We start from the raw sequence: 42,285 nt of genomic DNA, 5'->3' as shown, positions 1-42,285 counted from the left end.
ATGATCGCCATAGGGGCCCCGGCCAAACACATCCACCCAGCCGGGCACCCACCAGCAAAAGACCGGCACCCCCGCCAAAAAGACCGGTCCTGAAACAGAAGCTGGGTACTACTGCGGCCCAGCCTGCCCACCCGGCCCCAGCGCCTGGACCAACGCCACCAACTGCTGACGAAACGCCTCGTAGTCCACCAGCGCACCCAGCACCGCGGGGTCCTCACGCTCAGCCCGCACCGCCTCGGCGTGCACGGCGCGGCCCGACTCGGTGAGCGTCACCAGCATCCGCCGCCGGTCCGCGCCGTCGACCACCCGGTCGACGAACCCGGCCCGGAGCAGCCGGTCGACCGTGCGGCTCATGGTCTGGTCGGTGACCCGCGCACCGCGGGCCAGCGCCCGCTGCGACTGCGGACCGCCGACCAGCAGGTGCAGCGCGATCAGTCCCGCGTGGGTCAGCCCGCGCTCGGCCAGCGCCCGCTCCCAGGAGCCCTCGACCAGCCGGGCGGCCACCGACAACAGCCGACCGGTCGGCCAGGACGCGACCGCGTCATCGGCCACGTCGTCGATCGCGGCGTCGGTCGCGGCGTCGGTCGCGGCGTCGGTCGCGCCCGCCCCCTCCGGGATCAGGAGACAGCCACCGCGTCGACCACGAAGACCAGGGTCTCGTTGGGCTTTACGCCGTTGCCGCCCTGGCCGTAGCCCTTGTCCGGCGGGATGACCAGCAGCCTGCGGCCGCCCTCCTTCATGCCGATGACGCCCTCGTTCCAGCCGTCGATGACGCCGGCCTTGCCCACGTTCTGCAGCGGGTACGTCTCGCCGCGGTCCCAGGAGTTGTCCAGTTCGACCTTGTCCGACCAGGTGACCAGCACGTAGTGGGTCTGCATGGTCACCCCGGCGGTGACGTCCTTGCCGGTGCCGACGACGAGGTCCTTGCTCAGCAGTTCCTTCGGCGGCGAGCAGGTGTCCGGGACGGTGATCGTCGGCTTCGCCCCCGCCTGGCCGCCGATCGGGATCTGGTCGACTGTGCAGGCGGGCAGGTTGCTCGCCGTGGTGGTGGTCGTCGTCTTGCCGATCGTGACCCCACCGGCCGAACCGGGGGACGCCTGGTCCGACGAGCCGCAGGCGGTCAGACCGGTGGCCAGGGCCGCCGCGAGCACGATCTTGCCGAGGTTCCGCATGGTCGAGCAGTGTAGATACCGGCCGGTACGCGTCAACCGGGTGACCGGCGGTGAACTCTCACCCGAATTACGCATTTTCCCGTCAGCAAATTGCGCGTAGGGTGACCTTCCGCACCTTTTCCGTGACTTCCCCCCGCCCAACACCCTGCCCTCTCCCCGGGGCACCAGGAGGTGGCTTGCCGTGCCCGCGGACGCCGGACGGCTCCGCACCCACGCGATCCAGGAGATGTTCTGGACCCGAACCGGGTTGCTGCTGTCGGTCCTGCTCGTCGTGTCCGGTCTGTCCACGTGGGCAGCGGGCTCGATCGACGCCGGGACACCGAAGAACCTGCTCACCGCACTGGGGACCGGGACGTTCGTCTCGGCGGTGATCGGGTTCGGCCAGACGCTGATCACCGCCTCCGCCGCGCAGCGGGCGATGGTCACCCCGCTGGTCGAGGAGAGCCGCAAGGCCCTGCGCGAGCTGTCGGACGAGTACCGCTCGCTGAACGCGGAGTTCTTCCCCACGCACGTGTTCGAGGCGACCACCGACCCGGACCCGGCGTTCAACGCCCTGATGATGCGCGACCTCGGTGCCACCCGGCAGTTCCTCTTCCGCGGGTTCTCCGGCCGCTATGCCGCGGTGCGGCTGCTGCTGGCGCACGCCGAGTGGGAGGTGCGCGCGGTGGTCGCCGACCCGCGCGCCCGCGGCTCGGTCACCGGCCGGGCCCGGCACAAGCTGCGGCACAAGGGGGCCGACGCCGACTACGAGACCGAGTACGAGCGGGTGCAGGAGGCGCTGCACGAGGAGATCCGCATCGGGCTGGTCGGGCTGTTCCTCGCCCGCGGCCGGTGCACGTCCATCGAGGTCACCGCGGTGGCCGACCCGCCGCTGGACCGGCTGGAGATGTTCGACGACAGCGTGTGGGTGACGCTCTACAGCTCGGTGTCCGGCTCGCAGTCGCTCTACCCGCGGTCGCTGCGGTTCTCCGAGGGGTCGTTCCTCTACGGCATGCAGCGCGCCGAGTTCGCCCGGCTGCACGCCACCGACGGCGCGCGGTTCGTGATCACACCGGAGACCACCCGGGACGAGTTCCTGGCGCACTTCGCCGCGGTCACCGGGGAGCAGCCCACCGAGGAGCGGTTCCGGGAGCTGGCCGAGCGCTTCCACGCGTTCCGCCGCGACTTCGCCGCCAAAGCCGAGTTGGGAGGCTGACCCCGTGCCGGACCTGTCCGACCTCGCCGCGCGGATGCGCGCCGCGGACCTGGGCCACCAGCGGTGGGCGGCCGCGCACGAACAGGTGCTGTCCTGGGCCGACGGCCCCGGGCTGCGCTCGGTGCTGCGCAGCCACCTGCTGGGGATGGCCCCGGCCAACGCGGCGGCGCTGATCGCCCGCTCCCGGGAGACCACCACCCACTTCGCCTGGTGCCTGCGCGACCGCACGGCCGAGCCGTTCTCGTTCTGGCTGCACGAGTACAAGCCGCAGCAGGACTGGCGGGCGGGCTACGCCGACTCGGTGCACAACCACCGCTACCACTTCTGCACGGTCATCCTCTCCGGCGGCTACCGCCACGAGCGCTTCCGCGCGACGGTCGACGAGCACACCGGCCTGATCACCGGAGCGGAGCTGACCAGCCGCGCCGACTGCCTGCCGGGCGAGTCGGGGGTGCTGACCGCCGAGCAGTTCCACCGCATCCCGACCGCCCTGGACACGACGATGACGTTCCTGGTCAAGTCGCGCCCGGTCCGCGCCTGGAGCCTGTCCTACGACCCCGCCACCGGCATCGGCCACCGGCACACCCCAGTCGAGTCGCGCTTGGCCGAACTGACCAGCCTGCTCTGAGCGGCGGCTTACCATCACCCCACCCACGGCCTATGGGAGGGGTACTACCGATGTCCATCACACGCTCGACGATCGAACTGGTGGAGAAGCAGGTCAGGGACCTGTGCACGCACTACGCCCGCAACCTGCCGTTCCACGGCTGGCACCACGTCAGCTTCGTCCGGGACAAGGCGGTCGAGTTCGCCGACCTCAACGGCTCGGACACCCCGGTGGTGGAGACCGCGGCACTGGTCCACGACGTGAACTACCTGGTCCGCCGCAACTCCCCCGCCGCGGCGGGCAGCGGCCTGCGCCGCGACATCCTGGACTCCGCGGGCGTCACCCCCGACCTCGTCGACTGGATCGACGCACTGGTCGACGAGGCGGAGATGGCCAACCGCCACCGCGACATCTCGCTGGAGGCCCAGGCCCTGTCGGACGCGGACACGCTGTTCAAGGCCCTGCCGGTGACCCCGGTGGTGCTCGCGCACAAGTACCTCGCCGAGAACGGCATCGGCCTACGCGAACTGGCGAACAAGATCGTCGGCGAACAGCACGTCCCGCACGAAGAGGGCTTCTACTTCTACTCCCCCGAAGCCGCGACGGCGTACTCCCGCTGGGCCACGGCCAACCTGGAACTGTGGCACTGCATCAAGGAATCCCTCGACGACCCCACAGTGGAACGCCTCCTGACGGCAGTGGCGTCCTGACCGTCAGCGACGTGCCCACCCGGAGCCGCCGGTGGACGTGTCCCCAGGTCGCGGTGGACGGCGACGAGGTGGACGGGTCCGCGCAACCCTGACCACCATCGAGACGATCGCCGTCCACCCAGGCCACCAAGTGCTCGGACCCCGGATGCCATGCGCCTGGACGCGGGGTGGATCAGCCGTGTCCATCGCCGCACCCGGTTCATCACGGCCGTTCAGCCGTGGGTGGCGGCGGTCCCGCTCAGAAGGGCAGGCCCAGGACCGGCAGGGACAGGGCGGAGTCGACCGCGAGGGCCACGAAGACCAGGGTCAGGTACGAGTTGCTCAGGTGGAACAGCTTCATCGGGTTGTTCGGCTCGCCCTTGCGCACCGCGCTGTTCAACCGGTGCGCGAACACCAGGAACCACGCGCCCGCCAGCAGCGCGAACGCCGCGTAGACCCAGCCGGTGGCGGGGAGCAGGAGCAGGGTCCAGGCGACCATCACCCAGGAGTAGATGACGATCTGCTTGGCCACCTGCTGCGGGGTGGCCACGACCGGGAGCATGGGGACGCCCGCGGCGGCGTAGTCGTCGCGGAACTTCATCGCCAGGGCCCAGAAGTGCGGGGGGGTCCAGAAGAAGATGACGCCGAACATGACCAGGGCGGGCCAGGCGACTTCGCCGGTGACCGCCGACCAACCGATGACGACCGGCATGCAGCCCGCGGCGCCGCCCCAGACGATGTTCTGCGCGGTGCGGCGCTTGAGGATCATCGTGTAGACGAGGACGTAGAACAGGATGGCGCCGACGGCCATGGCCGCGGCGAGCAGGTTCGTCGTCGTCCACAGCCAGGCGAAGGAGAGCACGCCCAGGACCACGCCGAAGATGAGCGCGGAGCGGGTCGGGACCGCGTGCTGGGCCAGGGGGCGGGACTTGGTCCGCTTCATGACCGCGTCGATGTCGGCGTCGACGACGCAGTTGAGGGCGTTGGCGCTGCCCGCGGCCATCGAGCCGCCGATGAGGGTGGTCAGCACCAGCCACGGCGAGGGGATGCCGCGGGCGGCGAGCATCATCGCCGGGACGGTGGTGACCAGGAGCAGTTCGATGATGCGCGGCTTGGTCAGCGCGACGTACGCCTTCACCACCGAGAGGGTGGTGCGCGGTGCCTGTTCGGCGCGCGGGTCGACGGGCACGGGGGTCACCGACGACATCGCGCTCCTCAGGTGGTGGGTACCCGCCACGACCAGGTGTAACGCCGGTCACGGCGAGTGCGTCCGCACCGCGGCGACGACCGCGGCACCGGGCAAATGTTAACCGCGCGGTTATCGGGTACCCCTGCCGGGTGGTCCGGCGTGGCCCGCTTTCGGTCGGAGATCACATCCGATCCGCGGGCGGACTACGCTTACCCGTGGACCAGGGATGAACTGCGGGTCGAACCTTGTCACCCGCCTGCGGGATCGATCTAGAACCCGATGCGGAAGACTGGGCGCCACGACCCGCCGAGACTGTGGAAGTGGGAGCCGAAGTCCGTGTCCGTCAGCAGTGAAGTGCCCAACGACCTGTCCGAACTCACCCGCGCGTCGGTGCCGGACGACTGGTCGGATCTCGACAAGCGGGCCGTCGACACCATCCGCGTCCTCGCCGCCGACGCCGTGCAGAAGGTCGGCAACGGCCACCCCGGCACGGCGATGAGCCTCGCGCCGCTCGCCTACACCCTCTACCAGCGGGTCATGCGCCACGACCCGGCCGCGCCGCACTGGATCGGCCGCGACCGGTTCGTGCTGTCCTGCGGGCACTCCAGCCTCACCCAGTACCTGCAGCTCTTCACCTCCGGTTACGGCCTGGAGATCGAGGACATCAAGGCGCTGCGGACGTGGGGCTCGAAGACCCCGGGGCACCCGGAGTACAAGCACACCGACGGCGTGGAGATCACCACCGGGCCGCTGGGCCAGGGCCTGGCCTCCGCGGTCGGCATGGCGATGGCCGCGCGCCGCGAGCGCGGCCTGTTCGACCCTGAGGCCGCGCCGGGCGAGAGCGTGTTCGACCACTTCGTCTACGTCATCGCCTCCGACGGTGACATCGAGGAGGGCGTCACCTCCGAGGCGTCGTCCATCGCGGGCCGCCAGGAGCTGGGCAACCTTGTCGTGTTCTACGACGACAACAAGATCTCCATCGAGGACGACACCGCGATCGCCCTGTCGGAGGACGTGGCCGCCCGCTACGAGGCCTACGGCTGGCACGTGCAGGTGGTCGAGGGCGGCGAGAACGTCTCCGGCATCCTGGCCGCGGCCGAGGCGGCGAAGGCCGAGACCACCCGGCCGTCGTTCATCCTGCTGCGCACGGTGATCGGCTTCCCGGCGCCGAACCTGATGAACACCGGCAAGGCGCACGGCTCGGCCCTCGGCGACGACGAGGTGGCCGCGGTCAAGAAGATCCTCGGCTTCGACCCGGAGAAGACCTTCGAGGTCGACCCGGCCGTCCTGGCCCACACCCGTTCCGTCGGCGACCGGGGCAAGGCCGCCCGCACCGAGTGGGAGACCGCGTTCGACGCGTGGGCCGCGGCCAACCCGGAGCGCAAGGCCCTGCTGGACCGGGCGAGCGCCTACGAGCTGCCCGAGGGCTTCGCCGAGGCGCTGCCCACCTGGGAGCCCGACGCCAAGGGCGTGGCGACCCGCAAGGCCTCCGGCGAGGTGCTCAACGCGATCGGCGGCCTGCTGCCGGAGCTGTGGGGCGGCTCGGCCGACCTGGCCGAGAGCAACAACACCACGATCAAGGGCGCGGACTCGTTCGGCCCGACGTCGTCGGCGACCGCGCACTGGAACGCCAACCCCTACGGCCGGACGCTGCACTTCGGCATCCGCGAGCACGCCATGGGCTCGATCCTCAACGGCATCGTGCTGCACGGCCCGACCCGGCCCTACGGCGGCACGTTCCTGGTGTTCTCCGACTACATGCGCCCGGCGGTGCGGCTCGCCGCGCTGATGGGCCTGCCGGTCACCTACGTGTGGACGCACGACTCCATCGGCTTGGGCGAGGACGGCCCGACGCACCAGCCGATCGAGCACCTGGCCGCGCTGCGCGCCATCCCGAACCTGGTGGTGCTGCGCCCCGGCGACGCGAACGAGACCGCCGCGGCGTGGAAGGCGACGCTGGAGCAGCACCAGCAGCCAGTCGGTCTGGCGCTGACCCGGCAGAACCTGCCGGTGCTCGAGGGCACGAAGGAGAAGGCCGCCGAGGGCGTCGCCAAGGGCGGGTACGTGCTGGCCGACGCCAGTGACGGCAACCCGAAGGTGGTGCTGATCGGCACCGGTTCGGAGTTGCAGATCGCGGTCGAGGCGCGCGCGGTGCTGGAGGCCGACGGCATCCCGACCCGCGTGGTGTCGATGCCCGCCGTCGAGTGGTTCGACGCGCAGAACCTCGACTACCGGGACTCGGTGCTGCCGGGTTCGGTCAAGGCCAGGGTCGCGGTGGAGGCGGGCATCGCCCAGCCGTGGCACCGGTTCGTCGGCGACGCGGGCGAGGTCGTCTCCATCGACCACTTCGGCGCCTCCGCGGACTACCAGACCCTCTACCGCGAGTTCGGACTGACCACAGAGGCCGTCGTGGACGCGGCGCGCCGCTCGCTCGAAGCGACCGGAGGAACCCAGTGACCGACAACCTGAAGAAGCTGTCCGACGCCGGTGTCTCGATCTGGCTGGACGACCTGTCCCGCGAGCGCCTGGTCTCGGGCAACCTGGCCGAGCTGATCCGCGACAAGCACATCGTCGGGGTGACCACCAACCCGACGATCTTCGCGGCCGCGCTGGCCGACGGCGAGGCCTACGACGAGCAGGTGCGCGAGCTGGCGGCCCGCGGCGCGACGCTGGACCAGGCGGTGCGCGAGCTGACCACCACCGACGTGCGCAACGCCTGCGACCTGTTCCGCGACGTGCACGCCGCCACCGACGGCGTGGACGGGCGGGTGTCCATCGAGGTCAGCCCGACCATCTCGGCGGACTCCGAGGCCACCTCCGCCGAGGCGCAGGAGCTGTGGAAGACCGTCGACCGGCCGAACCTGCTGATCAAGATCCCGGCGACGGTCGAGGGCCTGTCCTCGATCACCGCGACCCTGGCCGAGGGCATCAGCGTCAACGTCACGCTGATCTTCTCCGTGGAGCGCTACCGCGCGGTCATGGACGCCTACCTCACGGGCTTGGAGCAGGCCAAGGCCAACGGCCACGACCTGGCCACGATCCACTCGGTGGCGTCGTTCTTCGTGTCCCGGGTGGACTCCGAGGTCGACAAGCGGCTCGACGCGATCGGCACCGACGAGGCCAAGGCGCTGCGCGGCAAGGCGGCCGTGGCCAACGCCCGGCTCGCCTACGCCGCGTTCGAGGAGGCGTTCTCCGGTGAGCGCTGGGAGGCGCTGGCCGCGCGGGGCGCGCGCAAGCAGCGCCCGCTGTGGGCATCGACCGGGGTGAAGAACCCGGACTACTCGCCCACGATGTACGTCGACGAGCTGGTCGTCGCCGACACGGTCAACACGATGCCGGAGAAGACCCTGCACGCGGTGGCCGAACACGGCAAGATCACCGGTGACGCGGTCACCGGCACGGCCGCCGAGGCCCAGGAGGTCTACGACCGGCTCAGCGCCGTGGGGATCGACGTGGACGACGTCTACAAGTCCCTCGAGGTCGAGGGCGTGGAGAAGTTCGAGAAGTCCTGGCAGGAACTGCTCGACTCCGTCAAGGGTCAGCTCGACAGCGCCAAGTAGGGCTGCCAAGCAGGGCTGCCGAGCAGGACAGCAGAAGAACAGCGGGCAAACACAGTGCCCGTCTGAACAAGAGGAATCAGGGAGAGGGCTGACGCCACACATGGCAGAGCACCCCGGAGATGTCGCAGTAACCCTGCTCGACCAGCGGCTCGCCGAGGAGGCGAAGCCGTTGGTGGCTGGGCTGGTCACCGACCAGGTGGCGTCCAAGCTCACCGCGCAGGACCCCACGCTGTGGGGTCAGGAGGCGGAGTCCGAGGCGGCCATCCGGCTGTCCTGGACGACGCTGCACGACTCCTCCCGTCCCCTGCTGGCCGAGATCGACGCCCTCCGCGCGGAACTGCGCGCGGAGGGCGTCGACCGGGTCGTGCTGGCGGGCATGGGCGGGTCGTCGCTGGCCCCCGAGGTCATCACGGGCACGGCGGGCGTACCGCTGGTCGTGCTCGACACCACCGACCCCGGTCAGGTGGCCGACGCGCTGGCCGGTGAGCTGTCGCGCACGGTCATCGTGGTGTCGTCGAAGTCGGGTTCCACAGTGGAGACCGACAGCCACCGCCGGATCTTCGAGAAGGCGTTCACCGACGAGGGCATCGACGCGGCGAGCCGGATCGTGGTCGTCACCGACCCCGGCTCCCCGCTGGAGGAGTCGTCGGTGGCGGCCGGGTACCGCCGGGTCTTCCAGGCCGACCCGCACGTGGGCGGCCGGTACTCGGCGCTGACCGCGTTCGGGCTGGTGCCCGCCGGGCTGGCGGGCGCGGATGTGGCCGGGCTGCTCGACGAGGCCGCCGCCGCGGCGCAGAAGCTGTCGGTGGACTCCCCCGACAACCCCGGCCTGGTGCTGGGCGCGGCGCTGGCCGCGGCGCACGCGCGCGGCGCGGAGAAGGTCGTGCTGGCCGACACCGGGTCCGCGGTGAAGGGCTTCGGCGACTGGGCCGAGCAACTGGTGGCCGAGTCCACCGGCAAGAACGGCACCGGCCTGCTGCCGGTCGTCGTCGACGGCCCGGACGCCGCGGGCTTCCACGACGCGGGCTCCGACGCCACCGCCGTGGCGATCGGCCCGGCCGCCGGTGCGGCGCGGATCGCCACCGAGGGCAGCCTCGGCGGCCTGGTGCTGCTGTGGGAGTACGCCACCGCGGTCGCGGGCAGGCTGCTGGGCATCAACCCGTTCGACCAGCCGGACGTGGAGGCGGCGAAGAAGGCCGCCCGCGCCCTGCTGGACTCCACCGGCGACGAGCAGGCCGACGAGCCCGCCCTCGTCGACGGCCCGATCGAGGTGCACGCCTCCGAGGGCCTGCTGCCGGAGGGCACGACCACCGTCGCCGCCGCCGTGCACGCGCTGCTGTCCGCCGCGCCCGAACACGGGTACGTGTCGGTGCAGGCCTACCTGGACCGGCTCGACGACGCCTCGGCGGTGCTGCTGCGCACCGAGGTCGCCCGCAAGTCCGGGTTGCAGACCACCTTCGGGTGGGGTCCGCGGTTCCTGCACTCCACCGGGCAGTACCACAAGGGCGGGCACCAGAACGGTGTCTTCCTGCAGGTCACCGGCGCGGTGGAGCAGGACCTGGAGGTCCCCGACCGCCCGTACACCCTCGGCGTGCTCCAGCAGGCGCAGGCCCTCGGCGACGGGCAGGTGCTCGTCGAGCACGGCAGGCCGGTGCTGCGGCTGCACTTCACCGACCGGGCCGCGGGCCTGGCGCACCTCGTCGCGGCACTGGCGGAGGTGCACGGGTGAGCCAGCGGACGTGGAACAACCCGCTGCGCGACGAGCGGGACAAGCGGCTGCCGCGGATCGCCGGGCCGTGCGGCCTGGTGATCTTCGGTGTGACCGGTGACCTGTCGCGCAAGAAGCTGATGCCCGCGATCTACGACCTGGCCAACCGCGGCCTGCTGCCGCCGGGCTTCTCGCTCGTCGGCTTCGCCCGCCGCGACTGGGCCGACCAGGACTTCGGCCAGGTCGTGTACGAGGCGGTCAAGAAGCACGCCCGCACCCCGTTCCGCGAGGCGGTCTGGGACCGCCTCGCCGAGGGCTTCCGGTTCGTGCAGGGCTCCTTCGACGACGACGCGGCGTTCGACAAGCTCGCCGCCACCGTGAAGGAACTCGACGAGCTGCGCGGCACCAGTGGCAACCACGCGTTCTACCTGTCGATCCCGCCGGGGGCGTTCCCGGTGGTGACCAAGCAGCTCGCCCGCTCCGGCCTGGCGAAGGCGAACAACCCGGAGGAGTGGCGCCGGGTCGTCATCGAGAAGCCGTTCGGCCACGACCTGGCCAGCGCCCACCAGCTCAACAAGGTGGTCAACGCGGTCTTCCCCGAGGAGTCGGTGTTCCGCATCGACCACTACCTCGGCAAGGAGACGGTGCAGAACCTGCTGGCGCTGCGCTTCGCCAACCAGCTCTTCGAGCCGATCTGGAACGCCAACTACGTCGACCACGTGCAGATCACCATGGCCGAGGACATCGGCCTGGGCGGGCGCGCGGGCTACTACGACGGCATCGGCGCGGCCCGCGACGTGATCCAGAACCACCTGCTGCAACTGCTGGCGCTCACCGCCATGGAGGAGCCGGTCTCCTTCCGGCCGGGCGCGCTGCGCACCGAGAAGATCAAGGTGCTGGAGGCGACCAAGCCGGTCGGGCCGTTCGGCGACACCACCGCGCGCGGGCAGTACGCGGGCGGCTGGCAGGGCGGGCAGAAGGTCCCGGGGCTGTTGCAGGAGGAGGGGTTCTCCAAGGACTCCACCACCGAGACCTACGCGGCCATCACCCTGGAGGTCAACACCCGGCGCTGGGCGGGGGTGCCGTTCTACCTGCGCACCGGCAAGCGCCTGGGCCGCCGGGTCACCGAGATCGCGGTGGTCTTCAAGCGCGCCCCGCACCTGCCCTTCGACGCCACCGCGACCGAGGAGCTGGGGCAGAACGCCCTGGTGGTGCGGGTGCAGCCGGACGAGGGCATGACCCTGCGGTTCGGCTCCAAGGTGCCGGGCAACTCGATGGAGGTGCGCGACGTGTCGATGGACTTCTCCTACGGGCACGCGTTCACCGAGGCCTCCCCGGAGGCCTACGAGCGGCTGATCCTCGACGTGCTGCTCGGCGAGCCCTCCCTGTTCCCGGTGAACAAGGAGGTCGAGCTGTCCTGGGAGATCCTGGAGCCGGTGCTCAAGCACTGGAAGTCGGCGGGCAAGCCGGACAGCTACCCCGCAGGCACGTGGGGACCGGACTCCGCGGACAAGATGTTGGCCCGCGACGGCAGGCACTGGAGGCGACCGTGATCGTAGACCTTCCCTCGACGACGACCGCCCAGATCAACTCCAAGCTCCTGCACGTGCGCGAGCTGGGCGGGGCGACAACGCTGGGCCGGGTGCTGACCCTGGTCATCGTCACCGACGACGGCGAGCGCACCGAGGACGCGATCGACGCGGCCAACGACGCCAGCCGCGAGCACCCGTGCCGGGTGATCGTGGTGGCCCGCGGCGCCAAGCGGGCCGCGGCCCGGTTGGACGCGCAGATCCGCGTCGGCGGCGACGCGGGTGCCTCGGAGGTCATCGTGCTGCGGCTCTACGGCGCGCTGGCCGACGAGGGCGCGAGCTGCGTGATCCCGATGCTGCTCCCGGACGCCCCGGTGGTGGCGTGGTGGCCGTTCGAGGCGCCCGCCAAGCCCGCCGAGGACCCGATCGGGCGGCTGGCGCAGCGGCGGATCACCGACTCGGCCACCGACAAGAACCCGATCAAGGCCCTGGAGGTGCGCCAGCGGTACTACTCCGACGGCGACACCGACCTGGCCTGGACCCGGCTGACCCTGTGGCGGGCGGTGCTGGCGGCGTCGATGGACCTGCCGCCGTTCGAGAAGGTCACCGCGGCCGCGGTGACCGGCGAGGGCGACTCGCCGTCGACCGACCTGCTCGCGGGCTGGTTGGCGCACACGCTGCGGGTGCCGGTGAAGCGGGTCAAGGCCACCGACGGCGAGGGCATCGTCTCGGTGGTGCTGGAGCGCAAGTCCGGCTCGATCGAGCTGACCCGCCCGGACGGCAAGGTCGGCACGCTGACCCAGCCGGGGCAGCCCGCCCGCCGGGTGGCGCTGCAGCGCCGCGAGGTGCGCGACTGCCTGGCCGAGGAACTGCGCAGGCTGGACCCGGACGAGATCTACGAGGACACCCTCAAGGGGCTGACCAAGATCGTCCGGGCCCGGGCGTCGGCGCGCACCCGACCGGCCCCGGAGCGGGCCGCGGAGGCGCCCGCCGCCGACCCGAAGCCGTCGGCGGCGCGGGCCCACCAGGTCTCGCAGTCCAAGGCGAAGACCGGCGACGCCGCCAAGGCGAAGGCGACCCCGCGACGCGCGACGACCACCCGCGCCAAGGCGAAGGCGTCGTCGTGACCGGCGGGAACGAGGTCGTCGTCTTCCCCGACGCCAAGGACCTCGCGGCCACGGTCGCGACCCGGCTGCTGTCCGCGGTGGCCGCCGCCCAGGCCGCGAAGGGCTCGGCGTCGCTGGTGCTGACCGGCGGTCGCACCGGGATCGCCGTCCTGGAGGCCGTCCGCACGGCGGCGTCCGCGGTGGACTGGTCCACTGTGGACATCTACTGGGGCGACGAGCGCTTCCTGCCCGCGGGCAACCCGGAGCGCAACGAGACCCAGGCCCGCGCGGCCCTGCTCGACCACGTCCCGGTCGACCAGACCAGGGTCCACCCGATGGCCCCCTCCGACGGCAGGTTCGGCGACGACCCGGACGCGGCCGCCGCCGCGTACGCGGAACTGCTGGGCGGGTCCCCGGAGTTCGACGTGCTGCTGGTCGGCGTCGGCGAGGAGGGGCACACGCTGTCGGTGTTCCCGGACTCCCCCGCCGTGCACTCCACGGACGTCGTGGTGGCGGTGCGCGACTGCCCGAAGCCGCCGCCGACGCGGGTCAGCCTGACCCTGTCGACCGCGCGGTCGGCTTCGCAGGTGTGGTTGATGACCACCGGGGCGGCGAAGGCCGAGGCCGTGGGGAAGGCTTTGGCGGGGGTTTCGGAGGTGGAGATTCCCGCTGCTGGCGCTCGGGGGCGGGATGCGACGGTCTGGTTCCTCGACGAGGAAGCTGCCGCTGAGGTGAAGCGGGACTGAGGCACGTGCGTGGAGCGGGGGTCGGGGGCCATCCCCGGCCCCCGCTCCGTGTTCCGGCTCCGACGCCGCTCGCCTCCGGTCGCCTCGCGGACCTGCTGTTCGTCACTGCCGACTCCACCCGGCACGCCGAGTGCGTGTGGCGGCAGGCCCAGGTGGGCGAGGGGCGGGCGACCACCGGACCCGCGGACCCGGAACGTCGCCCGCCGTACCGGTCAACTGGTGAGCCCACGGCGGAGACGGTGATCGACCGGCTACTCTCGAACCGGTGCAACGGTTGTCTGTGGCGGTCTCGGCCGCGGTCGTCATGCTGTTCGGGATCGCCCTCACCCTCGGCCTGTTCGGGAACAGCCCCTCCGGCGCCGGGGACAACGGCGACGGCATCCGCCTGTTCTGCGGCGCGGGGATGATCCCGGACACCCCCACCGGGCGGTCCAACTGGCTCGGCGGCGTGGCCATCGACTTCGTCCGCGGGCCCGCCTGCGGGGTACCGCAGCCGTCGTCGGCACTGGTGGCCCTGCGCCTCGCCGGGATGGGCGAAGACCCGTTCTCCCTCACCCGCCTGGGCTGGCTCTACGCGATAGCGGCGGCCGTGGTCACCGGGGTGGCGGCGTGGGCGCTGAGCAAGCGCGGTCCGGCGTGGGCACTGGTGCTGCTGCCCGCCGCCGTGCCGCTGTTCAACATCGACTTCGCCCGGTTCTTCGTGTCCATGTTCGCCGAACCCGCCGGGCTGGTGGGCGGTTACGCGGTGTTGTGCGGTCTGGCCGTCGCGCTCACCACCGACCCCGGGAACCGGGTGGAACGGGTGGTCGCGCTGGTGTTGATGGGCGCGGGCGGACTGGTGGCGGGAACGGCGAAACCGTCGTTCGCACCGGTGCTGGCCGCGGCGGTCGTGCTGTGCGCGGTGCTGCGGTTCGGGTCGCGCGGCTGGGCAGGCCGGGTCGTGGGGCCGCTCGCAGCCGTCGCCGTGGTGGCGGCGGCGTTCGGCCCGCTCACCGCCACCGTGGCCTGGCAGGACAGCTCCTACAAGGGTGTCAACACCTTCAACCTCGTCTACACCGTCGTGCTCGAGGAGATCCCCGGCGCCACCGCTGAACTGGGGCTCACCCCCGAGGCCCAGTCCTACGCCGGGAACGCGTACTTCCCCAACGGTCCCGCCGGTGTACCCGGCGCCGACGAGATCATCGCCAAGGGCAGCGAGTACCGCACCCGGGCGTGGGAGGTCCTCGCCGCTCACCCCGGCGCGGCGCTGACCGCGCTGTCGGTCGGCGTGGTGGCCACCGAGAGCCGCGATCTCGTCTACCTGCCGTCGCGGAAGTGGTTGCCGGGGATGGTGTGGACAGCGCCGGAGCCCGCCGTCGCGGGCAGCCAGGGCGCGGACCGGGAGAGCCTGCGCGCGTGGCTGTCGTCGGTGGCGCTGCCGTGGAAGCCGTGGGTGGTCGCGGTCCTCGGTCTGCTGGCGGGGGTGTTCGCGCTGTTGCGCCGCACGAACCGGGCGCTCACGGTCCTGTGCCGCACCGCGGGCGTCGCCGCCCTGATCGGTCTGGGTGTGGTCGCCCTCGCGATCCTCGGCGACGGGTACTTCGAGGTCGCCAAGCACGTCTGGCTCGCCGCCTACCTGTTCGACGTGACCCTCCTGGCGCTGATCGGCGCCGCGGTGGTCGCCGTCGTCACCGCGGTGCGCCGCCGCTCCGCGCCCGACCCGGCCGACGGGTCCGAGACGGTCGAGGCGTCGAGCGCGGAGCCGGTTCCCACGGGCGGCGGTGACGGCAGGCCCGCGAACGGGACTGCCTGACCGGGAGCGGGGTCAGGCGGCCACCGGTTCGAGCGGCGCCACCACCTCCGCGCGGCGGGACGCGCGGGCGGCCAACAGCAGCAGCACCAGGCCCAGCGCGCCGACGATCGCGGCGATCGGGGCCAGGGCGAGGATGCCCGCCGTGCCGATGACGAAGCCGCCGAACAGGCCGGACAGGCCGACGCCGAGGTAGACGGCGGAGGCGTTGACCGACAGCAGCAGTCCGCTGTCCGAAGGGGACAGTTCGATCAGCCAGTTCTGGATCGGCGGGTTCACCGACCAGGTCACCAGGCCCCACGCGAACAGCGCGATCCCCGCCCCCACGACGGTCGTGGCGGTGAGGGGCAGTGTCGCGAGCACGACGGTGAAGGCGGTGAACACGACCAGCAGCGGGCGCCTGCTGCCGAAGCGGTCGGTGAGCCTGCCGCTGAGGGTGTTGCCGACCGCACCGCCGAGGCCGTAGACGAGCAGCAGCACGCTGAGGGTGGTGCCGCTGACGCCCGCGGTGGCCGCGAGCAGCGGGGCGATGAAGGTGAACACGGCGAACGCCGCGAGGCAGCCCGCCACCGTCATGCCGAGCACGAGCTGCGCGCGCGGGTCGGCCGCGGCGGCCAGGCGGGCGCGGATCGGCACGTGCGGGGGCGCCGCCACCCGGGGCATGCCGATCCAGGTGGCCGCCGCCGCCAGCGCGGACACGCCCGCGACCAGGGCGAACACCCCGCGGTAGCCGATCGGGTCGCCGAGCAGGCTGCCCGCGGGCACACCGATGATCAGGGCGAAGGTGAGCCCGCCGAACACGGTGGCGACCGCGCGGCCGCGGTGGTCCGGCGGGGACAGGACGGTGGCGACGTTCGTGGCGACGGGTGTGAACACCGCCGCGCCGAGCGCGCTGACGACCCGGGCGACGAGCAGCAGCGCGTAGTTCGGGGCGAGCGCGGCGAGCAGGTTGCCCAGTGCGGTCAGGCCCAGGGCGGCGACCAGCAGGGTGCGCCGCTCCCAGCGGCCGGTGGCGGTGGCCAGCAGCGGGGACGCGATGGCGTAGGCGATGGCGAACACGGTCACCAGTTGGCCCGCGGTGGCGGTGGAGACGTCGAGTTCGCGGCTCACGGCGGGCAGCACGCCGGAGACGATGTACCCGCTGGAGCCGACGGTGAAGGCACCGACGGCGAGCAGGTGGATGCGGGCGGACATGGCACTCCCGGGGGACGGCTGGTCGATCCGAACTTGGTACGACGGGGATCGTAGTACGTCACTGGTCGAACTACGATGTATTTCGTATCATGGACGGGTGACCGAGGAGTTGCCGCACCCGGAGCGGGCCGACATCCGGATCGAGGCCGTGCTGCACGCGCTGGCCGACCCGATACGGTTGATGATCGTGCGCGAGCTGTCCACGCTGCCCGAGGGCACCCCGTGCGGCAGCATCGACCTGCCGATCAGCAAGTCGACCCGCACCCACCACATCCGCGCGCTGCGCGAGGCGGGTGTGGTCCGGGTCCGCCCCGAGGGCACCGCCCGCATCACCACCCTGCGCCGCGACGACCTCGACGCCCTCTACCCCGGCCTGCTCGACGGCATCCTCAACGCCCCGCACTGAACCCCGCGCTGTCAGGGCCCGCGCGGCCTCCGGTTCCACGGCGGGGAAGTCGCGCAGGGAGCGCAGTGGCGAGAAGAACAGCCACAGGCCCGCGAGGAAAACCGCCAGGCAGAGGTGCGGCAGCGTCAGCGCGCCCGCGAGCGCGGCCACCGGGATGGACCCGAGGACCACGGCGCTGACGGGGTCCGCCGTGATCAGGACCGGTTTGCGGCGCACGCGGTCGCACCACACGCCCGCCGGGAGACCGATGAGCAGGAAACCCAGCGCCTGCACGGGGCGGCAGTCAACCGGTGGACCGCCCGTGGTGCCGCTCCCCCGGCGGCACCACGGGCGGTGGATCAGCCCGCGATGACCTCGCGCAGCCGGGCGGCGAAGGCGGTCGGGTCCTCAGCGAAGCCCACGTGCCCGCCGGGGAAGTACGTCGGGGTCGTGGACAGGGCGGCGGCCAGCGCCACGGAGGTCCGCTCGCAGAGTTCACCGGTGGAGTCCTCGCCGAGACCGACGAGCAGGCGGACCGGGCTCGCCCGCAGGGCGTCGAGGTCGGGGAACCAGGCGGTGGTGGGGCGCAGCATGTGGTTGTTCTGGTAGTCGGCGTCCGCGACCTCCTGCGGGGTGCGGGAACCGCCGAACATCTCCAGGATGAACTCCTCCGGCAGGTCCAGGTTGGCCAGGGCCAGGAACTTGCGGCCCGCGGCGAGCGGGTCGCCCGCCCGGTGCGTGGCGATGATGTCCTCGGTCTTGGCGCGCAGGTCCTCGTGGTCGTCGAGGAGGCGGGTGAGCGGGGGCTCGTGCGCGATCACCACCCGGCACAGCCCCGGTTCGGCCTGGGCCAGCGCCAGCGCGCTGACCGCGCCGCCGCTGGAGCCCAGCACCACGGCGGGACCGGCGTCGGCGTGGCGGATGAGGCGGGCGAGGTCGTCGGCGCGCTGCTCGGGGGTGGAGTCCCGCTCGGGGTCGTCCAGGCGGCTGCGGTTGATGCCGCGCGGGTCGGTGGTGAGGACCGTGTGGTCGGGGGCGAGCAGGTCGGCGAGCCCGGCGAACGGGTGGGCGTCCATCGGGGCGCCGACCAGGACGACCAGCGGGCCGGAGCCTCGGCGCTCGAAGTACAGCTCGCCGTCGGGTACGCGCAGTGTCGAGCCGGTCACGGTGGTGGTGCCGTTCATGTGAGCCTCCTGGGAAACCTGCTGTGCACCGGGTGTGACCGGCCCGGTCGGGCAGAATCATCGGTCATGGGCGACCTGCTGCACTCCGACGACCTGGCGCGCGCCCGCGACGGCGACGACACCGCGTTCACCCGCCTCGTCGAACCGCTGCGCCGCGAGCTGCACGCGCACTGCTACCGGATGCTGGGCTCCACCCACGACGCCGAGGACGCCTTGCAGGACGCGCTGGTCCGGGCCTGGCGCGGGCTCCCCGGGTTCACCGGCCGGGGCACGCTGAGGTCCTGGTTGTACACCGTGGCGACGCGCACCTGCCTGGACACCGCGCGGTCGCGCGGTCGCCGCGCCCTGCCGGTGGACCTGGGGCCGTCGAGCACCCACGCCGTCCTCGGCGACACCCCGCTGACCGACGTCGCCTGGCTGGAGCCGTTCGCCGAGCAGCCGGGGGCGGCCTACGAGCAGCGCGAGACCGTGGAGCTGGCGTTCGTCGCCGCGGTGCAGCACCTGCCCGCCAACCAGCGGGCGGCGCTGCTGCTGTTCGAGGTGCTCGGCTTCTCCGCCGCCGAGATCGCCGAGGTCATGGACACCTCCACCGCCTCGGTGAACTCCGCGCTGCAACGGGCCCGCAGGGTCGTGGCCGAGCGGGTCCCGGTGCCCAGCCAGCAGCGGACCCTGCGGATGATCGGCGACGCGCGGCTGCGCGAGGTCGTCACCGGGTACGCCACCGCCCTGGAGCGCGGCGACGCCGAAGCCCTGGTGGCGCTGCTGACCGAGGACGTCACGTGGTCGATGCCGCCGCTGCCGCACTGGTACCGGGGGCTGGACGCGGTGGTGGACTTCGCCACGCGCGTCCCGCTGAGCACCTGCGGTTCCTGGCGGCACGTCCCGGTCACGGCCAACGGCCAGGCCGCGGTGGCCGCCTACCTGCGCGGCGACACCGCCGTGGAGCACACGGCCTGGGCGATCAACGTGCTGACCCTGCGCGGCGACCGGATCGCCGAGGTCACCTCGTTCATCGGCGCGGCCCACTTCGCCGCGTTCGGGCTGCCCACCGCACTGCCCTGACCCGCGGGGGTCACGGGGCGGGCACCCGGCCGGGGAAGGCCGTGCCGAGCAGGTCGAGCATGGTGGTGGCCTTGACCGCGGTCTCCTCGAACTCAGCGTCCGGGTCCGACAGGGCGGTGACCGCGCCGCCGACGCCGAAGGACACCTCCCCCGGGCGGACCACCAGCGTGCGGATCACCACGCTGAGGTCCACCGCGCCGGTGGTGGCGAAGTAGCCGATGGCGCCGGAGTAGACCCCCCGCGGGCCGCCTTCGAGCCGGTCGAGGATCTCCATCGTGCGCTCCTTGGGCGCCCCGGTCATCGAGCCACCCGGGAACGCCGCGCGCACGCAGTCCACCGGGGACCGGTCCGGGGCCAGCCGGGCGCGCACCGTGCTGACCAACTGGTGGACGGTCGCGTACGTCTCCACCTCGAACAGGCCGGGCACGCTCACCGACCCCGTCTCGGCGGTGACCCCCAGGTCGTTGCGCACCAGGTCCACGACCATCAGGTTCTCGGCCCGGTCCTTCTCCGAGGCGGCCAGCTCCGCGCGCAGGGCGGCGTCGGCCTCGGGGGTGGCCCCGCGCGGGCGGGTGCCCTTGATCGGGCGCGACTCCACCGCCCCGGCGGCGGTGATCGACAGGAACCGCTCCGGCGACGTGCTCAGCACCGACAGCGGCCCGAACCGCAGCAGCGCGCCGAACGGGGCCGGGCTGGCCCGGCGCAGGTGCCGGTAGGCGGTCCACACGTCGGTGTCGGCGGCGGCGGTGAGCTGGTTGGTCAGGCACACCTCGTAGCTCTCGCCGCGGTCGATCGCGGCGTGGCACTCGGCGATGCGGGCCAGGTAGGCGGCCCGGTCGTGCCGGGCGGTCAGCGGCCCGGTCGGGACCAGCCCGGTGCCCCCCGGCCCGGCCGCGCGGGGGCGGCGGGCCAGGGCGGTGAGGCGGGCGGCGGTGTCGGTCTGCCACCGCTCGTCCCCGGCGAAGGCCAGCAGGTGCAGCTCGCCGGTGCCGTGGTCGACGGCCACGGCCCGGTCGGCGAAGACGAGCTGGGCGTCCGGGTCGCGGGCGGGGTGGGCGCGGGCGCCGCCGCACTCGGCCTTCAGCTCGTAGCCGAGGTGGCCGACCCAGCCGAGGGCGAAGCCGAACGGCAGGTCCGGGGCGTGCGCGCGGTGCGCGGCCAGGTCGCGGTCGAGCCAGTCGAAGAAGGGGCCCGCCACCACCTCGACCCGGCCGTCCGCGCCGGTGACGCGGACCAGGCCGGTGCCGACGTCGGCCGCGGCGGTCCTGGCCAGGGGGCCGCTCGCGTCGCCGAGGAAGGAGAAGCCGCCGCCCGCCGCGCTGTCGAGCCAGAACGCGTGCGGGGAGTCGCGGTACAGCTCGGCGAAGACCTCCTCGGCGGTGACCGGCAGCGTCAGCCGCTCGACCACCACCCGCAGCGGTGCGGGCGCGGGCGGCGGCTGCGGGCGCGTCACCGCGACGGCGGTCTCCCTCGGGTGCTCCTCGCGCCAGGCCAGGGACAGGCGGTGGAAGTTGGCCAGCAGCTCGGGCCCGTGCTCGGTGCAGATCGACTCCGGGTGGAACTGCACGCCCCAGGCGGGGCGGTGCCGGTGCCGCACGCCCATCAGCACCCCGTCGTCGCTCCAGGCGGTGGCCTCCAGGTCGGCGGGCACGTCGTGGACGGACAGCGAGTGGTAGCGCACCACCTCGGTCGGCGACGGGATGCCCGCGAACAGGTCGCGGCCGTCGTGGCGCACGGCGGAGAGCCTGCCGTGGCGGACCTCCGGCGCCGGTCCCACCCGGGCCCCCGCGAGCAGGCACAGGCCCTGGTGGCCCAGGCACACGCCGAGCAGCGGCTGCCGGGCCAGCTCCAGCACCGCCCGGCTCAGGCCCAGGTCGCGCGGGGTGCCGGGGTGCCCGGGGCCGGGACCGACGACGACGTTGTCGAAGTCGGCGAGCCGGGCCGGGTCCCACGGCTCGTCGTGGCGCAGGACCGTCGGCCGCACCCCGTCGAGGACGGCCAGCGCCTGCACCAGGTTGTGCGTGAACGAGTCGTGGTTGTCGACGACCAGGGTGCGCACCGAGCCCCTCCCGCTGAACGGCAACTGTGGATTTGCTGACGCACAGTTGTTTGTAACCCGACGTCCCCCGGCCTGCCTTCTCTGTCTTGATGGGTGACGACCGTGCAGCACGTCGCGCCGCAGGGAGGGCGAGCCATGCCACAGCGACAGAGCGGACCTGCCCGGGGCGGCCGTGATGCTACCGCCCCCGAACCGGTGCCCGAGCAGCGCGCGGGCGCCCACGACCGGTCTGAGCTGCGCGGACAGCACACCGACACCGGGACGGGCACCGAGAGCACAGTGGACCGGAACACCCCCGGGACCACCGCCGAACGAGGAGGTGCGGCCCTGGTCGCGCACGCGGTCACCCCGGACGCCTTCGGCCCCGCCGAACAGCGCGGCGAGCCCGGTTCCGCCGACCTGCTGCCCAGGGTGGCGCTGCGCTGGCCGCGCTGGCCCGCCGCGCTGCGGGTCAACCGCGTGCTGCGCGGCCTGCTCGGCGACCTGCTGGCGATGGTCGTCGCGGCGCTGGACGTGTGGCTGGTGATCCCGCCGGACGCGCCGCCGTGGTCGATCTGGCTGTCCTGGCTGGCGGTGCCCGCGATGCTGCTGCGCAGGCACGTGCCGTTCGTGGCGCTGCTCGTCGCCATCCCCGGCTTCTTCTACGGCTGGGCCCAGCTCGCGGCCATGATCGCGCTGGGCTCGCTGGCCAGGCTGGACAAGGCCCGCTGGCGCACCTGGGTCGGCGCGGCGCTGGTCTGGGTGTCGCGGTTCGTGGTGTGGCCGTGGGCGGACTTCGTCGCCACGACCTGGCGCGAGCACATCCTCGACGCCATCTACGGGGTGATCGTGGCCGGGATGCCGCTGGCGATCGGGTTGCTGCTGACCATGCGCTCGGAGCTGTTCGCCCGCATCCGGCAGCTCGACCGCAGCCGGGAGCGGGAGAAGCGGCTGTACGCGGCGACGGTGCGCTCGGCGGAGCGGGCGAAGCTGGCCAGGGAGATGCACGACGTGGTGTCGCACCAGGTCACGCTGATCGCCATGCAGGCGGGCGCGCTGCAGGTCGGGGCCAGGGACGACGAGGCCCGCGAGGGCGCCGAGACCATCCGCGTGCTGAGCACCCGCACCCTGGAGGAGCTGCGCGAGCTGGTCGGCGTGCTGCGCTCCGGCGGGGACGAGGTGGACGCCCAGCCGGGCCTGGAGGAGGTCGGCGACCTGGTCGACAACGACGACGTCAAGATCAACGTCGCCATCGACGCCTCACCGGAGCAACTGCCCGGGCCGGTCTCGCGGGCGGCGTACCGGACGGTGCAGGAGGCGCTGACCAACGTCCGCAAGCACGCGTCGGGCTCGCGCGCCTCGGTCCGGGTGCGCACCTCGGGCGAGGCGCTGCTGGTCGAGGTGCACAACGACCGCCCCCGGCGCCGCCGCGGCCCGGGGCTGCCCTCGGGCGGGCACGGCCTGCTGGGGCTGCGCGAGCGGGCCACCCTGCTCGGCGGCACCTTCGACGCGGGCCCCACCGCCGAGGGCGGTTTCCGCGTCCGCGCCACCTACCCCCTGGTCGGCTGAGCGGGGCCGGAACGCACGAGACCCCGCTCCCGGGGTTCCGGGGCGGGGTCTGGCGCGTGTCGCCTACAGCTCGCGCTTGGCGCGCAGCTTGGCGAGGGCTTCGGCGAGGATGGCCTCGCCGTCCTCGTCGGAGCGGCGTTCCTTCACGTACGCCAGGTGCGTCTTGTAGGGCTCGTTGCGCGGCGCCTTGGGCGGCGCCTGCTCGTCCAGCCCGCCGGGGAGACCGCACCGTGGGCAGTCCCACGACTCGGGCCGCTCGGCTTCCAGGGCGAACGAGGGACGGGACTCGTGCCCGTTCGCGCACCAGTAGGACACCCGCTGACGGGGTGCCGACTCACCGCGCTCGGACTCACCCATCGGACCAGCACCGACCCGGGTGCCCCGGATCGCGTTGCCACCGGCCATTGATGTTCACACCCCCACCGCGTGATTCGACCCGGCGCCATGCCCACGCCGGATCACGGAAAACGAAACGCCCCCATGGTGGGGGCGCACTCAGGAAACCTTGACCAGCAGCCCGAGGCCGACGACGCAGATGATCCAGATCGAGCCCACGAACAGGGTGATCCGGTCCAGGTTCTTCTCGACGACGCTCGAACCGGAGAGGCTCGACTGCATCCCACCCCCGAACAGCGAGGAGAGGCCGCCACCCCGACCGCGATGCAGCAGCACCAGCAGGATCAGCAGCAGGCTGGTGACGATGAGCGCGATCTGCAGGATCAGAACAGCAGTCATTTCATCCTCGCTGTCGAGACGGTGGAGAACACAGGCTACCTGGTGACCGCGCCGAGTTCGACCACCGCCCCACAACGGAAGTCCCGCAGTTCCGCCGCCCTTTTGCCGCAGGCGCCGAAGCTCGTGCGGACGCACGTGCAGTACCGGGTTGGTCTGGACCATTCGGGCGAATTTGTTGTGTTTCAGAACAAACCGGGCCGATACTCGACCCACCCCCGCACCCCGTCGTCCAACAAGGGAGTCGGCCGATGATCACCCGGAGGACCCTCCTCGGCGGCCTCGCCGCCGCAGCCGCCACCGCACCGTTCACGGGCTCCGCGCTCGCGTCCGCCACGCCCCGCGCGTCCCTCGCCCTGACCCTGGTCAACAGCACCGGCGCCCACGCGGGCAAGACCCTGTGGGCCTACGTCGTCGGCACCAACCTCGCCACCGGCAGGCAGTCCCGAGTCACCGCCGACGGCGCCCTGGTCCCGGTCTCCACCGCCGACAACGGCGGCGACGGCTACACCGACTACGCGATCGCGGTCAACGGCAGCCGCACCATCCCCCTGCCGCAGGGCATGTCCGGCCGGATCTACCTGTCGGTCGGCGACAAGCTCAAGTTCCGCGCCAACCCCGGCGACGCCCTGGCGTACCCGGCGGGCTGGGTCAGCACCGACCCGAACTACCGCGTCCTGCACGACTGCGTGGAGTTCACCTACGACGGCTCCGGGATGCACTGCAACACCACGATGGTCGACATGCTGTCGGTGCCGATGAGCATCGACCTCGTGGGCAACCGCACCCAGTCCGCCGGACGGCTCGTCGCGGGCGGCCGATCCCGGGTGTTCCAGTCCATGCGCGCCCAGTCGGGCTTCTCGAACCTGGTGATCGACGACCTCCGGGTCATCGCCCCCGGCCACGGCCTGAACGCGGGCCGCTTCTCCGGTGGTTACCTGGCAGGCCACATCGACGAGGTCTGGTCCCGCTATCGAGGCCAGAACATGGTGGTCAACGCCAACAACACCACGTTCACCGGCCGCGTCCAGGGCGACCTGTTCGTGTTCGACCGGGGGGTGCGCGCGTTCGCCAAGCCCTCCACGCGCGACGTCCTGTTCTGCGACGGCACCCTCGCCGCCCCCAACGACGGGGTCACCGGCCCGGTGGCGGCGGTACTGGGCGCCGGACTCAACCGGGGCATCCTGCTCAACACCCCACAGCAACCCGTCACCGACGCCGGGTCGTACTACCGGATCGCCCAGTGCAACCACTACTCGCGGATCATGCACGAGAACACAGTGGACAGAAAGGCCTACGGCTTCGCCTTCGACGACGTGTGCGAACACGCCCCGTACATCGAAGACGGCGCCCCCAGGACGATGACGGTCACCGCCACGCCCTTCTGACGCCGTGGTGGGCGGGCTCCCGGCCCGCCCACCGGGGCAAGACACCAGCAGGTAAGCGAATGGCTGTTGAGCAAGCAGAGTGGTTGCGGGTCCGGCAGGCGCCCGGGGCACGCGGACGCAAGCTGGAGAACCGGCTGAGCTAACGGCTCACCGGGATCACCCCCCGGGCGGGCGGGGGCCTGCGGCTGTGGCACTTCGGGCTGGTGGTGGAGCCGCTGGAACTCGGGGGTGCAGCAGCTCACCGTGGCCGTGCTCGACGCCCCGGTGTTCGACCGGTTGTTCGCGGGGATGGTGGCGGTCAACGACGAGGGGCGGGTTGTCGGGCGGGGTGGCAGGCACATCCCGTTCACGGCCGAGGCGATCCGCCGCCTGGACCCCCGGCTGTCGGCGAACGGGCTGACGCTGCTGCACCGGGCGTGGCGGGCTCGGGATGTGTTGCCGGCTCACCTCTAGGCTGGCGGGATGGGGTGGGATCTGAGCGAGCTGATCGCGGAGTACGACGTGCCGGGCGCGCAGGTGGCCGTGCTGGCGGGCGGGGAGATCCGGGACGAGGCCGCGGGCGTGTTGAGCCTGCGCACGCGGGTCGAGGTGACGGCCGACTCGGTGTTCAAGATCGGGTCGATCACCAAGGTCTGGACGGCCACGCTCATCCAGCAGTTGGTGGACGACGGTGTCCTGGACCTCGACCGCGCCCTTCGCGACTACATCCCCGGCTTCCGGCTGAGCGACCCGGGCGCGACCGGGTCGCTGACCGCCCGTCACCTGCTCACCCACACCGGCGGCGTCGACGGCAACCACTTCATCGACACCGGCCGCAACGACGACGCGGTCGAGAAGTTCGTCGCCACCCTCGCCGACGCGGTGCACCCCTTCCCGCCGGGCACCGTCTTCTCCTACTCCAACAGCGGGTTCGCGGTGCTCGGCAGGCTGGTGGAGGTGTTGCGCGGCAAGCCGTTCCACGACGTGCTCCGCGAACGCCTGGTGAGACCGCTGGGGCTGCGCACCGTCGCCACCGACGCGGAGGAGGCGATCCTGCACCGCGCCGCCATCGGCCACGTCGAGGTGGGTGGGGAACTCGTGCCCACGACGACGTGGGCGGTGTCCTACTACGCCGCGGCCAGCGGGTCCTACCTCGCGATGAGCGCGCGCGAGCTGATGGAGTTCGTCCGGCTGCACCTGACCGCCCCGGCTCTTGCGGCGCTGCGCGAACCCCAGCTCGCCTCCGTCCCGGACTTCGGCGGCGGCATCCTCGGCTGGGGGCTCGGCTGGATGCTCCACCGCGACGGCGTCGTCGGGCACACCGGGGTTTCCAAGGGGCAGAAGGCATTCCTGCGCGTCGCCCCCTCGGCCGGTGTGGCGGTGGCCGTGCTGACCAACAGCACGCGCGGCGAGCCGCTGGCCCACGACATCCTCAGCGCGGCGCTCGGGAACCTCGCGGGCGTCGAGACGACACCACCGCCCGTACCGCCCGCGGACCCCACCCCGATCGACGCCGACCGCATGTGCGGCACCTACCGCACCACCCTGTACGACACCACCCTCACCACCGACGGCGACCGCGCGTTCCTGGTCCAGCGCCCGAGCAACGACCTCGCCAGGTCCTTCCTCGGCAAGTCCGAGGACCGCTTCGAGGTCGTCCGCCTCGACGACAGCGCGATCATCACCGCCGAACCCCGGGCGGGCGCCCACCAGGTCCTGTCCCTGGTCGGCTCCGACGGGCACGGCCGCGCCCGCTTCCTGCACAACGGCGCCGCCGCCCACCGGGTCCTCTGAAAGGCGCAGGGGCGCCGGGGGAATCCCCCGGCGCCCCTGACGACCGAACTGCGACTACGGCAGCGGGCCGCCCGCCGCCAGGGCGCAGAGCTTGGTGAACTCGTCCGCCTGGAGGCTGGCGCCGCCGACGAGGGCGCCGTCGATGTCCTCCTGGGCGACCAGTTCGCCGATGCTGCCCGACTTCACCGAACCGCCGTAGAGGACGCGCACGGCCGAGGCGACCTCGTCGCCGTACTTCTCGGCGAGCTTGCCGCGCAGGGCCTTGCAGACCTCCTGGGCGTCGGTGGCGGTGGCGACCTTGCCGGTGCCGATGGCCCACACCGGTTCGTAGGCCACCACGACCTTGGACACCGCGTCGGCCTTGAGGCCCTTGAGCCCGGCCACCAACTGCTCCGTGCAGTGGTCGACGTGGCCGCCCGCCTCGCGGACCTCCAGCCGCTCGCCCAGGCACAGGATCGGGGCGATGCCGTGCTTGAGGGCCGCCTTGACCTTGGCGTTGACCAGTTCGTCGGTCTCGCCGTGGTACTCGCGGCGCTCGGAGTGCCCGACCGTCACGTACGAGCAGCCGAGCTTGGCCAGCATGGGTCCGGAGACCTCGCCGGTGTAGGCGCCGGAGTCGTACCTCGACACGTCCTGGGCGCCGTAGCGCAGCAGGAGCTTGTCGCCGTCCACCATGGTCTGGATGGAGCGGATGTCGGTGAACGGCGGCAGCACGGCCACCTCCACCTTCGCGTAGTACTTCTCCGGCAGCGAGAACGCGATCTTCTGCACCAGGGCGATGGCCTCGAGGTGGTTGAGGTTCATCTTCCAGTTGCCCGCGATGAGGACCTGCCTGGCCATCACGCCTCCAGCACAGCGACGCCGGGGAGTTCCTTGCCCTCCAGGTACTCCAGCGACGCGCCGCCGCCGGTCGAGATGTGCGAGAAGCCGTCCTCGGGCAGGCCCAGCAGCCGCACCGCGGCCGCCGAGTCGCCGCCGCCGACGACCGAGTAGGCCGGGGAGTCGACGATGGCCTTGGCCACGCCGCGGGTGCCCTCGGCGAACGGGGCCAGCTCGAACACGCCCATCGGGCCGTTCCAGAACACGGTGCCCGCGCCCGCGATGACGTCGGAGTACCGCTCGACGGTGATCGGGCCGATGTCCAGGCCCTTCCACCCCTCGCGGATGTTGGCCGCGAGCACGGTCTGGGTGTTCGCCTCGGCGGAGAAGTCGTCGGCGATGACCACGTCGGCGGGCAGCAGGACCTTGCCGGGGTGCTCGGCCAGCAGCTTCTTGCAGGTGTCGATCATGTCGGCTTCCAGCAGCGAGTCGCCGACGCCGAGGCCCTCGGCGGCCAGGAAGGTGAAGCACATGCCGCCGCCGACGAGGATCGCGTCCACCTTGGGCAGCAGCGACTCGATCACGGCCAGCTTGTCCGACACCTTCGACCCGCCCAGCGCCACCACGTACGGGCGCCGGGGCTCACCGGTGAGCTGCTTGAGCACCTCGACCTCGGCCAGCACCAGACCACCGGCGTAGGCGGGGAGCCGGGTGGCGACGTCGTAGACCGAGGCCTGCTTGCGGTGCACCACGCCGAAGCCGTCGGAGACGAACACGTCCGCCAGCGCCGCGTAGGCGTCGGCGAGCGCGCCGCGCTCGGCCTCGTCCTTGCTGGTCTCGCCCGGTTCGAAGCGGACGTTCTCCAGCAGCAGCACCCCGCCGTCGGGCAGCTTGGCGACCTCGGTCTTCGCCGACTCGCCGACCACGTCGGCGGCCAGCACGACCGTGCTGCCGAGCAGGTCGGCCAGCCGCGCGGCGACCGGGGCCAGCGAGTACTTCCTGTCCGGGGTGCCCTTGGGGCGGCCCAGGTGCGCGGCCACCACGACCTTGGCGCCCGCGCCGGTGAGCGCGCGCAGCGTCGGCAGGGCGGCCTTGATCCGGCCGTCGTCGGTGATGGTGTCGCCGTCGAGGGGGACGTTGAGGTCGGCGCGCACGAGCACGCGCCGACCCGCCACACCCTCGGCGATCAGGTCGTCCAGGGTTTTCACTGTGGTCCGTCTCAGAGCTTGGAGGCGACGAGCGCGGTCAGGTCGGCGAGGCGGTTGGAGTAGCCCCACTCGTTGTCGTACCAGCCGACGACCTTCACCAGGTTGCCGGTGACCTTGGTCAGCGGCGCGTCGTAGATGCACGACGCCGGGTCGGTGACGATGTCGGAGGACACGATCGGGTCGGTGTTGTAGCGCAGGATGCCCTTGAGCGGGCCCGCGGCGGCGGCCTGGTAGGCCTCCTGCACCTCGTCGAGGGTGACGTCGCGGGACAGGGTCACCGTCAGGTCGGTGGCCGAGCCGGTCGGCACCGGGACGCGCAGCGCGTAGCCGTCGAGCTTGCCCTTGAGCTCGGGCAGCACCAGGCCGATCGCCTTGGCGGCGCCGGTCGAGGTGGGCACGATGTTCAGCGCGGCGGCGCGGGCGCGGCGCAGGTCCTTGTGCGGGGCGTCCTGCAGGTTCTGGTCCTGGGTGTAGGCGTGGATGGTGGTCATGAGACCGCGCTCCACGGTGAACGAGTCGTGCAGCACCTTCGCCAGCGGGGCCAGGCAGTTGGTGGTGCAGGAGGCGTTCGAGATGACCGTCTGCGAGCCGTCGTAGGCGGCCTCGTTGGCGCCGAGCACCACGGTCAGGTCCTCGCCCGAGGCGGGCGCGGAGATGATGACCTTCTTGGCGCCGCCCTCGTCGACGTGCTTGCGGGCGTCGGCGGCCTTGGTGAAGAAGCCGGTCGACTCGACCACGACGTCGACGCCGAGGTCCTTCCAGGGCAGCTTGCCCGGGTCGCGCTCGGCGAGCGCCTTGATGGTGTGGTCGCCGACCTTGATGCCCTCGTCGGTCACCGACACGTCCTGGGGCAGGCGGCCCAGGATGCTGTCGTACTTGAGCAGGTGCGCCATGGTCGCCACGTCACCGAGGTCGTTGAAGGCCACGATCTCGATGTCGTGGTCACTGGCGGCGACCGCCCGCCAGAAGTTGCGACCGATCCGACCGAAGCCGTTGACACCAACGCGAACCGTCACCTGTGTCTCCTCTTTGCGACTGGGTGCTTCTTGCGAACCTCTTGACCGGGAACCCTAGCGCCCGGACGGCCGGACGCAGGTCAGGAGGTCAGCGGTCTCTCTTTATCGAATCAGATCGGTGTGGTGATCGCCAGACCGATCTGCGCGCGGCGTGGTTTTTGTCTCCGGGCGCGCACCCGCCGCCCCCGGCTCGTGCGCCCGCGCGACCTTCGGACACCGCTCGGCCGCCACCCCTGGACAACCCCCGGAAAACAGCGGAGCGGGGTTCACCGACCCCCACGCCCGGTGAACCCCGCTCCGTCTCCCCCATCCCGGATGCCCCTCCCCCAAGCGGCACCCGAGCCTCACACCAGTAGAAGAGTTCCGGGTGCCACCCCGGATACACGATGAGACCCAGGTCACAAATTCTGGCGACGGTCGGTGATTCCCGACCAAGATCCACCGACGGTGGACCGCTGAACCGAGCGGTGCTCACCCGCGCGGTTCCCGCCCGGGGCGGGAACCGCCTCAGGCGTCGGCCTCGAGCATGTCCGGGGTGACCGCGGACTCGGTGTCGGGCAGGCCGAGGTCCTTGGCCCGCTTGTCGGCCATGGCCAGCAGCCTGCGGATGCGGCCCGCGACGGCGTCCTTGGTCATCGGCGGCTCGGAGAGCTGGCCCAGCTCCTCCAGCGACGCCTGCTTGTTCTTGAGCCGCAGCTCCCCCGCCGCGGTGAGGTGCTCGGGCGCCTCCGGGCCGAGGATCTCCATCGCCCGCTGCACCCTGGCCGCCGCGGCCACCGCGGCGCGCGCGGACCGGCGCAGGTTCGCGTCGTCGAAGTTGGCCAGCCGGTTGGCCGTGGCGCGCACCTCGCGGCGCATCCGGCGCTCCTCCCAGGCCAGCACGCTGGAGTGCGCGCCGAGGCGGGTGAGCAGCGCGCTGATCGCGTCGCCGTCGCGGACCACGACCCGGTCGGCGCCGCGCACCTCGCGCGACTTGGCCTGGATGCCCATCCGGCGGGCGGCGCCGACGATGGCCAGCGCGGCCTCCGGACCGGGGCAGGTGATCTCCAGCGCCGAGGAGCGGCCGGGCTCGGTGAGCGAGCCGTGCGCCAGGAACGCCCCGCGCCAGGCGGCCTCGGCGTCGCACACGCCGCCGGAGACGACCGGGGCGGGCAGGCCGCGCACCGGTCGGCCGCGCGGGTCGAGCAGCCCGGTCTGCCGGGCCAGGCCGTCGCCGTCCTTGACCACGCGGACCACGTAGCGGGTGCCCTTGCGCAGGCCCCCGGAGGTGATCACGTGCACGTCGGCGTGGTGGCCGTAGAGGTCGTGGACCTCCTTGCGCAGCCGCCGCGCGGCCGCGCCGGTGTCCAGCTCGGCCTCGACCACCACCCGGCCCGCGACGATGTGCAACCCGCCCGCGAAGCGCAGCAGGGAGGACACCTCGGCCCGGCGGCAACAGGTCTTGGACACCGTGAGCCTGCTCAGCTCGTCCTTGACTGCGGCGGTCATCGCCACTGGTCCTCCTCTCCGGGCCCGGTCCCGGGCGTACCCGGCCTACATCCCACCACGTGCCGCATCGCGGTCCGTGCGCCCCTCACCGTTCGAGCGCGGTGGCCACCGCGCGGGTCACGCTGGCCCCCAGGGCCGCCGGGTCGTGCCGGTCGGCGGCGTCGGCGGCGGCGACGTGGTCGAGCCGGATGTCCGCGCCCAGGGCCTTCGCCGCCTGGCGCAGCCGGTCCGGGACGGGCACCGAGTCCACGTCGGCGATCACCGCGTCCACCCGCAGCCTGGGCGCGTGCTCGGCCAGCACGTCGAGGTGGTGCTCCGGGGAGAACCCCTCCGTTTCCCCAGGTTGGGGGACCAGGTTGAGCACCACGACCCGGGTGGCCCCGGTCCGCACCAGGGCGTCGTGCAGGTCCGGCACCATCAGGTGCGGCAGCACGCTGGTGAACCAGGAACCGGGGCCGAGCAGCACCACGTCGGCGGCCAGGACCGCCGCGACGGCCTCGGCGCAGGCGGTCGGGCGTTCACCCCGGCGGGTGGCCGACAGCAGCCGGATGCGGCGCACCCGACCCGGGGTGGTGGCCACCGCGACCTGCCCGCGGATGTGCCGCACGGTCGCCGGGTCCTCCGCCAGGCCGGTCACGTCCGCCTCGATGTCCACCGGTTCGGGTGACATCGGCAGCACCCGCCCCGCGACGCCGAGCAGCCGGGCCGCCTCGGCGAGCGCGGCCACCGGGTCGCCCACGGTCTCCAGCAGCCCGGCGAGCACCAGGTTGCCCACGGCGTGCCCGGCGAGCGCGCCGGTGCCGCCGAAGCGGTGCCCGAAGACCGTGCCCCACGGCCCGGAATCCGGTCCCGCCAGCGCCAGCAGCGCCTTGCGCAGGTCCCCCGGCGGCAGCAGGCCCAGCTCGCGGCGCAGCCGACCGGAGGAGCCGCCGTCGTCGGCGACGGTGACCACGGCGGTGACGTCCTCGGTGATCCCGCGCAGCGCGGTCAGGGTGGCGTGCAGCCCGTGCCCGCCGCCCAGCGCGACCGCGCGCAGCGGTCGACCGGTCACTCGCGCCCCAGGTCGCGGTGCACGACCTTGACCGCCATGCCGTCCTCGTCGGACAGCCTGCGCGACAGCTCCTCGGAGATCGCCACGCTGCGGTGCTTGCCGCCGGTGCAGCCCACGGCGAGGGTCAGGTAGCGCTTGCCCTCGCGCCGGTAACCGGCGCCGATGAGCCGCAGCAGCTCGTGGTAGCGGTCGAGGAACTCGTCCGCCCCCTCCTGGCTGAGCACGTAGTTGCGCACGTCGGCGTCGCGGCCGGTCTGGTCCTTCAGCTCCGGAATCCAGAACGGGTTGGGCAGGAACCGCACGTCCATCACCAGGTCGGCGTCCATCGGCAGGCCGTACTTGTAGCCGAAGGACAGCACGGTGACCCGGGTGGCGGTGCTCGACTCGGTGCCGAACGCGTCCTCGATCTTGGCCCGGAGCTGGTGCACCGACAGCGTCGAGGTGTCCAGGATCAGGTCGGCCTCCCCGCGCAGCGGCATCAGGAGCTGCCGCTCGGCGGTGATGCCGTCGATCAGCCTGCCCTCGCCCTGCAGCGGGTGGCCGCGGCGCACCGACTCGAACCGGCGGACCAGCACGTCGTCGGTGGCCTCCAGGAACAGCACCCTGGGCTTGTAGCCGCGGGCGTCGAGGTCCTTGATGATCGCCGACAGGTCCTCGGTGAACGCCCGGGACCGCACGTCCATCACCACCGCGACGGTGGTGATCGCGCCCCTGGCCCGGGAACCCAGCTCGACCATGGTGGAGATCAGCTCCGGCGGGAGGTTGTCCACCACGAACCAGCCGAGGTCCTCCAGGCACTTGGCCGCGGTGCTGCGGCCCGCCCCGGACAGCCCGGTGACCACGGCCACCTCGATGCCCGGTCCCCCGACGGGGGGTTGCTCGTCGCGCACTGTCGCGTCGCTCACTGCTGCCTCTCCTGCCCGCCTGCCGCGGCGGTCGTGTCCTGCGCGCCGCCCGCGAGCGCGGTGTGCACGGCGCGGGCGGTGCCCGGTCCGATGCCGGGCACGCTCTCGATCTCCTCGACGCTCGCCGCGCGCAGCCGCTTGAGCGAGCCGAAGTGCTTGATGAGCACCGCCTTGCGGGTGTGGCCCAGCCCGGGCACGTCGTCGAGCGCCGACGCGGTGAGGCGCTTGGAGCGCTTCTGCCGATGGTAGGCGATGGCGAAGCGGTGGGCTTCGTCGCGCACCCGTTGCAGCAGGTAGAGCGCTTCGCTGGTGCGCGGGAGGATGGTGGGGTCCGGGTCGCCGGGCAGCCAGACCTCCTCCAGCCGCTTGGCCAGCCCGACCACCGCCACGTCGGTGACGCCCAGCTCGGAGAGCACCTCCGCGGCCGCGTCGGCCTGCGGGCCCGCGCCGTCGACGACGTAGAGGTTGGGCGGGTAGGCGAAGCGGCGCGGCTTGCCGGTCTCCGGGTCGATGCCGGGGGTGGGCCCCTGCCCGCCCGCCTCGCCCGCGTACTTGGCGAACCGGCGGCGGGTGACCTCGGCGATGGCGGCCACGTCGCCCTCGGTGGCGGCCTCGCGGATGGCGAAGCGGCGGTACTCGGACTTGCGCGCCAGGCCGTCCTCGAACACCACCAGCGAGGCGACCACGTCGCTGCCCTGGATGTGGCTGATGTCGACGCACTCGATGCGCAGCGGGGCGGTGTCGAGCCCGAGGCCCTCCTGCAACTCCTGCAACGCCGCCGAGCGGGCCGTCAGGTCGCCCGCGCGGCGCAGCTTGTGCTGGGTGAACGCCTCTTTCGCGTTGCGCTCCACGGTTTCCATGAGCGCCCGCTTGTCGCCGCGCTGCGGCACCCGCAGGGCGACCCGGGAGCCGCGCAGCCCGCTGAGCCAGTCGGCGAGCGCGCCCGCGTCGGTGGGCAGCTCGGGCACCAGCACCTCGCGCGGCACCGGGCTGCCCGCCGAGTCGTCGGCGGGCGGGCTGTCGGTGGCCGTGCCGTCGCTGACCGGGCCGTCGCCGGTCGGGCGGGCGGCGGGCTCGGTGCCGGGCTCGACGATCTCGGCCTGGTCGCCGTAGAACTGGCTGAGGAACTGCTCCACCAGGGCGGGCACCGGGCTGGTGGAGCCCTCCGCGCCGCCCTCCTCCAGCCGGTCGACGACCCAGCCGCGCTGCCCGCGCACCCGGCCACCGCGCACGTGGAAGACCTGCACGGCGGCTTCGAGGTCGTCGTGGGCGAAGGCGACCACGTCGGCGTCGGTGCCGTCGCCGAGCACCACGGCCTGCTTCTCCAGGGCCCGGCGCAGCGCGCCGATGTCGTCGCGCAGCCGGGCGGCCCGCTCGAACTCCAGCTCGTCGGAGGCCGCCGCCATCTCCCGCTCCAGGCGGCGGACCATGGCGTCGGTCTTGCCGGAGAGGAAGTCGCAGAAGTCGAGCACGATCCCGCGGTGCTCCTCGGCGCTGACCCGGCCGACGCAGGGCGCCGAGCACTTGTCGATGTAGCCGAGCAGGCACGGCCGCCCGATCTGGCCGTGCCGCTTGAACACCCCGGTCGAGCAGGTGCGCGCCGGGAAGACCCGCAGCAGCAGGTCCAGGGTCTCGCGGATGGCCCAGGCGTGCGCGTACGGGCCGAAGTAGCGGACGCCGCGCTTGCGCGGGCCGCGGTAGACGTGCAGCCGCGGGTACTGCTCGTTCAGCGTCACCGCCAGGACCGGGTAGGTCTTGTCGTCGCGGTAGCGGACGTTGAACCGCGGGTCGAACTCCTTGATCCAGTTGTACTCGAGCTGCAGCGCCTCGACCTCGGTCGCCACCACGGTCCACTCGACGCCGCCCGCGGTGGTCACCATCTGCCGGGTGCGCGGGTGCAGCGCGGTCACGTCGGCGAAGTACGAGTTCAGCCTGCTGCGCAGGCTCTTCGCCTTGCCGACGTAGATGACCCGGCCACCCGGGTCGCGGAACTTGTAGACGCCGGGGGCGTCGGGGATGGTGCCGGTGGCGGGGCGGTAGGCGGACGGGTCGGGCACGGCGTCAACCCTACGGCCGGGGTACGACACTCCCGGCCGCAGGGTTGACCGGCGCGGCGCCGATCAGCGCGGGGAACGCCCGAGCCGGTCGCATCGGGCGGGTCAGGCGACGGAGTGCAGGTTCCCGTCGCCGCCGATGACGCAGGCCGCCGCGTCCGCGTCGGAGGTCACGAACTCCGCCACGCAGCGGCCGAGCTGGGCGTGCCCGCGGGCGTTCGGGTGGAAGGACTGCTGGGCCATGTGCACGCCGATGGCGTCGAGGCCGCCGGTGGCCAGCGCCTGCGGGTCGACCATCAGCCGGTTCTGCCACTCGCTGTCGCGGGTGCCGCTGCACGCCTCCCGCCCCTCGGTGGCGCGGCCGAAGTCCAGGAAGGACACCCCGGCGCGGGTGGCGACGCCGCGCAGCGTCTCGGCCAGCTGCGGCACCGCCTCGGTGCGCGCCCACTTGGCGTCGGCCAGGCGCAGCGGGCACCCGTCGAACCCGTGGGTGGTGGGGTCCATCTTCTCGGTCAGGGGCGAGGAGTACGAGGTCAGCACGAACCGGTAGTCGGTGTCGGCGTACCCGGCCTGGCGCATGGCGGACTTCACGTCGGCGACGGCCGCCTCGACCCGGGGCGCCATGGCCGACAGCCGCCCCGGCCACTGGTCGCGCAGCGCCGCGGAGCAGTCGGACCCGAACGGGTTGAACCACTTGAGGACGCAGTCGATGATGGTGTCGGTGAAGTCGGGGTCGTCGTTGGCGCCGACCTGGAGCACGACCGCGGTCACCCGGTTCTCGGTGGCCACCTGGATCAGCCGCCGCGCCTGGGAGCCCTCGGTGTGGTGGGTGGTGTCGGCGAGGGAGACGTTCGCGGCGTTCGCGCCGGAGCAGGCCAGGTTGACCGCCTTGTCGGCGAGCCGGGTCTGGTGGATCAGCGCGTGCGGGGAGCGGTGGCACCAGTTGCCGCCCTCCCCGCCGGTGCCCGCCTCGTAGTCGCCCGCGCCCTCCCCGGAGATGGCGCTGTCGCCCAGGGACACCACGGCGGTGGGCCGGTCGTCGGCCCGGGCCGGGGTGGTCAGGGCCGGTACGGCGAGTGCCGCGGCCAGCACGGCGGCGACCGCGGTGCCGAGGGTTCGGGCGGGCAGCATGCGGGGGGCCTCCGGGGTTCAGCGACAGCCTAGTGTGACCACCACTCAACCAGGAGTGACCACGCGAAGCCATTACCCGAACGGGTCTGACCCGGTGCCCGCCCCCGACCACCCGGCCGGGGACGGACACTCCACAGTGGACCGTCAGGCGAGGACGACGTTCGCGCCGTCGACCTTGACCGCGACCTCCTTGAGGCCGGTCTTCGCCGGGCCCTTGGTGACCGCGCCGTCGGTGCTGGTGAAGGTGCTGCCGTGCCGCGGGCAGGTGATCACACCGGACTGCGGCGCGGTGACCGTGGCGCCCTGGTGCGGGCAGCTCGGGTCGAAGCCCTTGACCGCGGAGCCGGTGCGGACCAGCAGGACCTGCCCGTTCGGGCCGTCGGCCAGCACGCCGCCGCCGTCGGGGATGTCGGCCAGCGCCGCCAGCGCCGACCCGCCCGCGGGGGCGGACCCGCCGGTCGGGCTCGCGCCGCCCGCGCTGGAGCCGGGGGTGTTCGGGTTGTCGACGGTGGAGCCGGAGTCGGTCTCGGTGCCGCAGGCGGCGATGAGCGCGCCGGGCGCCACCAGCGCGACCATCAGGCCACAGAGGACCTGGCGGCGGGAGCGCGGCTCGGCGGGGGTCTGTGGTGTCGTCGTGGTGGTTTCGACAGTCACGCGGGGTGCCTCCTCGGTGCACGGGAACGTCCGGGGTCTACCCCGGTCGGTACGCGGGCCCGCGCCGGGGGGTTCACCCGATCCGGGCTTTCACAGGTTCGCCTCAGGTGGGGGGCGAACTCCGGGCGGGGTCGGGGGCTTCCCGGATGCCGCCGGTGCGCGGGTCCGGCGAGGGTGGGGACATGCGCAAAGCACTGATCGCCCTGGCCGTGTTCCTCGGCGGCTACCTGGTGTTCCGGGCACTCGCGGAGCCGTTCGTCATCGACGTGTTCGACCCGGCGTCCTACGCCGACGACTGGGGCGGGCCGAGCCTGGCAGGCGTGCTGCTGGTGCACTGCGGCCCCGGGGTCGTCTCGGCGGTGCTGCTGTGGCGCGGCGCGACCAGGGGGCGGCGGCGCTCACAGCCCGAGGTGCACGCGCAGGGCGGCGTCCAAGTCGGCGAGGAGCGCGGCGGGGAGGCTGCCCACCCGGCGGCGGACCCGGGCGGTGGCCAGTGAGCGGACCTGCTCGGCCTGCGCCTTCGAGTCGACCGACAGCCCGCACGGGGCGGCGGGGAGCAGCACCTGGAAGGGGAACACCCGGGTGGTGTTGGAGGTGATCGGCACGACGGTGAGCACACCGCGGCCGGTGCGGCCCGCGACCTGGTTGGCGGCGTCGTTGGAGACGATCACGGCGGGGCGGACCTTGTCGGCCTCCGAGCCGCGGACGGGCTCCAGGTCGACCAGGTGGATGTCACCGCGGCGGAAGTGCCTGGCGCGGGTCTCGGCCGCGCGGGCGTCGGGTTCGGGCATCAGCGGCGGGGTTCGAGGGTGGGCATCGGTGGTCTCGGGTGGGGCTCAGCCGCGGGCCTCGGCCAGGCCGTCGGGCGTGGCTGGTTCCCACACGGTGGCTTCGTCGGCGTCCCACTCGTCGAAGGCGGCGGCGTAGCAATCTTGCAGGCTGGTCTGCCGCAGCAGCGCGATGGCGGTGTGGATCACCGAGGAGCGCGTGGCCGCATCGGCGCGCGCGGAGTACTCGTCGAGGAAGCGCACGTCCTCCTCGGGCAGGCTCACACTCAGTTTCACACCCCCGATGCTACCCCGGGTGGCACCCATGGGGCATCACCCCGAGCGCACCACCCGGAGGGCTCAGCCCGCCTCGGTGACCGTGGCGGCCCGGTGCAGCTTGCGCAGCTCGCGGATGGTGGCCACCGCGCGGTCGCCGTCGATGGCCTGCACGGCCATCACCGGCACGTACTCGTCGTCGGGCAGCTCCAGGCGGGCCCAGGAGGCGCCGTCGGGGAAGCTGATCGAGCGGATGTGGTCCCACGGGTAGCGGGTGCTGCCCAGCAGGTTGCGGACGGTGACGCCGTCGGCGTCCGCGGCGACCCTGGGCCGGGTCAGCCACAGCGCGCCGCAGGCCAGCAGCACGCCGATGCCGACCATGGCGACCTGGTCGGACACCTGGAAGTACACCCCGGTCGGGGTGTCGCGCAGCAGCACCGCCACCACCGTGAACACCGCGACGAACACCACGGCGAACGCGGCGGCGACGAAGCGGACCTTGCGCGGCCGGGAGGTGACGGTCACCGGAAGCCCCGCTCGGTCCAGGGCTGCCGCAGTCCCCGCAGCACCAGTGCCGCCTCCAACGCCGCCACGCACGCCTCGTACCCCTTGTCCTCGGCCGCCCCGGGCACCCCGGAGCGGTCCACCGCCTGCTGGTCGTCGTTCACCGTGAGCACGCCGTTGCCGACCGGGGTGCACTCGTCGAGCGAGATGCGGGTCAGGCCCGCGGTGACCGCGTCGCACACGTACTCGAAGTGCGGGGTGCCGCCGCGCACGACCACGCCGAGGGCCACCACCGCGTCGTGGTGCTTGGCCAGTTCCTGGCACACCACGGGCAGCTCGACCGCGCCCGCGACCCGGACCACGGTCGGCTCCTCGACCCCGGCGTCCTCCGCCGCGGCCAACGCCCGGGTCAGGAGCTGACCGGTGACCTCCGCGTGCCACTTGGTCGCCGCGATGGCCAACCGGATGCCCGTCGCGTCCGGTGCCACCGCCTCGGGCCTGCCCGCGCCGCTCATGCCCGGTCCTCCCCGCCGCGCTGGGCGACCGCCCCGGCGGCGATGCCGTCCTCGTACTGCTCCAGCTCGGTGATCTCGTGGCCCATCCGGTCGCGCTTGGTGCGCAGGTAGCGCAGGTTCTCCGGGTTCGGCCACACCGACAGCGGCACCCGGTCGACCACGGTCAGCCCGTAGCCCTCCAGGCCGACCCGCTTGGCCGGGTTGTTGGTGAGCAGCCGCATCGACTTCACCCCGAGGTCGACCAGGATCTGCGCGCCGGTGCCGTAGTCGCGGGCGTCCGCGGGCACGCCGAGCGCGAGGTTCGCGTCCACCGTGTCCTGGCCCTCGTCCTGCAACTGGTAGGCCTGCAACTTGTGCATGAGGCCGATGCCGCGGCCCTCGTGCCCGCGCATGTAGAGCACCACGCCGCGCCCCTCGGCGGCGACGGCCTCCTGGGCGGCGTCGAGCTGCGGGCCGCAGTCGCAGCGCAGCGAGCCGAACACGTCCCCGGTCAGGCACTCGGAGTGCACCCGGACCAGCACGTCCTCGCCGTCGCCGAGGTCGCCGTAGACCAGCGCGACGTGCTCGATGCCGTCGAGCAGGCTGTCGAAGCCGACCGCGCGGAAGGTGCCGTGCGCGGTGGGGATGCGCGCCTCGGCGACGCGGACGACCTGCTTCTCGGTGCGCCTGCGGTAGGCGATCAGGTCGGCGATGGTGATGATCGCCAGGTCGTGCTCGGCGGCGAAGACCTCCAGCTCGTCGCGGCGGGCCATGTCGCCCTCGCTCTTCTGCGAGACGACCTCGCAGAGCACGCCCGCGGGCCGCAGCCCGGCCATCCTGGCCAGGTCGACCGAGGCTTCGGTGTGCCCGGGCCGGCGCAGCACGCCGCCCTCCTTGGCCCGCAGCGGCACCACGTGCCCGGGGCGGTTGAAGTCGGCGGCGGTGGCCTCGGCGGAGGCCAGCAGCCGGATGGTGTGCGCCCGGTCGTGCGCGGAGATGCCGGTGCTGATGCCCTCCTTGGCGTCCACGGTCACGGTGTAGGCGGTGCCGCGGGCGTCCTGGTTGGTGTGGAACATCGGCGGCAGGTCCAGCCGCACGCAGTCGGCGTCGGGCAGCGCGACGCAGACGTAGCCGGAGGAGTAGCGGACCATGAAGGCCAGCAGCTCCGGGGTGGTCTTCTCGGCGGCGAAGATGAGGTCGCCCTCGTTCTCGCGGTCCTCGTCGTCGACGACCACGACGGCCTTGCCCGCCGCGATGTCGGCGAGGGCGCGGTCGATGTCTGGGAAGTCACTCACCCTGGTCCTCCTGTCCGGCGGGATCTCCCCCAGTGTGCCCCGCACCGCTGACGGGAAGGTGTGGGGTTGTCAGGCGTTCCACGTACTTGGCGATCACGTCGACCTCGAGGTTGACCTTGTCGCCCGGCGCGCGCTGCCCCAGGGTGGTCGCCCGGAGCGTCTCGGGGATGAGGCTGACGGAGAACCGGTCGTCCCCGACCTGCACGACGGTCAGCGACACGCCGTCGACGGTGATCGACCCCTTCTCCACCACGTACCTGGCCAGGTGCGGCGGCAGGCCGATGGTGACCAGGTCCCAGTGCTCGGACGGCTCGCGGCTGATCAGCACCCCGGTCCCGTCGACGTGGCCCTGCACGATGTGCCCGCCGAAGCGCTGCCCCACGGCGGCGGCGCGCTCCAGGTTGACCGAGTCACCCTCGGCCACCCCGTCGAGGCTGCTGCGCTTGAGCGTCTCGTGCATCACGTCGGCGGTGAAGGTGCCCCCGTCCAACTCGACCACGGTCAGGCAGACGCCGTTGACCGCGATCGAGTCCCCCTGCTTGGCGTCGCTGGTGACCAGCGGTCCGGAGATGGTGACCCGTGCTGCGTCCGCGAGGTCGCGCACGGCGACCACCGCACCGCGCTCCTCGACGATCCCGGTGAACAACGCCACTCTCCTCCTCGGTCGGTCGGTCCGGGTCAGTCCCGGACCGGGACGGCGGACACCCGCACGTCCGGCCCACTCATGGTGACCCCTTCGACGCGCAACCGGTGGGCCCCGGTGATCGTCGCCACGCCGGCGTCACCCAGCGCCACCGGCCCGGCACCGAGCAGGGTCGGCGCCAGGTAGGCCAGCACCCGGTCGACGAGCCCGGCCCGGGTGAACGCGCCAGCCAGGGTCGGCCCACCCTCCAGCAGCACGTCGACCACACCGCGCGCACCGAGCACGGCGAGCACCTCCGCCGGGTCGTGCGTGCGGACGTGCAGCGTCTCGGCGGCGTCGTCGAGCACCCGCGCGCCGCCCGGGAGGTCACCGAGTCCCACGACAACCCGCAACGGTTGCCGGGCCGCCGGTGTTCCACCCGCGTCCCGAGCGGTCAGCGCCGGGTCGTCGGCCAGCACGGTGCCCCGCCCGGCGACGATGGCGTCGACCTTGCGGCGCACCTCGTGCACCTCGACCCGCGAGTCACCCGAACTGATCCACCGACTGGTCCCATCAGCGGCGGCCACCCGCCCGTCGAGGGTGGCGGCGTACTTCCAAGTCACGTGCGGCCGCCCGGTGGCCACCGAGTGCAACCACGCCCGCAACGGCCCGGCCGCGACCTCGTCGGCGAGCACCCCACCCTCGACCCGCACCCCGGCGTCGGCGAGCACGCGCCCACCCCCGGCGGCCTGCGGGTCTGGGTCGGACACGGCGTAGACCACCCGCGCGACCCCGGCGGCCAACAGCGCACCGGCGCAGGGAGGGGTCCGCCCGTAGTGCGAACACGGTTCAAGGGTGACGACGGCGGTACCGCCCCTGGCCCGCTCCCCCGCCACCGCGAGCGCCCCCACCTCGGCGTGCGCCCCACCCGGGGGCTGAGTCCCCCCGGTCCCGACCACGACCCCGTCCCGATCGAGCACGACGCACCCGACGGGCGGGTTGGGACTGGTGGTCCCCCGCACCGCCTCCGCGCACTCCACGGCGGTCCACATCGCCGCGACCAGGCTCTCCTCCACGGCGGACAGTCTGGCAGGACACACCGACCCCGGTGCACGCGACCGGCCGGGCCCACCCGGGTTGAGACCGATCAGGCCACCCACCTCCAGCGGCCCACACGGCGCAGCCGCCAACCATCCTCGAAACCGCCGGCCCGGCGCCCAGCCACGCCGACCCCCACCGTGCGCAGCCGCCAACCAGCCCGCCAACCCCAAGCCGGGCGGCCAGCCACCCACAACCCCACCGTGCGCAGCCGCCGACCACCCAAGAAACCGGCGGCCCGGCTACGGATATGCCCGGGTGGGTGGATGTGCTTGGGTGGGGGAAGCG

Annotated in this window: 41 protein-coding genes; 17 read left to right on the top strand and 24 right to left on the bottom strand. The window is 72.8% G+C overall.

Annotated features, from left to right (window positions below; translation table 11 throughout):
- Positions 1 to 108 precede the first annotated feature (108 nt).
- Together UO65_RS26650 and UO65_RS26645 are read right to left on the bottom strand one after the other, a co-directional pair.
- Positions 109 to 552, bottom strand: coding sequence for a MarR family winged helix-turn-helix transcriptional regulator (locus tag UO65_RS26650; RefSeq protein ID WP_035287714.1), 444 nt, complete (start codon positions 550 to 552; stop codon positions 109 to 111).
- A 65-nt stretch (positions 553 to 617) separates the two neighbouring features.
- Positions 618 to 1,172 (bottom strand): FKBP-type peptidyl-prolyl cis-trans isomerase, encoded by a 555-nt coding sequence (locus UO65_RS26645; RefSeq protein WP_035287711.1) that lies wholly within the window; start codon positions 1,170 to 1,172, stop codon positions 618 to 620.
- Between the two features lie 226 nt (positions 1,173 to 1,398).
- On the opposite strand from UO65_RS26645, the gene UO65_RS26640 reads away from it, so the two are divergent.
- The 3 genes from UO65_RS26640 to UO65_RS26630 are packed head-to-tail and all read left to right on the top strand — an operon-like array spanning position 1,399 to position 3,684.
- Positions 1,399 to 2,367: a hypothetical protein gene (locus tag UO65_RS26640; protein ID WP_052021817.1), complete on the top strand. Its 969-nt coding sequence runs from the start codon at positions 1,399 to 1,401 to the stop codon at positions 2,365 to 2,367.
- Positions 2,368 to 2,401: 34 nt separating this feature from the next.
- Positions 2,402 to 2,995 carry a hypothetical protein gene (locus UO65_RS26635; RefSeq protein WP_052021816.1) on the top strand — a complete coding sequence of 198 codons (594 nt, stop codon included), beginning with the start codon at positions 2,402 to 2,404 and terminating at the stop codon, positions 2,993 to 2,995.
- A 50-nt stretch (positions 2,996 to 3,045) separates the two neighbouring features.
- Entirely contained in the window at positions 3,046 to 3,684 is a 639-nt protein-coding gene (locus tag UO65_RS26630) for an HD domain-containing protein (protein WP_035287706.1), read from the top strand.
- Between the two features lie 238 nt (positions 3,685 to 3,922).
- On the opposite strand, the gene UO65_RS26625 is transcribed toward UO65_RS26630, so the two are convergent.
- On the bottom strand, positions 3,923 to 4,870 hold the full coding sequence (locus UO65_RS26625; protein WP_035287704.1) for a heme o synthase: 948 nt from the start codon (positions 4,868 to 4,870) through the stop codon (positions 3,923 to 3,925).
- Between the two features lie 318 nt (positions 4,871 to 5,188).
- Here UO65_RS26625 and tkt point away from each other — a divergent pair, with 318 nt between their 5' ends.
- From tkt to wsfD, 7 genes are all read left to right on the top strand, one after another.
- Positions 5,189 to 7,309, top strand: a complete 2,121-nt coding sequence (gene tkt / locus UO65_RS26620; protein ID WP_052021811.1) for a transketolase — start codon at positions 5,189 to 5,191, stop codon at positions 7,307 to 7,309.
- Entirely contained in the window at positions 7,306 to 8,412 is a 1,107-nt protein-coding gene (gene tal / locus UO65_RS26615; protein WP_035287696.1) for a transaldolase, read from the top strand. The genes tkt and tal overlap by 4 nt, the downstream gene beginning before the upstream one ends.
- Before the next feature lie 100 nt (positions 8,413 to 8,512).
- Positions 8,513 to 10,141, top strand: coding sequence for a glucose-6-phosphate isomerase (locus UO65_RS26610; RefSeq protein ID WP_035287693.1), 1,629 nt, complete (start codon positions 8,513 to 8,515; stop codon positions 10,139 to 10,141).
- On the top strand, positions 10,138 to 11,673 hold the full coding sequence (zwf, locus tag UO65_RS26605; RefSeq protein ID WP_035287691.1) for a glucose-6-phosphate dehydrogenase: 1,536 nt from the start codon (positions 10,138 to 10,140) through the stop codon (positions 11,671 to 11,673). Before UO65_RS26610 ends, zwf begins: the two co-directional genes overlap by 4 nt.
- Positions 11,670 to 12,776: a glucose-6-phosphate dehydrogenase assembly protein OpcA gene (opcA, locus tag UO65_RS26600; protein ID WP_035287690.1), complete on the top strand. Its 1,107-nt coding sequence runs from the start codon at positions 11,670 to 11,672 to the stop codon at positions 12,774 to 12,776. The genes zwf and opcA overlap by 4 nt, the downstream gene beginning before the upstream one ends.
- The gene (gene pgl, locus UO65_RS26595) at positions 12,773 to 13,501 is read left to right on the top strand and encodes a 6-phosphogluconolactonase (protein WP_035287687.1); all 729 of its coding nucleotides are present in this window, start codon (positions 12,773 to 12,775) and stop codon (positions 13,499 to 13,501) included. Before opcA ends, pgl begins: the two co-directional genes overlap by 4 nt.
- A 265-nt stretch (positions 13,502 to 13,766) precedes the next feature.
- On the top strand, positions 13,767 to 15,293 hold the full coding sequence (wsfD, locus tag UO65_RS26590) for a glycan biosynthesis hexose transferase WsfD (protein WP_152552289.1): 1,527 nt from the start codon (positions 13,767 to 13,769) through the stop codon (positions 15,291 to 15,293).
- 12 nt (positions 15,294 to 15,305) lie between these two features.
- On the opposite strand, the gene UO65_RS26585 is transcribed toward wsfD, so the two are convergent.
- On the bottom strand, positions 15,306 to 16,484 hold the full coding sequence (locus tag UO65_RS26585; protein WP_035287683.1) for an MFS transporter: 1,179 nt from the start codon (positions 16,482 to 16,484) through the stop codon (positions 15,306 to 15,308).
- Between the two features lie 97 nt (positions 16,485 to 16,581).
- Here UO65_RS26585 and UO65_RS26580 point away from each other — a divergent pair, with 97 nt between their 5' ends.
- Entirely contained in the window at positions 16,582 to 16,890 is a 309-nt protein-coding gene (locus tag UO65_RS26580; protein ID WP_233427851.1) for an ArsR/SmtB family transcription factor, read from the top strand.
- A gap of 338 nt (positions 16,891 to 17,228) precedes the next feature.
- Here UO65_RS26580 and UO65_RS26575 read toward each other — a convergent pair whose 3' ends face one another.
- Positions 17,229 to 18,053, bottom strand: coding sequence for an alpha/beta fold hydrolase (locus UO65_RS26575; RefSeq protein WP_035287682.1), 825 nt, complete (start codon positions 18,051 to 18,053; stop codon positions 17,229 to 17,231).
- 66 nt (positions 18,054 to 18,119) lie between these two features.
- Between UO65_RS26575 and UO65_RS26570 the strand changes: the two genes are divergently transcribed.
- A complete protein-coding gene (locus UO65_RS26570; RefSeq protein WP_035287681.1) occupies positions 18,120 to 19,115 on the top strand; it encodes a sigma-70 family RNA polymerase sigma factor in 996 nt (331 codons plus the stop codon).
- 10 nt (positions 19,116 to 19,125) lie between these two features.
- Here UO65_RS26570 and pabB read toward each other — a convergent pair whose 3' ends face one another.
- On the bottom strand, positions 19,126 to 21,174 hold the full coding sequence (gene pabB / locus UO65_RS26565) for an aminodeoxychorismate synthase component I (RefSeq protein ID WP_035287680.1): 2,049 nt from the start codon (positions 21,172 to 21,174) through the stop codon (positions 19,126 to 19,128).
- A 135-nt stretch (positions 21,175 to 21,309) separates the two neighbouring features.
- On the opposite strand from pabB, the gene UO65_RS26560 reads away from it, so the two are divergent.
- A complete protein-coding gene (locus tag UO65_RS26560) occupies positions 21,310 to 22,722 on the top strand; it encodes a sensor histidine kinase (protein WP_233427850.1) in 1,413 nt (470 codons plus the stop codon).
- A gap of 63 nt (positions 22,723 to 22,785) precedes the next feature.
- On the opposite strand, the gene UO65_RS26555 is transcribed toward UO65_RS26560, so the two are convergent.
- Together UO65_RS26555 and secG are read right to left on the bottom strand one after the other, a co-directional pair.
- Entirely contained in the window at positions 22,786 to 23,127 is a 342-nt protein-coding gene (locus UO65_RS26555) for an RNA polymerase-binding protein RbpA (RefSeq protein ID WP_035287678.1), read from the bottom strand.
- Between the two features lie 90 nt (positions 23,128 to 23,217).
- Positions 23,218 to 23,457 carry a preprotein translocase subunit SecG gene (secG, locus tag UO65_RS26550; protein WP_035287676.1) on the bottom strand — a complete coding sequence of 80 codons (240 nt, stop codon included), beginning with the start codon at positions 23,455 to 23,457 and terminating at the stop codon, positions 23,218 to 23,220.
- A gap of 248 nt (positions 23,458 to 23,705) precedes the next feature.
- On the opposite strand from secG, the gene UO65_RS26545 reads away from it, so the two are divergent.
- The 3 genes from UO65_RS26545 (at position 23,706) to UO65_RS26535 (ending at position 26,615) form a co-directional block, all read left to right on the top strand.
- A complete protein-coding gene (locus UO65_RS26545; protein WP_035287675.1) occupies positions 23,706 to 24,842 on the top strand; it encodes a beta-1,3-glucanase family protein in 1,137 nt (378 codons plus the stop codon).
- A gap of 228 nt (positions 24,843 to 25,070) precedes the next feature.
- Positions 25,071 to 25,295, top strand: coding sequence for a hypothetical protein (locus UO65_RS26540; protein ID WP_035287674.1), 225 nt, complete (start codon positions 25,071 to 25,073; stop codon positions 25,293 to 25,295).
- Between the two features lie 9 nt (positions 25,296 to 25,304).
- A complete protein-coding gene (locus UO65_RS26535) occupies positions 25,305 to 26,615 on the top strand; it encodes a serine hydrolase domain-containing protein (RefSeq protein ID WP_035287673.1) in 1,311 nt (436 codons plus the stop codon).
- A gap of 54 nt (positions 26,616 to 26,669) precedes the next feature.
- On the opposite strand, the gene tpiA is transcribed toward UO65_RS26535, so the two are convergent.
- From tpiA to UO65_RS26490, 9 genes are all read right to left on the bottom strand, one after another.
- The gene (gene tpiA, locus UO65_RS26530; RefSeq protein ID WP_035287672.1) at positions 26,670 to 27,455 is read right to left on the bottom strand and encodes a triose-phosphate isomerase; all 786 of its coding nucleotides are present in this window, start codon (positions 27,453 to 27,455) and stop codon (positions 26,670 to 26,672) included.
- Positions 27,455 to 28,642, bottom strand: a complete 1,188-nt coding sequence (locus tag UO65_RS26525) for a phosphoglycerate kinase (protein WP_035287668.1) — start codon at positions 28,640 to 28,642, stop codon at positions 27,455 to 27,457. Before UO65_RS26525 ends, tpiA begins: the two co-directional genes overlap by 1 nt.
- A gap of 11 nt (positions 28,643 to 28,653) precedes the next feature.
- Complete coding sequence (gene gap / locus UO65_RS26520; protein ID WP_035287666.1) at positions 28,654 to 29,658, bottom strand: type I glyceraldehyde-3-phosphate dehydrogenase; 1,005 nt, start codon at positions 29,656 to 29,658, stop codon at positions 28,654 to 28,656.
- A 507-nt stretch (positions 29,659 to 30,165) separates the two neighbouring features.
- Positions 30,166 to 31,152, bottom strand: coding sequence for a DNA-binding protein WhiA (whiA, locus tag UO65_RS26515; protein ID WP_035287665.1), 987 nt, complete (start codon positions 31,150 to 31,152; stop codon positions 30,166 to 30,168).
- A gap of 79 nt (positions 31,153 to 31,231) precedes the next feature.
- Positions 31,232 to 32,182, bottom strand: a complete 951-nt coding sequence (locus UO65_RS26510; protein WP_035287732.1) for a gluconeogenesis factor YvcK family protein — start codon at positions 32,180 to 32,182, stop codon at positions 31,232 to 31,234.
- 11 nt (positions 32,183 to 32,193) lie between these two features.
- Positions 32,194 to 33,102, bottom strand: coding sequence for an RNase adapter RapZ (gene rapZ / locus UO65_RS26505; RefSeq protein WP_035287664.1), 909 nt, complete (start codon positions 33,100 to 33,102; stop codon positions 32,194 to 32,196).
- Positions 33,099 to 35,159 (bottom strand): excinuclease ABC subunit UvrC, encoded by a 2,061-nt coding sequence (gene uvrC, locus UO65_RS26500; RefSeq protein ID WP_052021809.1) that lies wholly within the window; start codon positions 35,157 to 35,159, stop codon positions 33,099 to 33,101. The genes rapZ and uvrC overlap by 4 nt, the downstream gene beginning before the upstream one ends.
- 102 nt (positions 35,160 to 35,261) lie before the next feature.
- Entirely contained in the window at positions 35,262 to 36,287 is a 1,026-nt protein-coding gene (locus UO65_RS26495; RefSeq protein WP_035287662.1) for a GDSL-type esterase/lipase family protein, read from the bottom strand.
- 144 nt (positions 36,288 to 36,431) lie between these two features.
- Positions 36,432 to 36,941, bottom strand: a complete 510-nt coding sequence (locus UO65_RS26490; RefSeq protein WP_233427849.1) for a Rieske (2Fe-2S) protein — start codon at positions 36,939 to 36,941, stop codon at positions 36,432 to 36,434.
- Between the two features lie 182 nt (positions 36,942 to 37,123).
- Between UO65_RS26490 and UO65_RS37600 the strand changes: the two genes are divergently transcribed.
- Positions 37,124 to 37,438: a hypothetical protein gene (locus UO65_RS37600; RefSeq protein ID WP_146241349.1), complete on the top strand. Its 315-nt coding sequence runs from the start codon at positions 37,124 to 37,126 to the stop codon at positions 37,436 to 37,438.
- On the opposite strand, the gene UO65_RS26485 is transcribed toward UO65_RS37600, so the two are convergent.
- The 7 genes from UO65_RS26485 to ribD all read right to left on the bottom strand — a co-directional run bounded on the left by UO65_RS26485 (position 37,340) and on the right by ribD (position 41,951).
- Complete coding sequence (locus UO65_RS26485; protein ID WP_052021808.1) at positions 37,340 to 37,732, bottom strand: type II toxin-antitoxin system PemK/MazF family toxin; 393 nt, start codon at positions 37,730 to 37,732, stop codon at positions 37,340 to 37,342. The two genes, UO65_RS37600 and UO65_RS26485, sit on opposite strands and share 99 nt — an antisense overlap.
- Before the next feature lie 45 nt (positions 37,733 to 37,777).
- On the bottom strand, positions 37,778 to 38,005 hold the full coding sequence (locus UO65_RS26480) for a ribbon-helix-helix domain-containing protein (RefSeq protein ID WP_035287660.1): 228 nt from the start codon (positions 38,003 to 38,005) through the stop codon (positions 37,778 to 37,780).
- 63 nt (positions 38,006 to 38,068) lie between these two features.
- Positions 38,069 to 38,509: a PH domain-containing protein gene (locus UO65_RS26475; protein WP_035287659.1), complete on the bottom strand. Its 441-nt coding sequence runs from the start codon at positions 38,507 to 38,509 to the stop codon at positions 38,069 to 38,071.
- Positions 38,506 to 39,003 carry a 6,7-dimethyl-8-ribityllumazine synthase gene (ribH, locus tag UO65_RS26470; protein ID WP_035287657.1) on the bottom strand — a complete coding sequence of 166 codons (498 nt, stop codon included), beginning with the start codon at positions 39,001 to 39,003 and terminating at the stop codon, positions 38,506 to 38,508. Before ribH ends, UO65_RS26475 begins: the two co-directional genes overlap by 4 nt.
- Entirely contained in the window at positions 39,000 to 40,277 is a 1,278-nt protein-coding gene (locus UO65_RS26465; RefSeq protein ID WP_035287655.1) for a bifunctional 3,4-dihydroxy-2-butanone-4-phosphate synthase/GTP cyclohydrolase II, read from the bottom strand. The genes ribH and UO65_RS26465 overlap by 4 nt, the downstream gene beginning before the upstream one ends.
- Positions 40,270 to 40,923 carry a riboflavin synthase gene (locus tag UO65_RS26460; RefSeq protein ID WP_052021813.1) on the bottom strand — a complete coding sequence of 218 codons (654 nt, stop codon included), beginning with the start codon at positions 40,921 to 40,923 and terminating at the stop codon, positions 40,270 to 40,272. Before UO65_RS26460 ends, UO65_RS26465 begins: the two co-directional genes overlap by 8 nt.
- A gap of 32 nt (positions 40,924 to 40,955) precedes the next feature.
- Positions 40,956 to 41,951 (bottom strand): bifunctional diaminohydroxyphosphoribosylaminopyrimidine deaminase/5-amino-6-(5-phosphoribosylamino)uracil reductase RibD, encoded by a 996-nt coding sequence (ribD, locus tag UO65_RS26455; protein ID WP_052021812.1) that lies wholly within the window; start codon positions 41,949 to 41,951, stop codon positions 40,956 to 40,958.
- Positions 41,952 to 42,285: the final 334 nt, after the last annotated feature.

The sequence above is a fragment of the Actinokineospora spheciospongiae genome (genome assembly GCF_000564855.1).
Classification (GTDB): domain Bacteria; phylum Actinomycetota; class Actinomycetes; order Mycobacteriales; family Pseudonocardiaceae; genus Actinokineospora; species Actinokineospora spheciospongiae.
This window is presented reverse-complemented; position numbering and strand designations above follow the sequence as displayed.

Bases quoted from the DNA above. Each gene is read 5' to 3' on its own strand.
- ribH (WP_035287657.1), bottom strand. From the start codon at position 39,003: ATGAGCGGCGCGGGCAGGCCCGAGGCGGTGGCACCGGACGCGACGGGC.
- UO65_RS26645 (WP_035287711.1), bottom strand. From the start codon at position 1,172: ATGCGGAACCTCGGCAAGATCGTGCTCGCGGCGGCCCTGGCCACCGGT.
- UO65_RS26545 (WP_035287675.1), top strand. From the start codon at position 23,706: ATGATCACCCGGAGGACCCTCCTCGGCGGCCTCGCCGCCGCAGCCGCC.
- UO65_RS26560 (WP_233427850.1), top strand. From the start codon at position 21,310: ATGCCACAGCGACAGAGCGGACCTGCCCGGGGCGGCCGTGATGCTACC.
- secG (WP_035287676.1), bottom strand. From the start codon at position 23,457: ATGACTGCTGTTCTGATCCTGCAGATCGCGCTCATCGTCACCAGCCTG.
- UO65_RS26535 (WP_035287673.1), top strand. From the start codon at position 25,305: ATGGGGTGGGATCTGAGCGAGCTGATCGCGGAGTACGACGTGCCGGGC.
- UO65_RS37600 (WP_146241349.1), top strand. From the start codon at position 37,124: ATGCGCAAAGCACTGATCGCCCTGGCCGTGTTCCTCGGCGGCTACCTG.
- UO65_RS26585 (WP_035287683.1), bottom strand. From the start codon at position 16,484: ATGTCCGCCCGCATCCACCTGCTCGCCGTCGGTGCCTTCACCGTCGGC.
- tpiA (WP_035287672.1), bottom strand. From the start codon at position 27,455: ATGGCCAGGCAGGTCCTCATCGCGGGCAACTGGAAGATGAACCTCAAC.
- UO65_RS26635 (WP_052021816.1), top strand. From the start codon at position 2,402: ATGCGCGCCGCGGACCTGGGCCACCAGCGGTGGGCGGCCGCGCACGAA.
- UO65_RS26630 (WP_035287706.1), top strand. From the start codon at position 3,046: ATGTCCATCACACGCTCGACGATCGAACTGGTGGAGAAGCAGGTCAGG.
- ribD (WP_052021812.1), bottom strand. From the start codon at position 41,951: ATGTGGACCGCCGTGGAGTGCGCGGAGGCGGTGCGGGGGACCACCAGT.
- UO65_RS26640 (WP_052021817.1), top strand. From the start codon at position 1,399: ATGTTCTGGACCCGAACCGGGTTGCTGCTGTCGGTCCTGCTCGTCGTG.
- UO65_RS26625 (WP_035287704.1), bottom strand. From the start codon at position 4,870: ATGTCGTCGGTGACCCCCGTGCCCGTCGACCCGCGCGCCGAACAGGCA.
- UO65_RS26485 (WP_052021808.1), bottom strand. From the start codon at position 37,732: ATGCCCGAACCCGACGCCCGCGCGGCCGAGACCCGCGCCAGGCACTTC.
- UO65_RS26555 (WP_035287678.1), bottom strand. From the start codon at position 23,127: ATGGCCGGTGGCAACGCGATCCGGGGCACCCGGGTCGGTGCTGGTCCG.
- UO65_RS26610 (WP_035287693.1), top strand. From the start codon at position 8,513: ATGGCAGAGCACCCCGGAGATGTCGCAGTAACCCTGCTCGACCAGCGG.
- UO65_RS26575 (WP_035287682.1), bottom strand. From the start codon at position 18,053: ATGAACGGCACCACCACCGTGACCGGCTCGACACTGCGCGTACCCGAC.
- UO65_RS26495 (WP_035287662.1), bottom strand. From the start codon at position 36,287: ATGCTGCCCGCCCGAACCCTCGGCACCGCGGTCGCCGCCGTGCTGGCC.
- UO65_RS26570 (WP_035287681.1), top strand. From the start codon at position 18,120: ATGGGCGACCTGCTGCACTCCGACGACCTGGCGCGCGCCCGCGACGGC.